48 protein-coding genes and 1 tRNA gene are annotated in these 44,255 nt (G+C 64.0%); 19 read left to right on the top strand and 30 right to left on the bottom strand.

The features are described 5' to 3' along the window. Window positions 1–75 precede the first annotated feature (75 nt). The 4 genes from E4O92_RS20545 to E4O92_RS20530 all read right to left on the bottom strand — a co-directional run bounded on the left by E4O92_RS20545 (window position 76) and on the right by E4O92_RS20530 (window position 3,189). Window positions 76–657: a TerD family protein gene (locus tag E4O92_RS20545; RefSeq protein WP_135191527.1), complete on the bottom strand. Its 582-nt coding sequence runs from the start codon at window positions 655–657 to the stop codon at window positions 76–78. 15 nt (window positions 658–672) lie between these two features. Continuing rightward, window positions 673–1,371, bottom strand: coding sequence for a TIGR00266 family protein (locus tag E4O92_RS20540; RefSeq protein ID WP_135191526.1), 699 nt, complete (start codon window positions 1,369–1,371; stop codon window positions 673–675). A gap of 52 nt (window positions 1,372–1,423) precedes the next feature. Next, window positions 1,424–1,999 carry a TerD family protein gene (locus tag E4O92_RS20535; RefSeq protein ID WP_135191525.1) on the bottom strand — a complete coding sequence of 192 codons (576 nt, stop codon included), beginning with the start codon at window positions 1,997–1,999 and terminating at the stop codon, window positions 1,424–1,426. Between the two features lie 122 nt (window positions 2,000–2,121). Further along, window positions 2,122–3,189 carry a DUF475 domain-containing protein gene (locus E4O92_RS20530; protein WP_135191524.1) on the bottom strand — a complete coding sequence of 356 codons (1,068 nt, stop codon included), beginning with the start codon at window positions 3,187–3,189 and terminating at the stop codon, window positions 2,122–2,124. Window positions 3,190–3,297: 108 nt separating this feature from the next. On the opposite strand from E4O92_RS20530, the gene nhaR reads away from it, so the two are divergent. Both nhaR and E4O92_RS20520 read left to right on the top strand, forming a co-directional pair. After that, window positions 3,298–4,206, top strand: a complete 909-nt coding sequence (gene nhaR, locus E4O92_RS20525; protein WP_135191523.1) for a transcriptional activator NhaR — start codon at window positions 3,298–3,300, stop codon at window positions 4,204–4,206. A gap of 45 nt (window positions 4,207–4,251) precedes the next feature. Then, window positions 4,252–5,604: a hemolysin family protein gene (locus tag E4O92_RS20520; protein WP_135191522.1), complete on the top strand. Its 1,353-nt coding sequence runs from the start codon at window positions 4,252–4,254 to the stop codon at window positions 5,602–5,604. Between the two features lie 123 nt (window positions 5,605–5,727). Here the strand turns inward: E4O92_RS20520 and E4O92_RS20515 are convergent, their stop codons facing one another. The 5 genes from E4O92_RS20515 to E4O92_RS20495 are packed head-to-tail and all read right to left on the bottom strand — an operon-like array spanning window position 5,728 to window position 9,656. Next, window positions 5,728–6,312 (bottom strand): SCO family protein, encoded by a 585-nt coding sequence (locus E4O92_RS20515; RefSeq protein WP_135191521.1) that lies wholly within the window; start codon window positions 6,310–6,312, stop codon window positions 5,728–5,730. A 7-nt stretch (window positions 6,313–6,319) separates the two neighbouring features. Next, entirely contained in the window at window positions 6,320–7,213 is an 894-nt protein-coding gene (gene cyoE, locus E4O92_RS20510; protein ID WP_135191520.1) for a heme o synthase, read from the bottom strand. Beyond that, window positions 7,210–8,361, bottom strand: coding sequence for a COX15/CtaA family protein (locus tag E4O92_RS20505; RefSeq protein ID WP_135191519.1), 1,152 nt, complete (start codon window positions 8,359–8,361; stop codon window positions 7,210–7,212). The genes cyoE and E4O92_RS20505 overlap by 4 nt, the downstream gene beginning before the upstream one ends. A 7-nt stretch (window positions 8,362–8,368) precedes the next feature. Further along, on the bottom strand, window positions 8,369–8,983 hold the full coding sequence (locus E4O92_RS20500) for an SCO family protein (RefSeq protein WP_135191518.1): 615 nt from the start codon (window positions 8,981–8,983) through the stop codon (window positions 8,369–8,371). Further along, window positions 8,973–9,656: an SURF1 family protein gene (locus E4O92_RS20495; protein WP_307721759.1), complete on the bottom strand. Its 684-nt coding sequence runs from the start codon at window positions 9,654–9,656 to the stop codon at window positions 8,973–8,975. Before E4O92_RS20495 ends, E4O92_RS20500 begins: the two co-directional genes overlap by 11 nt. An 87-nt stretch (window positions 9,657–9,743) precedes the next feature. Between E4O92_RS20495 and E4O92_RS20490 the strand changes: the two genes are divergently transcribed. After that, window positions 9,744–9,950, top strand: a complete 207-nt coding sequence (locus E4O92_RS20490; protein ID WP_135191516.1) for a twin transmembrane helix small protein — start codon at window positions 9,744–9,746, stop codon at window positions 9,948–9,950. Window positions 9,951–10,113: 163 nt separating this feature from the next. On the opposite strand, the gene E4O92_RS20485 is transcribed toward E4O92_RS20490, so the two are convergent. The 7 genes from E4O92_RS20485 to E4O92_RS20460 all read right to left on the bottom strand — a co-directional run bounded on the left by E4O92_RS20485 (window position 10,114) and on the right by E4O92_RS20460 (window position 16,024). Beyond that, window positions 10,114–10,971, bottom strand: a complete 858-nt coding sequence (locus E4O92_RS20485) for a cytochrome c oxidase subunit 3 (protein WP_135191515.1) — start codon at window positions 10,969–10,971, stop codon at window positions 10,114–10,116. A 60-nt stretch (window positions 10,972–11,031) separates the two neighbouring features. Next, complete coding sequence (locus E4O92_RS20480) at window positions 11,032–11,247, bottom strand: DUF2970 domain-containing protein (RefSeq protein ID WP_135191514.1); 216 nt, start codon at window positions 11,245–11,247, stop codon at window positions 11,032–11,034. Window position 11,248: 1 nt separating this feature from the next. Further along, window positions 11,249–11,803, bottom strand: a complete 555-nt coding sequence (locus E4O92_RS20475; RefSeq protein WP_135191513.1) for a cytochrome c oxidase assembly protein — start codon at window positions 11,801–11,803, stop codon at window positions 11,249–11,251. 4 nt (window positions 11,804–11,807) lie between these two features. After that, window positions 11,808–11,921, bottom strand: coding sequence for a cytochrome oxidase small assembly protein (locus E4O92_RS25065; protein ID WP_213016408.1), 114 nt, complete (start codon window positions 11,919–11,921; stop codon window positions 11,808–11,810). Next, on the bottom strand, window positions 11,921–13,510 hold the full coding sequence (gene ctaD / locus E4O92_RS20470; RefSeq protein WP_135191512.1) for a cytochrome c oxidase subunit I: 1,590 nt from the start codon (window positions 13,508–13,510) through the stop codon (window positions 11,921–11,923). Before ctaD ends, E4O92_RS25065 begins: the two co-directional genes overlap by 1 nt. An 18-nt stretch (window positions 13,511–13,528) precedes the next feature. Next, window positions 13,529–14,722, bottom strand: a complete 1,194-nt coding sequence (gene coxB / locus E4O92_RS20465) for a cytochrome c oxidase subunit II (protein WP_135191511.1) — start codon at window positions 14,720–14,722, stop codon at window positions 13,529–13,531. Between the two features lie 411 nt (window positions 14,723–15,133). After that, window positions 15,134–16,024 carry a methyltransferase domain-containing protein gene (locus E4O92_RS20460; protein WP_135191510.1) on the bottom strand — a complete coding sequence of 297 codons (891 nt, stop codon included), beginning with the start codon at window positions 16,022–16,024 and terminating at the stop codon, window positions 15,134–15,136. 88 nt (window positions 16,025–16,112) lie between these two features. On the opposite strand from E4O92_RS20460, the gene E4O92_RS20455 reads away from it, so the two are divergent. Both E4O92_RS20455 and trmL read left to right on the top strand, forming a co-directional pair. Further along, on the top strand, window positions 16,113–16,841 hold the full coding sequence (locus E4O92_RS20455) for a ComF family protein (RefSeq protein WP_135191509.1): 729 nt from the start codon (window positions 16,113–16,115) through the stop codon (window positions 16,839–16,841). Window positions 16,842–16,852: 11 nt separating this feature from the next. Continuing rightward, window positions 16,853–17,323 carry a tRNA (uridine(34)/cytosine(34)/5-carboxymethylaminomethyluridine(34)-2'-O)-methyltransferase TrmL gene (gene trmL / locus E4O92_RS20450; protein ID WP_135191508.1) on the top strand — a complete coding sequence of 157 codons (471 nt, stop codon included), beginning with the start codon at window positions 16,853–16,855 and terminating at the stop codon, window positions 17,321–17,323. A 15-nt stretch (window positions 17,324–17,338) separates the two neighbouring features. Here the strand turns inward: trmL and rnk are convergent, their stop codons facing one another. Together rnk and E4O92_RS20440 are read right to left on the bottom strand one after the other, a co-directional pair. Next, on the bottom strand, window positions 17,339–17,743 hold the full coding sequence (rnk, locus tag E4O92_RS20445; protein ID WP_135191507.1) for a nucleoside diphosphate kinase regulator: 405 nt from the start codon (window positions 17,741–17,743) through the stop codon (window positions 17,339–17,341). 468 nt (window positions 17,744–18,211) lie between these two features. Next, a complete protein-coding gene (locus E4O92_RS20440) occupies window positions 18,212–18,613 on the bottom strand; it encodes a nuclear transport factor 2 family protein (RefSeq protein ID WP_135191506.1) in 402 nt (133 codons plus the stop codon). Between the two features lie 137 nt (window positions 18,614–18,750). On the opposite strand from E4O92_RS20440, the gene tsaD reads away from it, so the two are divergent. Both tsaD and E4O92_RS20430 read left to right on the top strand, forming a co-directional pair. Beyond that, window positions 18,751–19,791, top strand: a complete 1,041-nt coding sequence (gene tsaD / locus E4O92_RS20435) for a tRNA (adenosine(37)-N6)-threonylcarbamoyltransferase complex transferase subunit TsaD (RefSeq protein ID WP_135191505.1) — start codon at window positions 18,751–18,753, stop codon at window positions 19,789–19,791. A gap of 206 nt (window positions 19,792–19,997) precedes the next feature. Then, window positions 19,998–20,882, top strand: a complete 885-nt coding sequence (locus E4O92_RS20430; protein ID WP_307721758.1) for an endonuclease/exonuclease/phosphatase family protein — start codon at window positions 19,998–20,000, stop codon at window positions 20,880–20,882. On the opposite strand, the gene E4O92_RS20425 is transcribed toward E4O92_RS20430, so the two are convergent. Together E4O92_RS20425 and plsY are read right to left on the bottom strand one after the other, a co-directional pair. Further along, window positions 20,883–21,530: a DsbA family oxidoreductase gene (locus tag E4O92_RS20425; RefSeq protein ID WP_135191503.1), complete on the bottom strand. Its 648-nt coding sequence runs from the start codon at window positions 21,528–21,530 to the stop codon at window positions 20,883–20,885. A gap of 55 nt (window positions 21,531–21,585) precedes the next feature. Further along, a complete protein-coding gene (plsY, locus tag E4O92_RS20420; RefSeq protein WP_135191502.1) occupies window positions 21,586–22,227 on the bottom strand; it encodes a glycerol-3-phosphate 1-O-acyltransferase PlsY in 642 nt (213 codons plus the stop codon). 123 nt (window positions 22,228–22,350) lie between these two features. Here plsY and E4O92_RS20415 point away from each other — a divergent pair, with 123 nt between their 5' ends. Continuing rightward, window positions 22,351–23,730, top strand: coding sequence for an MFS transporter (locus E4O92_RS20415; protein ID WP_135191501.1), 1,380 nt, complete (start codon window positions 22,351–22,353; stop codon window positions 23,728–23,730). Window positions 23,731–23,877: 147 nt separating this feature from the next. Here E4O92_RS20415 and E4O92_RS20410 read toward each other — a convergent pair whose 3' ends face one another. Further along, on the bottom strand, window positions 23,878–24,366 hold the full coding sequence (locus E4O92_RS20410; RefSeq protein WP_135191500.1) for an aminoacyl-tRNA deacylase: 489 nt from the start codon (window positions 24,364–24,366) through the stop codon (window positions 23,878–23,880). 39 nt (window positions 24,367–24,405) lie between these two features. Here E4O92_RS20410 and E4O92_RS20405 point away from each other — a divergent pair, with 39 nt between their 5' ends. Next, window positions 24,406–25,377, top strand: a complete 972-nt coding sequence (locus tag E4O92_RS20405) for an endonuclease/exonuclease/phosphatase family protein (protein ID WP_135191499.1) — start codon at window positions 24,406–24,408, stop codon at window positions 25,375–25,377. A gap of 536 nt (window positions 25,378–25,913) precedes the next feature. Here E4O92_RS20405 and E4O92_RS24940 read toward each other — a convergent pair. From E4O92_RS24940 to E4O92_RS20380, 6 genes are all read right to left on the bottom strand, one after another. After that, window positions 25,914–26,084 (bottom strand): hypothetical protein, encoded by a 171-nt coding sequence (locus E4O92_RS24940; protein ID WP_167759847.1) that lies wholly within the window; start codon window positions 26,082–26,084, stop codon window positions 25,914–25,916. A 75-nt stretch (window positions 26,085–26,159) separates the two neighbouring features. Continuing rightward, on the bottom strand, window positions 26,160–27,065 hold the full coding sequence (gene xerD / locus E4O92_RS20400) for a site-specific tyrosine recombinase XerD (protein ID WP_135191498.1): 906 nt from the start codon (window positions 27,063–27,065) through the stop codon (window positions 26,160–26,162). After that, entirely contained in the window at window positions 27,038–27,562 is a 525-nt protein-coding gene (locus E4O92_RS20395) for a methylated-DNA--[protein]-cysteine S-methyltransferase (RefSeq protein ID WP_135191497.1), read from the bottom strand. The genes xerD and E4O92_RS20395 overlap by 28 nt, the downstream gene beginning before the upstream one ends. A gap of 320 nt (window positions 27,563–27,882) precedes the next feature. Then, window positions 27,883–29,163 carry a TRAP transporter large permease gene (locus E4O92_RS20390; RefSeq protein ID WP_135191496.1) on the bottom strand — a complete coding sequence of 427 codons (1,281 nt, stop codon included), beginning with the start codon at window positions 29,161–29,163 and terminating at the stop codon, window positions 27,883–27,885. After that, window positions 29,160–29,729, bottom strand: a complete 570-nt coding sequence (locus tag E4O92_RS20385; protein ID WP_135191495.1) for a TRAP transporter small permease — start codon at window positions 29,727–29,729, stop codon at window positions 29,160–29,162. Before E4O92_RS20385 ends, E4O92_RS20390 begins: the two co-directional genes overlap by 4 nt. A 101-nt stretch (window positions 29,730–29,830) precedes the next feature. Continuing rightward, entirely contained in the window at window positions 29,831–30,823 is a 993-nt protein-coding gene (locus E4O92_RS20380; protein WP_135191494.1) for a TRAP transporter substrate-binding protein, read from the bottom strand. A 128-nt stretch (window positions 30,824–30,951) separates the two neighbouring features. On the opposite strand from E4O92_RS20380, the gene E4O92_RS20375 reads away from it, so the two are divergent. The 3 genes from E4O92_RS20375 to E4O92_RS20365 all read left to right on the top strand — a co-directional run bounded on the left by E4O92_RS20375 (window position 30,952) and on the right by E4O92_RS20365 (window position 34,096). Next, entirely contained in the window at window positions 30,952–32,940 is a 1,989-nt protein-coding gene (locus E4O92_RS20375; protein ID WP_135191493.1) for a sensor histidine kinase, read from the top strand. Window positions 32,941–32,965: 25 nt separating this feature from the next. Then, the gene (locus E4O92_RS20370; protein ID WP_135191492.1) at window positions 32,966–33,550 is read left to right on the top strand and encodes a response regulator transcription factor; all 585 of its coding nucleotides are present in this window, start codon (window positions 32,966–32,968) and stop codon (window positions 33,548–33,550) included. Window positions 33,551–33,709: 159 nt separating this feature from the next. After that, entirely contained in the window at window positions 33,710–34,096 is a 387-nt protein-coding gene (locus E4O92_RS20365; RefSeq protein WP_167759846.1) for a DUF3052 family protein, read from the top strand. On the opposite strand, the gene queG is transcribed toward E4O92_RS20365, so the two are convergent. Then, a complete protein-coding gene (queG, locus tag E4O92_RS20360) occupies window positions 34,064–35,179 on the bottom strand; it encodes a tRNA epoxyqueuosine(34) reductase QueG (RefSeq protein WP_229483600.1) in 1,116 nt (371 codons plus the stop codon). The genes E4O92_RS20365 and queG overlap by 33 nt on opposite strands. 41 nt (window positions 35,180–35,220) lie before the next feature. On the opposite strand from queG, the gene tsaE reads away from it, so the two are divergent. The 3 genes from tsaE to E4O92_RS20345 are packed head-to-tail and all read left to right on the top strand — an operon-like array spanning window position 35,221 to window position 37,882. Continuing rightward, window positions 35,221–35,706 (top strand): tRNA (adenosine(37)-N6)-threonylcarbamoyltransferase complex ATPase subunit type 1 TsaE, encoded by a 486-nt coding sequence (gene tsaE / locus E4O92_RS20355; RefSeq protein ID WP_135191490.1) that lies wholly within the window; start codon window positions 35,221–35,223, stop codon window positions 35,704–35,706. Next, entirely contained in the window at window positions 35,670–37,079 is a 1,410-nt protein-coding gene (locus tag E4O92_RS20350; RefSeq protein ID WP_135191489.1) for an N-acetylmuramoyl-L-alanine amidase, read from the top strand. The genes tsaE and E4O92_RS20350 overlap by 37 nt, the downstream gene beginning before the upstream one ends. Window positions 37,080–37,084: 5 nt before the next feature. Continuing rightward, a complete protein-coding gene (locus tag E4O92_RS20345) occupies window positions 37,085–37,882 on the top strand; it encodes a D-hexose-6-phosphate mutarotase (RefSeq protein ID WP_229483598.1) in 798 nt (265 codons plus the stop codon). Window positions 37,883–38,010: 128 nt separating this feature from the next. Here the strand turns inward: E4O92_RS20345 and E4O92_RS20340 are convergent, their stop codons facing one another. Both E4O92_RS20340 and E4O92_RS20335 read right to left on the bottom strand, forming a co-directional pair. Beyond that, complete coding sequence (locus tag E4O92_RS20340; protein ID WP_135191488.1) at window positions 38,011–39,027, bottom strand: carbonic anhydrase; 1,017 nt, start codon at window positions 39,025–39,027, stop codon at window positions 38,011–38,013. 101 nt (window positions 39,028–39,128) lie between these two features. Next, on the bottom strand, window positions 39,129–39,773 hold the full coding sequence (locus tag E4O92_RS20335; protein ID WP_135191487.1) for a VTT domain-containing protein: 645 nt from the start codon (window positions 39,771–39,773) through the stop codon (window positions 39,129–39,131). Between the two features lie 175 nt (window positions 39,774–39,948). On the opposite strand from E4O92_RS20335, the gene E4O92_RS20330 reads away from it, so the two are divergent. The 4 genes from E4O92_RS20330 (at window position 39,949) to E4O92_RS20315 (ending at window position 44,108) form a co-directional block, all read left to right on the top strand. Continuing rightward, window positions 39,949–40,881: a peptidylprolyl isomerase gene (locus E4O92_RS20330; RefSeq protein WP_135191486.1), complete on the top strand. Its 933-nt coding sequence runs from the start codon at window positions 39,949–39,951 to the stop codon at window positions 40,879–40,881. Window positions 40,882–41,088: 207 nt separating this feature from the next. After that, entirely contained in the window at window positions 41,089–42,996 is a 1,908-nt protein-coding gene (gene mutL / locus E4O92_RS20325; RefSeq protein WP_135191485.1) for a DNA mismatch repair endonuclease MutL, read from the top strand. Further along, window positions 42,993–43,952 carry a tRNA (adenosine(37)-N6)-dimethylallyltransferase MiaA gene (gene miaA / locus E4O92_RS20320; protein ID WP_135191484.1) on the top strand — a complete coding sequence of 320 codons (960 nt, stop codon included), beginning with the start codon at window positions 42,993–42,995 and terminating at the stop codon, window positions 43,950–43,952. Before mutL ends, miaA begins: the two co-directional genes overlap by 4 nt. A 79-nt stretch (window positions 43,953–44,031) precedes the next feature. Continuing rightward, a tRNA-Met gene (locus E4O92_RS20315) sits at window positions 44,032–44,108 on the top strand. The last annotated feature ends 147 nt before the right edge of the window (window positions 44,109–44,255 follow it).

The following is a 44,255-nucleotide window of genomic DNA, read 5'->3' as shown; positions in this document are numbered from 1 at the left end:
AGCCGCAAGTCAGCATGCGGTGACCGCGTGCGCACAGGTGCGCACCCTACGCCTCCGGCCAAGGCCCCGTAATTGCTACAGATGCGGTGTGATCACCGGCATCAGGTCATCGAAGGTGCGGCCGCTCGCGTTTTCACCAATCGCATGCATCTTCCACTCGCCATTGTGGCGGTACACCTTGGCCATGATCTGGGCCGTGTGCGGACCCTGCACCGACAGGTCGTAACGCGCCACTTCCCGGTCGTTGGATGCATTGACCAGGCGGCAGTACGCGTTCTCCACCTGCGAAAAACTTTGGCCGGTGAAGCTGTTGACGGTGAATACCAGCGACTTGACGTTGGCCGGCACACGCGCCAGGTCGACGATGATCTGCTCGTCATCGCCCTCGCCGGCGCCGGTGCGGTTGTCGCCCGTGTGCACGATGCTGCCGTCGCGGCTCTTGAGCTGGCGGAACCACACCACGTCGACCGGCCGGTTCGACTCGTCGAACAGCACGCACGACGCGTCCAGGTCCACGCTCTCGGTACGCGCCCCAAAGCCGAAGAATCCACCCTTCTTGATGGCATCCCAGCCCAGGCCCATCGTCACGCGAGATAAGCTCCCGCCCGCCTCTTTCTCAAGCGAGATCTTCTGCCCCTTTTGCAGATTGACACTCATATGTTTCTCCTTGTATCAGCCCCGCCCCGGCGACTGCATCCAGGCCTTGAATGCACTGCGGTTACGGGAACACACAAAAACCTTGCCGCGGCCGGAAAAGCGCAGGACGATCCCTTCGCCGCTGGTCTGGCTGTTGATCAGGTTGCCAAGAAAGCCGCTGCTCTGGCCAGTGGTGATGGAGACCTCGTAGCGCAGGGTGCTGTCCCAGGCCACGACGTGCGAGTTGTCGATGATCGCGTCCTTGCCCGGCTCCACTTCCAGCATGCTCATCGAGCCGAAGCCCGACACCACCACCTGGCCGCTGCCGCTCGTCTCGGTCACGAAAAAGCCGCCGCTCTGCGCAAAGAGCGCGTTGCCCAGGCTTTGGGTGCGCACCCGCAGCTCCACTTTCGCACTGGCCGCGACAAACGCGCCGTCGCTGATGATGTACTGGTTGGGGCCGCAGTCGACCACCTGCATCGCGCCTGGCAGCGTCGGCGACAGCAGGCAATCGCCGTCGCCGCGCACCGCCTCGATATGCTGCTGGAAGAACGACTCGCCGTTGGCGAAGGTGCGCATCAGCGCGCTACCCAGGCCGCCGCGCATCTTGCCCTTCAGGTCGAGCGTCGATTCCATCATCACCATGGCATCCGATTCGCAGTAGATCGTCTCGCCCTGTTTCATCGATACGTGCAGGAAGGGATCGACATCCCCGGTCACGCTAAAAACTGGCATTGCAGCTTTCCTTTCTGGATGCCGCCCGTGCGGGCGGCAAACCTGGTTGCGATTAAACGTTGACGCCGTAGTTCTTCGCCAGCGGAGCCAGCCCGCCCTTGAACCCCTGGCCGATTGCGCGGAACTTCCAGTCGGCGCCGTTGCGATACACTTCGCCAAAGATCATCGCGCTCTCGGTGGAGCCGTCTTCCGACAGGTCGAAGCGGGCGATTTCGCCGTTATTGCCGGCATTGACGCAGCGGACGAACGCCTTGCTGACCATGCCGAAGTTCTGGCGGCGTGCGTCGGCATCGTGGATGGTAACGGCGACCACGATCTTGTCGATGTCGGCCGGAACCCGGGAAAGGTCGATCGTAACGCTCTCGTCATCGCCGTCGCCGGCACCGGTTCGATTGTCGCCCGAATGCTCCACCGAACCATCGACCGACTTCAGATTATTGTAGAAGATAAAGTCTTTGTCCGAGCGTACCTTGCCCGACTGGTTGACCATGAACACCACGCCATCCAGGTCGAATTCGGCGCCATCGGTGGCGCGCACGTCCCAGCCCAGGCCGACGGTCAGCCGCGACAGGCCCGGAGCCTCTTTCGACAGGTTGACGTTACCGCCCTTTTGCAGACTGATTGCCATGATGTGACCTCCTAAAGTTAAAGGACTTTCTTGAACACCTCGGTTATCACGCGCAGCGAGCTGGTGTTCTGCCGCTCGCCGCGCGGTTCGTTGCGCCCGTTACCGGGCTTGTTCTCGCGCTGTTACGCCGACAGTTCGTCCTTTTCACTGACGCCCAGCGCCGCCTGTTCCTTCTTGTACTTGATCGACGACCACAGCGAGGCGGCGATGAAGGCCACGCCAGTCAGGCCGGTGACGAGCTCAGGGATGTGGAACTTCATACTCAACAGCATGATCGCGGCCAGGATACCGATCGCGTAGTGCGCGCCATGCTCCAGGTACACGAACTCGTCGAGCGTGCCCTTCTTGACCAGGAACACCGTCAGCGAGCGCACGAACATGGCGCCGATCGCCAGGCCCAGCATGATGATCACGACGTCGCTGGTGATCGCGAACGCGCCGATCACGCCGTCGAAGCTGAACGAGGCATCCAGCACCTCCAGGTACAGGAAACCGCCGATGCCGCCCTTCTTGACCATGTCGCCGACATTGCCCGCGCCCTCTTCTTCCTTCTCCAGCAGGCTGCTGATCATATCCACGCCGACATAGATCAGGATGCCCCACAGGCCCGACATCAGCACCACCATCTTCTGCTCCGGCGCCACCAGCGTCATGCTGGCCATCAGCGTGCCGATCGCGACCATCACCGAGATCGACGACACCTTGCCCAGCGCGCCGAGCTTTTGCTCGACATGGCCAAGCCAGTGCAGTTCCTTCTCGTCGTCGAACAGGAAATTGAGGAACACCAGCAGCAGGAACATGCCGCCGAAGGCCGCCACTTCCGCGTGGTGATTAGTCAGGTGCATCGAGTATTGCTTGGGGTCGGACAAGGCAAGGTTCCACACCTCCATCAGGCCAAGGTCGGCCGCCACCGCGACAATCACCAGCGGGAACAGCAGGCGCATGCCGAACACGGCAATGATGATGCCCACGCCGAGGAACAGCTTCTGCCAGCGCTCGTTCCAAGTCTTGAGCACGGACGCGTTGACCACCGCGTTGTCGAAGGACAGCGACACCTCCATGACCGCCAGGATCGCGGCAATGCCGATGCCGGTCAGGGCGCCGGCCATGCCGCTGTGCTCGTATCCCCACCAGCCGGCGGCCACAAGGCAGAGCGCGGTGACGAGGAACGACATCTTGAAGTGCTTCATGTTTTGTTTTCCTTCAATGTGTTTGATTTGATATGACAGAGTGTAGGGCTGGACAAGCGACATAAAAAGCGAAGAGAATCGAAGCATTCCTTCGAGAAAACGGAAGAGATGAAAAATACCGGACCAAATTTCCGCCACCTGTACTACTTCTGGGTGGTGGCCAAGGAAGGCAGCATCACGCGCGCGGCCGAGCGGCTGGGGCTGGCCGTACAGACCGTCAGCACCCAGCTCACCCTGCTCGAGCAGGCGGTGGGCAAGGCCTTGTTCACCCAGCAGGGCCGGCGCCTGATACTGACCGAAGCCGGGCGCACCGCGCTCAACTACGCGGACCAGATCTTCCTGCTCGGCGAACAAATGCAGGAAGCGCTGGACGAGGCCGACAGCGTACGTACGCGCCTGTCGGTGGGCATTTCCGACTCGCTGCCCAAGCTCACCGCGTACCGCCTGCTGGAAGCGACCACCCAACTGGCCACGCCGGTACGGCTGGTGTGCTACGAGGACCAGCACGAAGCGCTGCTGGGCGACTTGGTGCTGCACAAGCTCGACGTGGTGCTGAGCGACCGTCCGGCGCGCTCCGGCACCCTGCTACGCGTGTTCAGCCACCAGTTGTTCGAGAGCGAGACGATCGTGGTCGGCGCGCCGAGCCTGGCCGCGGTCTACGAGAAGGGCTTTCCCGGGAATTTGAACGGCGCGCCGTTCCTGCTGCCGACGCGTAATAATGCCTTGCGGGGCAAAATCGACGAATGGTTCGAAGGGCACAACCTGCGGCCGGACGTGGTCGGCGAGTTCGAAGACAACGCGCTGCTCAACACCTTCGGGCGGCGCGGCCTGGGCCTGTTCTTCGCGCCGGCGGCGCTGGTCAATGACCTTGCCGAGCAGTTGGGAGCCAGGCTGGTCGGGCGCGTGCCGCAGGTGCGCGAACAGTTTTTCGCGATCTCGAACGAACGCAAGATCAAGCATCCGGCGGTGGAGGCGATCCTGTCGGCGGTGCCCCAGGGAGGGCTGGCAGCCGCTTGACGCGTACAATGCGCGGGCTTTGCCTTTCGTTTATACAAGTTATTTATGCAAAATGTTTTATTCGTCGTTCTCGCGCTGCTGCTCGTGGTGCTGAACGGCTTTTTCGTGGCGGCCGAATTCGGCATCGTCACATTACGCAAGACGCGGGTGCGCGCCATCGCCAAAACCACTGGCCTGCGCGGCCGCATCCTGGCCGAGGTCCACGGCCAGCTGGACGCCTATCTTTCCGCCTGCCAGCTCGGCATCACCCTCGCCTCGCTCGGCCTTGGCTGGGTCGGCGAACCGGCCTTCGCGCGCCTGCTGGTACCGGTGTTCGGCGCGCTCGGCGTGACCTCGCCCGAGCTGATCCACGGCGTGTCGTTCGTGATCGCGTTCGGCGTGATCTCGTTCCTGCACATCGTGGTCGGCGAGCTGGCGCCCAAGTCGCTGGCGATCCGCATTCCCGAAGCGGTCGGCCTGTGGAGCGCGCTGCCGCTGTACGGCTTTTATTGGCTGATGTACCCGGCGATCTGGCTGCTCAACGCCAGCGCCAACCTGGTGCTGCGCATTTCCGGCCTGTCCGGCGCGGGCGGCGGCCACGAAGCCACCCACTACTCGACCGACGAACTGAAGATGATCCTGCGCACCAGCACCGGCGCGCCGGGCGAAAAGCTGCTGCACGACCAGCGCCACATCCTGGCCCAGTCGCTCGATTTTTCGCAGATGACGGTGTCGGACCTGATGCGGCCGATTAACGAGGTGATCGCGCTGTACGCCAGCCGCACGGTGGAGGCGAATCTGGACACCGTGCGCCGCAACCGCTTTTCGCGCTATCCCTATTTCGACGAGGAAGGCGAGGAGGTGCTGGGCGTGATCCACCTGAAGGACCTGTTCTTTGCCCAGCAGTCGGGGCGCGCGATCAACGACCTGGCGGACTTTTTGCGGCCGGTCGAAGTGATCTCGGCGCGCACCCCGGCGCCGGAGATCTTCCGCCGTTTCAAGCGCGGCGCCCCGCACTTCGCGCTGATCGGCGAAAAGGGCAAGCGTCCGGTCGGCTTCATCACGCTGGACAACCTGCTGGGCGCGATGGTGGGCGAAATCCGCGACGAATTCCGGCTCAACGAAAACGACTGGCTGCCACAGGCCGACGGCACCTTCATCGGCAAGGCCAGCCTGCCGATCTTCTCGCTCGAGCGCGCGCTGGGGATCGACATCGACAATGAACAGATGGGGCTGGACGAGGTGGAATCGGTCGGCGGCCTGCTGATGGCCAAGCTCGGGGACATTCCGAAACAGGGGCAGCGGATCGCGTTCCCGATGTTCGATGTCGTGGTCAGGAAGATGAACGGGCCGCGGATTTTGCTGGTGAAGGTGATTCCGCGGCTGGCGCGGGCAGGCGGCGCGGACGAGGAGGATTAGAGAAGCGCCAACGAAACGCGAACGTACCGGTGCGCACGGGTGCGCACCCTACGGCGTGCAAATCGTAGCCGTAGGGTGCGCACCTGTGCGCACGCGGTACGTTTGCGTCTAGTTTGCTCTACCTTACGATAACAGCTGCCGGATGTCGTGAACGATCGTCCGCGGATCCTGCCCATTGCGCACGAACAGGCGAATCTTGCCGTCCTGGTCGAACACATACATGCCGGCAAAGTGGTCGAGCGTGTAAGTGTTTGCTGCCGACCCCGGCACTTTCGTGTAGAACACCTTGAATTCCTTGGCCACCTGGGCGGTCTGCTCGGGCGTGCCATACAGTCCCAGGAAACGCTGGTCGAACGCCGGCACGTATTGCGACAGGATTTCGCGCGTGTCGCGCTCCGGGTCGAGCGTGACGAACAGCACCTGCACCTTGTCGGCGGACGGCCCCAGTTCCTTCATCACGGACGTCATTTCGGCCATGGTGGTCGGGCACACGTCCGGGCACTGGGTGTAGCCGAAGAACATGACAACCACCTTGCCCTTGAAATCGGCCAGGGTGCGCGGCTTGCCGTTGTGATCAAGCAGCGAGAAATCTTTGCCATACTCGAGCCCGGTCACATCGGTATTTTCGAAGCTCGGCGCCTTGTGGAACACCTTGTCACAGCCGGCCAGCAGCACGGTCATGACCAGCACGGTCAGCAGTTTTTTCATATCGAAATCAGAACTTGAAATAGTGGTCGACCAGCAGCGCCGCGAACAGCAGCGACAGGTAGACGATCGACCAGGCAAATGCCTTGCGCGCGATCTGGTCGGTGTAGTGCTTGTAGATCAGCCAGGCGTGGCGCAGGAAAACGGCGTTGAGCACGACGGCGGCGCCCAGGTACAGCAGGCCGCTCATGTGCACGGCCCACGGCAGCAGCGTGGTGGCAGCCAGCGCGACGGTGTACAGCCACACCTGCAGGCCGGTGTATTTCAGCCCGTGGGTGACCGGCATCATCGGCAGGCCCGAGCGCTTGTAGTCGTCGCGCCGGTACATGGCCAGCGCCCAGAAATGCGGCGGGGTCCACATGAAGATGATCAGCACCAGCAGCCATGCCTCCATCGGCACGTGGTCTGCGACCGCGGCCCAGCCGAGCGCCGGCGGCATGGCGCCCGACAAGCCGCCGATCACGATGTTCTGCGGCGTGTAGGGCTTGAGCAGGATGGTGTAGATCACCGCGTAGCCCACGAAGGTAACGAAGGTGAGCCACATCGTCAGCGGGTTGACCTGGGTGTACAGCACCCACATGCCGGCGCCGCCGATCACGCCGGAAAAGGTCAGGGTCTGGGTGCGCGAGAGTTCGCCCATGGCGGTGGCGCGGCGCGCGGTGCGCGCCATGCGTGCGTCCACTTCGGCCTCGACCAGGCAGTTGACGGCAAACGCGGCGCCGGCCAGCAGCCAGATGCCGATGGTGCCGGCGATCAGGGGGCGCCAGCCGGGAAAGCCGTCGGTCGACAGGAACATGCCGATCACGGCGCAAAACACGGCCAGCTGGGTTACCCGGGGCTTGGTCAGCGCCCAGTACTGCGATGCGCGGGTGGCAGGCTTGTGGCTAATAGTCTGGGTGGTCATTGGTGGAGACTTGCAGGAGTGACGTTTGGCGCGCGGGGGGTAGGCGACGCCAGGTCCAGTTGGTACTTGGCCTTGTAGTTTAACATGGTTACCAGCAGCACCAGCAGCGCCGCCCCCGCGTTGTGGAGAACGGCGATGGTGAGTGGGAAGTTTAGAAACACTGTCGCAACACCGGTCAGCGCCTGCAGCGACAGCACCAGCGCGAGCTTGCGCGCGGTCGGTCGCAGGTGGGCATGCGGCCAGGCGCGCCACACCGTCAGACCCAGCACGACGACCACGATCATCGCGAAGTTGCGATGCACCCAGTGGATGGCCGTCAACGCCGAGAACGGCAGGTAATGGCCGGCGGCCGTGCGGCCCAGTTCACGCCACAGCGTGAAGCCATGTTCGAAATCCATTTCCGGCACCAGTTGGCCATTGCAAAGCGGGAAATCGCTGCAGGCCAGGGTCGCGTAGTTGGTGCTCACCCACCCGCCCAGCGCGATCTGCACCAGGAGAACCAGCGCCGACCCGATTGCCAGGCGGCGCACGCCGCGCAGCGCGGCAGGGTCGTGCGACGGCTGGGGCGGCGCAAGCACGTTGTCCTCGCGCCCGCCCAACCAAACGAGCATCGCCAGCAGCGTCAGCCCCAGCAGCAGGTGGGTCGTCACGATAATCGGCTGCAGCTTCATGGTCACGGTCCAGGCGCCGAACGCGCCCTGCAGGCAGACGAGAAGAAACAGCAGCGTCGGCATCAGCGGCGCAAACGCGCTCGCGCGCGTCCGTCGCCACTGCTGCCACGCCTTGATCATCAGCGCGATGATCACGAAGCCGATGCCCATCGCCAGGTAGCGGTGGATCATCTCGATCCAGGCCTTGGCCACGGTGACGGGACCGGTGGGCATAAGCGCCTCGGCCGCCGAAATGTGCTCGTGCGCCAGGAACGGGTTGGCCATGCCGTAGCAGCCGGGCCAGTCGGGGCAGCCCAGGCCCGAGTCGGTCAGGCGCGTGAAGCCGCCGAACACGATCAGGTCAAAAGTGAGGAAGACAGCCACCCACACCAGCTTGCGGTACTTGTTGGCGTCGGATGACATCCAGACCATCGAGAGCGGCAGGCAGGCCACGAGCAGGCCGGTGACGGCCAGTTGGATCAGGTGTGTTACGTGCATCTTGAAATCAGCCGATCGCGGACGCCTTGAGCAGCTTGGCAATGTCCTTGTGCATCTTCTTGCGCGCTTCCGGGCGGTCCGCGTCTTTCGGGAAGCTCAACATCAGGTTGCCCAGCGGGTCGATCAGGTAAATGTGGTCTTCGAAGGTGGTGCCCGGATCGGCAGGCAACCATTGGTTGACGACGTTTTGCGGCGCGCGCAGCATGTGGGTGCCGTCGAATTCGCGGATCACGATCGTGTCCAGCGGTTCGCTGTCGGTGATCAGCCAGACGCGCTCGATGCGGTCCATTTCCTTGCCTTGCATCAGACGCAACTGGCGCATCTCGAACAGCTGGTTGCGGCAGGCGTCGTTGCAGGCGCCGCCGCCGGCCTTGAGCATGATCCACTTGCCCTTGAACGCATCGAGCGTCTGCGGCCGGCCATCGAGCGTGGTCGTGGCCATCGCGGGAATGGGATGGTTGCGCGGATCGATCAGCGTGCCGTAGTTGTTGCGCGAAGTTGGCTTGACGATGTAATAAGCCACGTAGGCCGCAATCATCGGCGCCGCGCAGATCAGGAACACCAACAACATTTTCCAGCGCCCGTTGACGCGGGCCGTCCTGCTTGCTACCTCAGCCGTCATGTTTCGTTCCACTCCGAAATCCCGTTATCACAAAAAAGAGGAAGGCCATCGCTGCCAGCGCGTACCACTGGAACGCGTAGCCCTGGTGTTTCTCGATCCCCATTGCCGGCGCCGGCCAATCACGCACGAACGGTTCGCCTTCCAGCTTGGGGCCAGTCTGCTCGACAAAAAACGGCTGCAACCGCAAGCCGCTGGCCTGGGCAAACGCGGCCGGTTCGAGGTTCTGCACGAAGGCGTTCGGCCGCAACACGGGAGGCTTGCCCAACTGCAGGGCACGGCCGAGCGAGCCGGCCACCCTGCCTTCGATCGTCACCGTGCCAGTGGGCGTCGGATAGTCGGGGACCTTGTCATAGCGAGCCGGATCGCCCGGCAACCAGCCGCGCGCGACCAGTACGTACATCTGCGAATCCGCTATTTTAAACGGCATTACGAGATACGACCCGGGACGGCCCTGGTAAGTCTTATTCTCTAGAAAAATTGGCCATGCCGTGTCGAACTGGCCGGTGACGGTGACGCGCCGAAATTCCATTGGCGCGGCCGGCATGGGCGCGGGACCGAGCACGATGGGCGCCTGGGGGAAGCGCTCGGCCAGCCGCTGGTAGATCGCCATCTTTTGAGCAGCGCGCCGCTCCTGCCAGTTGCCCAGCGCAATGCCCAGCGCAACCAGCAGCACGGTCGCGATGAAAGGTACTAGTCTAAAATGAAAGGTGAAACGCATTACAATGAAGCCTCAACTGACATATGGGGCCAGAGCCGCATCATGAAAATCTTCGTTGGCATCGCATTCACCCTGATCATCGCCAGCCTCGCCTCGGCCTTGTTCTTCCTGATGCGCGACAAGGGCAGGAGCAACCGCACAGTGCAGGCACTGGCGATGCGTGTCGGGCTGTCGGTCACCCTGTTCCTGATCGTGCTCGGCGCCTACAAGCTGGGCTGGATCCAGCCGACTGGCATTTCGATGCGCTAGCCGGATAAAAACCGGGGACGGCTGCAGACGCAGCCCGTCCCCTTTTTCATTCAGCAAACGGGCCGAATACCGTAGGGTGCGCACCCCGTGCGCACGCGGAAGCAAACTTTGCGCAACCGTACCGCGTGCGCACAGGTGCGCACCCTACGCCGCACAGGCCCTTTTACATCCAATACACGACGATATACAAGCCCAGCCACACCACGTCGACAAAGTGCCAGTACCACGCCGCGCCTTCAAACCCGAAATGACTGTCTGGCGTAAAGTGCCCTCGCAGCACGCGGTACAGGATCACCGACAGCATGATCGCACCCAGCGTCACGTGGAAGCCGTGAAAGCCGGTCAACATGAAGAAGGTTGAACCGTAGATGCCCGACGACAGCTTGAGGTTCAGCTCGGTGTACGCGTGGTGGTACTCGTAAGCCTGGAAGCCAATGAAGACCGCGCCCAGCACGATGGTCATGAACAGCCAGAACGCGGTCTTGCTGCGGTGCCCCGCGCGCAGCGCGTGGTGCGCGATGGTCAGGGTCACGCCCGAGGAGAGCAGCAACGCGGTGTTGATGGTCGGGATCGGGAACGGGCCCATCGTGGTGAACGGCTCGATCACGCCTGCCGGGCCGGCGTTGCCCCAGTGGCCGTTAAAGTCCGGCCAGAGGATCTTGTGGTCGAGGTCGGACAGCCACGGCATCGAGATCGAGCGCGCGTAGAACAGCGCACCGAAAAAGGCGCCGAAGAACATGACTTCGGAGAAGATGAACCAGCTCATCGACCAGCGGTACGAGGTGTCGATGCGGGCGCCATACTTGCCCGATTCCGATTCGGAAATCGCATCACCGAACCAGAAATACAAGGTGACGAGCATCGCAACGATGCCGGCGATGCAGACCCCCGGCCCCCAGACGGTGCCGTTGACCCAGCCGGACGCGCCGGCCATGGTCGTGAGCATCGAGACGCCGGCGGCGACCGGCCATTTCGAGGGGCCCGGCACGAAGTAGTACGGCGCGGTGTGTGGCAAACTCATCTTCAATCTCCTAAGTCAATCTTGTACTGTGGTGTTGAGTAGTTGCTTCAGTTGGAATGCTTACTTCGATACCGCAAATTTCACGAGGGCGATCAGCACCCCGATAAACAGCACCAGCCCGATCAGCGCGGCGACGATCAGGTGTAATGGGTTCAGGTGCGCCGCATCATGGTCGTAGTCCCGCTTCTTGCGCACCCCGAAGAACGACCAGAACACGGCCTTCATCGTCTTGCCGAATGAGGCGTTGCGCTGGGTCGGTTTGTCTGTCTCGTCCATATCACTTCGACGCGGTTACCGCGCCGATCTCAAAGAAGGTGTACGACAGGGTGATGTTGGTCACCTCGCGCGGCAGCGCCGGATCGATGTAGAACACGACCGGCATCTGACGCGCCTCGTGCGCCTGCAGCACCTGCTCCCGGAAACAGAAGCATTCAACCTTCTTGAAGTGCGGCGCCGCCGACTGCGGCGCGTAACTCGGGATTGCCTGTGCCTTGAGCGCCCTGCCCTGGGTGTTGACCACCTCGTAGATCACGGTGGTCAGTTCGCCCGGGTGCACCGTCACGCTGTTCTGGGTCGGCCGGAAGCGCCACGGCCCCTGCGCGTTGCCGTCGAGCTCGATCGTGATCGTGCGCGACAGGTCGACCTGGGTGTTGGTCGGCCGTGCCACGGTCCCGTCCTTCGCCGTCAGCACGTTAATGCCGAGCACCTCGCATGCCTTCCGGTAGACGGGTACCAGCGCATAGCCGAAACCGAACATCAGGATCGCAACCACGACCAGCTTGCCCAGCATCGTGCGGTTCAACTTGAGACTGCGATCCTGTTCCTTGCTCACTTTTTCAGCTCAGCCAGAGGCGTTTTACAAACAGCATTACGAAGAAGAACAACGCCAGCGCCGCCAACAGCAAACCAGTCCTGAGGTTGTTCGGCTTCTTCGGTTTGGGTTCATCCATCACTTCACCAGCGGCGGCGTTTCGAAGGTGTGGAACGGCGCCGGGCTCGGCACGGTCCATTCCAGGCCTTCCGCCGCTTCCCACGGCTTGTCGGCTGCCTTGGCGCCGCCGCGGATGGTCGGCAGCACCACGAAGAACAGGAAGTAGACCTGCGACAGGCCAAAGCCGAACGCGCCGATGGTGGCCACAGTGTTCCAGTCCGTGAACTGCGCGGCGTAGTCGGCGTAGCGGCGCGGCATGCCGGCCAGGCCCAGGAAGTGCATCGGGAAGAAGGTGATGTTGAACGTGATCAGCGAGGCCCAGAAGTGGATCTTGCCGCGCAGTTCAGGGTACATGTGGCCGGTCCACTTCGGGCTCCAGTAATAAAAGCCGGCGAACAGCGCGAACAGCGAGCCGGCCACCAGCACGTAGTGGAAGTGCGCCACCACGTAGTAGGTGTCCTGCAGCGCGATGTCGATCGGGGTCACGGCCAGGATCAGGCCGGTGAAGCCGCCCATCGTGAACACGAAGATGAAGCCGACCGCGAACAGCATCGAGGTCTCAAAGGTCATCGAACCGCGCCACATGGTGGCGACCCAGTTGAACACCTTCACGCCGGTCGGCACCGCGATCAGCATGGTGGCGTACATGAAGAACAGCTGGCTGGTCACTGGCATGCCGGTGGTGAACATGTGGTGCGCCCAGACGATGAACGACAGGATCGCGATCGACGCGGTGGCGTACACCATCGAGGCGTAGCCGAACAGCGGCTTGCGCGCGAAGGCCGGCACGATCTGCGACACGATGCCGAACGCCGGCAGGATCATGATGTACACCTCGGGGTGGCCGAAGAACCAGAAGATGTGCTGGTACATGACCGGGTCGCCGCCGCCGGCGGCGTTGAAGAAGGTGGTGCCGAAGTGGCGGTCGGTCAGCGTCATGGTGATGGCGCCGGCCAGCACCGGCATGACCGCGATCAGCAGGTAGGCGGTGATCAGCCAGGTCCAGCAGAACATCGGCATCTTCATCAGGGTCATGCCGGGCGCGCGCATGTTCAGGATGGTGACGATGATGTTGATCGAACCCATGATCGACGAGGCGCCCATGATGTGCAGGGCAAAGATCGCCATGTCCATGCCCGGACCCATCTGGGTCGTGAGCGGCGCGTACAGGGTCCAGCCGGCGGCGGTCGCCCCGCCCGGCACGAAGAACGAGGTGGCGAGCAGGATCGCGGCCGGCGGCAGCAGCCAGAACGAGAAGTTGTTCATGCGCGCGAACGCCATGTCCGAGGCGCCGATCTGCAGCGGGATCATCCAGTTCGCAAAGCCCACGAAGGCGGGCATGACCGCGCCGAACACCATCACGATGCCGTGCATCGTGGTCAGCTGGTTGAAGAATTCAGGCTGGAAGAATTGCAGGCCGGGCTTGAACAGCTCGGAGCGGATCAACAGTGCCAGCACGCCGCCCGACAGGAACATGGTGAACGAGAACCACAGGTAGAGCGTGCCGATGTCCTTGTGGTTGGTGGCGAACAGCCAGCGGCGCCAGCCATGCGGGTGGTCATGGGCGTGGTCGTGGTCGTGGGCGTGATCGAGAGTGCTTGTAGTCATTTCAGTTTCCTGTCTTTCTTACTTGCTACGTGCAGCCAGAACCTCGGCCGGTTGAACGATGTTTTCCGCAGCGTGGTTGCTCCAGTTGTTGCGGGTATAGGTGATCACGGCGGCGATGTCGGTATCCGACAGCTGCTTCCAGGACGGCATCTCGGCCGAGTATTTGCCGCTGTGCTTGCCGTTCAGCAGGACCTCGATCTGTTCAGCCTTGGGACCGTTCACCACCGGCGAGCCATCGAGCGGCGCGAAAGTGCCCGGCACGCCCTTGCCGTTGGCCTGGTGGCAGGCCACGCAGTCGGTGGCATAGACTTTTTCGCCGCGGGTCTTCAGTTCGTCCAGGGTCCAGACCTTGTTCGGATTCTCGGCGGCGGCTGCCATCTTGGCTTTCTGGGCCCCGACCCAGGCGGTGTATTCGTCCTGCGAGACCACCTTCACGACGATCGGCATGAAGGCGTGCTCCTTGCCGCACAGCTCCACGCAGCTGCCGCGATAGGTGCCGGTCTGCTCGGCGCGGAACCAGGTGTCGCGCACGAAGCCGGGAATCGCGTCCTGCTTGACGGCGAATGCGGGGATCGTCCACGAGTGGATCACGTCGTTGGCGGTCAGCACCAGGCGGATCTTCTTGTTGACCGGGACGACCATCTCGTTGTCGACTTCGAGCAGATAGTTGTCGCCGCGCGGTTCGGTCGGCGCCACGCCCGGCGCGCCTACCTGGTCGCGCGGGGTGGACAGGGCGGACAGGAAGGAGATGCCCTCGCCTTCGCCCTTGAGGTAGTCGTAACCCCATTTCCACTGCATGCCGGTGACCTTGATCGTCAGGTCCGGGTTCGAGGTGTCCTTCATCGCGATCACGGTGCGGGTGGCCGGCAGGGCCATGCCGATCACGATCAGGAACGGTACGACGGTCCAGGCGATTTCAACAGCGGTAGATTCGTGGAAGGTGGCCGCTTTGTGGCCGAGTGATTTGCGGTGGCGGAACACCGAGTAGAACATGACGCCGAACACGCCGATGAAGATGATCAGGCAGACCAGCATCATCCAGTTGTGCAGGCTGTAGACCTCGGCGCCGATTTGCGTTACGGGCGGCTGCATGCCCAACTGGCGTTCCACCGGTCGCCCTGTTATTTCCGGCATCGGTAACGCCAGTGCTGGGATGCTGGCCGATACTGCGAGACCGAGCATCAAGGCTTGAAGTCGCTTTGCATGTGTCATGTTTTCCCCAACCACCCAAAAATAAAAATATTCTTAAACGGTCAGCGTTCATGAACGAAGAACCGCCGCCGCTCCGAAACCATTTCGCAAAAAGGCTCCCGCACCGCCCCGCAGCGCGTTATGCACTGCGAGCCGTCAGGAGCCCTGACACCGCCCACCGGCATTTACCGATGGACGAGACCTACAATTTGCTACCAATGATGCTGATGCAACAACCAGTTCGACTTCTACGCTTTTCTTCCTGATTTTTAGCGTTTTACTGCTTCAGTCGAAAAAAGTGTCTTTGATTATACTCATGCAAGCAATCTTAATTCAAGGAAAACGCGTACCCCCGGGATGACGCTTTGCTACTGCCTGCGCCCGCAAGCGTAGCATGCCGTGTCTGCGCATGCACCTGTTTTGCGATCCGCCTCAGCCTTTGCGGGGCTGAAAGCGAATGATTGCCTCTCCTGCCGCATTCACGCGCGGCGCCGGCCGGAACGCGTGGCCGTAGATCACCTCGAACGTCAGCGCCAGTTTGCCGTCCGGCCGCCGCTGCGATTCCAGCGCCGCCAGCATCTTTTGCCATGCCGCCCGCCCCACCAGAGCACGCCGGCGCGTTGCCAGCGGGTTGCCGCCGAACGCGCGCACGTCGGCCAACAGCGCGTCCACGGTGTCGTAGGTCACGGTGATCTGCTCCATGTCCATCACTGGCGTGCTGAAACCGGCTTCCACCAGCTGGTCGCCAAAGTCGTGCATGTCGACGAACGGCAGCGCGTGCGGACTCTCGTCCATCGCCGCGAACGCGGCGCGCAGTTCCTTGAAGGTGTCCGGTCCGAAGTTCGAGAACATCAACAGGCCATCGACGCGCAGCACCCGCCGCCATTCGGCAAACACGCGGTCCGGCTGCGGATGCCAGTGCAACGCAAGATTCGACCAGATGAGGTCTAGCGAGTTCATCCCAAATGGGAGGTTGCCGAAGTCAGCGCAAACCAGGTCGACACCGGCCTTGGCTGGCAGTAAACGGCTCAGCATCTGGTTAAGCGCGCGCAAGGCGGGCGCCGGGGCTTTGGCGGCCTCGAGCATGGCGGGCACGGCGTCCACGCCGACGATCTGCGCCGCCGGATAGGTCTTTTGCAGCAGCGCCAGGTCGGCGCCGCTGCCGCAGCCGGCATCGAGCACTTGATGCGGATTGATCTTCACCAGCGCCAAGCGCTCGTGCATGCGCTCGGCGATCTCGCGCCGCAAAAAACCGGAGGCCGAAACACGTTCGGGCCGGGCGAACAGCGCACGCACGCGCTCAAGATCAATCGGCGCGCTCATCTTGGATGGGGATTGGGGAGAAACCATAATTGGACAGCATACAAATGCGATAATGCGGCAGTGTACATGTTTGTAGGAATACGAGCCGATGCCGGATCGCCTACGCCTGTGGTTGCACCGCTGGCCGCGCGCGCTGGCGTGCGCGCTGCTGCCGTCAAGCTGCGCCCTGTGCGGCGCGGCGGGCGTCGATGTGATCTGCCGGCCGTGCCACCAACAGTACGTAGCGCCGCGGCGCACGCGCTGCCCGTGCTGCGCCAACCCGGTGCCGCAAGAAGGGCTGCGCTGCGGCAGCTGCCTGGCCAACAGCCCGGCTTATGACGCGACGATTGCGGCAGTCGATTACGCCGCGCCGCTGGACCAGCTGGTGCTGCAACTGAAGTTCGCCGGCCGGCTCGCGCTGGCGCCCTGGTTCGCGCACATTCTGCGCGACGCGGTGCTGGCGCAGCCGGGATTTGCTCTGCCGGACTTGCTGTGCCCGGTGCCGCTGGGTCCGCGGCGGCTGGTCGAACGGGGCTTTAACCAGGCGCTCGAGATCGCGCGGCCGCTGTCAGGCGCGCTGGGCATCGCGCTGCGGCCGCGGCTGGCCGTTCGCGCACGGGACACGCGCGCGCAGTCGGGCGTGTCGCCTGGCGAGCGGATTGATAACATCCGCGGCGCGTTCGTGGTAAGGGACGAGTGCGTTCAGGGCCGTCACGTGGGCGTGGTCGACGATGTGATGACCAGCGGGCAGACGCTGGCCGAACTGGCGGCGGCCTTGAAGCGCGCCGGCGCGGTGCGCGTGTCGAACCTGGTGTTCGCGCGCACGGCGCCAAATTAAAGGAGAGGAATTTGTTTCACGTAGTACTGGTCGAACCAGAAATCCCGCCCAACACGGGCAACATCATCCGCCTGTGCGCCAACACGGGGGTGCAGTTGCACCTGATCGAGCCGCTCGGCTTTCCGCTGGACGACGCCAAGATGCGCCGCGCCGGGCTCGACTATCACGACTATGCGACGATGAAGGTGCACAAGAACTGGGAAGCCTATCTCGCCTCGGAACAGCCGGATCGCACCCGCATGTTCGCGCTGACCACGCACGGCTCCTCGCCGTTTGCCGAAGCGGCGTTCCGGCCGGGCGACGTGTTCGTGTTCGGCCCGGAAAGTCGTGGGCTGGCTTTGGCACTGCGCGAATCCTTTCCGCCGGCCCAGCGCATCCGCCTGCCAATGCGACCCGGCAACCGCAGCCTGAACCTGTCGAACACGGTCGCGGTGGTGGTCTATGAGGCATGGCGGCAGCACGGCTATGCCGGCGGGGCCTGACCATCGGTCGACACCTTACATGTGCAATTCGCCGGCCCGTTCGGGCTGGTACTCGACACCCAGCACCTTCACCGCCAGCAAGGCCCCGGCCGGATGCCGCCATTCGATGCAGTCGCCCTCCTTCAGGCCCAACAGCGCACTGCCGACCGGCGACAGGACCGACAGGGTGTCGTTGTTGCCGACGTCCTTCGGGTAGACCAGGTTCATGCAGAACTCCTCGCGCGAGTTTTCGAGCATGAAGCGGACCTTGGAATTCATGGTGACGACCGTGGGCGGCATTTCGTCGGGCTCGACCACGTCGGCGCGCTCCAGCTCCCCCAGCAAGTGGTCCTTGGCTGCGGTATTGGCGCCCGGCAGCCCATCGAGCAGCGAATGCAGGCGTTGGTAGTCGACTGTCGACACGACAATAGCTGGCTTCATTTTGTTTCCTCCTAATAAAAATCGCTGGTGTGCTCCAGCGACAGGCTTCACGCCGGCAATAGCGGGTGCTACGTACATCGGCGTGCAACTTCGGGTGATCGGAGCGCGCAATGCGCCTCCTCGTCACTTCAAAACGATGTAGAGTTGGCTCGGCAGATGAGAAGGATCCTCAACGCCGAGCTCAATCAAGCCGGGCGAGGATTCGAGGCGTGAGCGCGGACATGCCGCTGCTGCGAGGATGTGCCAGGGAAGAGAACAACGACACGCGCGCCGACACCCGGGCCGCGGCAGCATGTGCGCGGGCCTGGTGCATCGGATTGTTCATGTGCGCGTGGCGAAACATTTTGGGATAGGTAAATTTAATTTGTGGCGGTTGGTGCAACCAATAAATACAATTTACACCCAACCATTCGTAAAGACAATCTTTACTTAGGACACGCGCATAGTAACAGCCACGGGCGACCCTGGCTACGGCTGATACGCGCGCGCCACCTGGTTCGTGTCCGTGTATTCCTTGAACTTGTCGATATGCTGGCCTGCCAGCGAAAAGACATGCACCCAGTCGCAAGCGAAGCTGGAGCCGGTCGCCTTCACCGTCCACTCATAGTACCCCATCACGACCACCTTGTCGCCCTGCGCGAAGAATTCCTGCGGATGAAAGCGGCGCTCCTCCTGCAACTCGCCCTGCTGGCGAAAAAATTCCGCGACCTGGTCGCGCCCGCGCCGATGGCCCCACAGCGCCAGTCCTTCGATGACAGGCAGTTCCCATTTGACATCGTCGGTCAGGTAGCCGAGCAGGCGCGGGATGTCCCGCTTGGCGAAAGCCTCGTAAACGTGCTTGACCAGCTCGATCTTCGCCGCCTCGTTCATGACGCCCTCCTTGCCCTTAGTGCCGCCGATACGGTGCGAAGTTCACACGGCCGGGCAAGGCCAGCGGGCCTGATCCATGCATCCCGCCCGACCCTGCTTTACAATGGCGGATTGCGCATCTTCTACCCGCTTTATCCATGATCGTTCTCGGTGTCGAATCCTCCTGCGATGAAACTGGCCTGGCCCTGTACGATACCGGGCGCGGCCTGCTGTCCCACGCCCTGCACTCGCAGGTCGCCATGCACGAGGAATACGGCGGCGTCGTTCCCGAACTGGCCTCGCGCGACCACATCCGGCGCGCCCTGCCGCTGCTCGAACAGGTGCTGGCCAAGGCGGACCTGCCGGCGTCTTGCATCGACGCCATCGCCTACACCCAGGGACCAGGGCTGGCCGGTGCGCTGCTGGTCGGCTCGTCGCTCGCCTGTAGTCTTGCCCTCGCGCTCGACAAGCCGGTGCTGGGCGTGCACCACCTCGAAGGCCACCTGCTCTCGCCGCTGCTGGCGAGCGAGCCGCCCGAATTCCCGTTCATCGCGCTGCTGGTCTCGGGCGGGCACACCCAGCTGATGCGCGTGGACGGCGTGGGCCGCTACACATTGCTGGGCGAAACGCTGGACGACGCCGCCGGCGAAGCGTTCGACAAGTCGGCCAAGCTGCTCGGCCTGGGCTATCCGGGCGGGCCTGCGATCTCGCGTCTGGCCGAGTTTGGCGACCCGCTCGCCTACACGCTGCCGCGCCCGATGCTGCACTCGAAAGACTTCAATTTCAGCTTCTCGGGGCTGAAAACCGCGGTGCTGACCGTGGTGAAGAACCACGACGAAAAGGTGATCGCCAATATCTGCGAGCAGGACAAAGCCAACATTGCGCGCGGGTTCGTCGACGCAATTGTCGAGGTGCTGACCGCCAAGTGCGTCAGCGCGCTGCGCCACACGGGGTTGAAGCGCCTGGTGGTGGCCGGCGGCGTGGGCGCCAATGCCCAGCTGCGTGCATCGCTCAATGCGGCGGCGGCCAAAAAGAAGTTCAAGGTGTACTACCCCGAGCTAGAGTTCTGCACCGACAACGGCGCGATGATCGCGTTCGCGGGCGCGATGCGGCTGCAGCGCGATCCGGGCGCGGCCACGCGCAACTATTCGTTCGACGTGCGCCCGCGCTGGCCGCTGGACGAGCTGGAAGCGGCCTGATTCCAGGCCTAACAGGCGCAAACTTGACGCAACCGTACCGCGTGCGCACAGGTGCGCACCCTACAAGTGCTACGGCTACCGGCTTCGGCGTAGGGTGCGCACCTGTGCGCACGCGGTACGGTTGCATCTCGTTGGCTTTCGCGCACAATCCACTGAACTTGCAAGCCTGACATCGATCCTAGCGTGTGACCACCCTCCGCCGAAGAATGGCAAACTCTTGCGGTTTAATTTATGGAGGTAGTTTCATGCGCTTGGTAAGTTGGAACATTCACTGGGGCTGTGGAAAGGACGGGCGAATCCGTATGCACGCCGTCATCGACGTGCTGCGCAAGCTCAATCCGGACGTTATCTGCCTGCAGGAAGTCGCCGCGAACCATCCCGAACTCGAAGGCAGCGCGAGCGCCAACCAGTTCCGACAACTGGCCGGTGCGTTCGGCGGCTATTTCGCGATCGAGCACCCCACCAGCGAGATCTACAAGAATCCGGTGCCTCGCCTGTTCGGCAACATGTTGCTGTCGAAATTCCGCATCACCCAGGCCCAGCGCTATCTGCTGCCGTGGCCGGCCGATCCGGATCATCCGCCCGGCATGCCGCGCGGGCTGCTTGAAGTCGTGCTCGATACGCCGGCCGGCAAGTTGCGCGTGCTGACCACCCATCTCGAATACTATTCGCCGGTCCAGCGCCTGGCCCAGGTGCGCCAGTTGCGCGCGCTGCATGTGGAAGCCTTCGAGCGGGCGCAGCAGTTCCAGCCCGATCCCAAGCTCGAGGCGCCCTTCCAGCTCGGCTTTCGCCCCGCCACGGCCATCCTGTGCGGGGACTTCAACATGCTGCCCAATTCCCCGGAGTATAACGAGCTGCTGGCGCCGTTCGATGGCCACGTGCTGCGCTTCGTCGACACGTGGAGGGCGGCCCACCCGGACCTGCCGCGCGCGCCGACCACCGGCCTGCATGGCTTTGCGTGGCCGGACAAAGCAGACTGCTACGATTATTTTTTCGTGACGGAAGACCTGGCGCCGCGCATCGCCAATTCCGAGGTGCAGTCGGAGACCGCAGCGTCGGATCACCAGCCGATCGTGCTCGACCTGTCCTGATTATTCCTGCGCCACGATCTGGCGCAGCGCCTGCTCGAACACTTCGGGCGGCTGGCCGCCGGAAATCAGGTGGCGCTGGTTGATGATGACCGCCGGTACGGAATGGATGCCTGCGCGCTGGAAGAACTGCTCACGCTCGCGCACCGCGTCCGCGAATTCGTCGCTGGCGAGGATGCGCGCCGCTTCCGTCCGGTCCAGGCCGACTTCGCCGGCCACGCGCAGCAGCACCTCGTGCGAGCTCGGATCTTCGCCCCGGGTGAAATAGGCTTCGAACAAGGCCATCTTCAGGTCGCGCTGGCGGCCTTGCTCTTCGGCCCAGTGCAGCAGGCGATGCGCATCAAAGGTGTTGTAGATGCGGCTGCGCTGGTCCATGTTGAAGTTGAAGCCGACCGCTTCGCCGCGCTGGCGGATCATTTCGCGCGAGTGCTCCTGCTGCTCTTCCGTGGAGCCGTATTTCTGGCCGAGGTGCTCCACGATGTCCTGCCCCTCCGGGCCCATGCCCGGGTTCAGCTCGAACGGCTGGAAATGCAGGTCGGCTTGCGCCACGTCGGCCACGCGGCCGAGCGCCGTTTCCAGCGACTTGAGGCCGATCGCGCACCAGGGGCACGACACGTCCGACACGAAATCAATCCTGATCTGCTTGCTCATTTGCACCGCCTGTCTGATTTGTCATGCGTGGCGGACTCGCCCCGCTTTGGCAAGCTTACCGTTTCTTCGCGCTCGCGGCCGCCGCCTTGCCCGCGCCGGCCTTGCTGCCGATGCGCGACTCGGTACCGGCCAGCAGGTTTGCGATGTTCTTGCGGTGGCGGTAGATCAGCAGCGCGCTCATCACGATCACGGCGAACAGCTTTTCATCGACGCCGAACGCCATGCCATAGTAGAGCGGCGCGAGCACCGACGCGACCAGCGCCGCCAGCGAGGAATAGCGGGACACGTATGCCACCAGCAACCACGTGCCCAGCGTTGCCAGGCCGAGCCAGGGGTTCAGCCCCAGCAGCACGCCCAGCGCGGTCGCCACGCCTTTGCCGCCGACGAAGCGGAAGAACACCGGATACAGGTGGCCGAGGAACACCGCCACCGCGACCAGGCCCACGCCCAGGTCGCCGATTTCGTACTGATCGCCAAAGTGCAGCGCCAGCCACACCGCCAGCCAGCCCTTGGCGCCGTCGCCGATCAGGGTCGCGATCGCGGCCTTCTTGTTGCCGCTGCGCAGAACGTTGGTGGCGCCCGGATTCTTCGAGCCGTAGGTGCGCGGATCGGACAGGCCGAACACGCGGCTCATCACGACCGCGAACGAAATCGAACCGATCAGGTAGGCGGCAACAGTAAAAATCAGTGTGGTCATCTCGTCTCTCGTGTTAGCCAGCTGAAACTGGCTCGTGAATATACACTATGGCTATCGTCGGGGATAGCCTGCCGGCCACGGGGCGCGATCCGGTTGATGGGTAAGTATAAGTTCACTTACGAAATGAATAAACAGGCAACTGCGACCGGCCCGCCCACGGGCAACCTGCGCTGGGCCGTCCTGGCCATCCTGCTGGCGACCTTCATGGGCGTGCTCGACGCCTCGATCGCCAACATCGCCCTGCCCGCGATTGCCGTCGACCTGCACACCCAGCCTGCCCGGGCCGTGTGGATCGTCAACGCCTACCAGATCGCGCTGGCGACCGCCGTGCTGCCGCTCGCCGCGCTCGGCGAACGGTTCGGCTACAAGCACGTGTTCCTGGCCGGGCTGGTGATCTTCACCTTCTCTTCCCTGCTGTGCACATTGGCGCCGAGCCTCCCGCTGCTCCTGGCCTCGCGCGCGCTGCAGGGACTGGGCGCCGCCTGCACCTCGACCATCATCCCGGCGCTGCTGCGCGCCGTGTATCCGCCGCGGGAAGTCGGGCGCGGCGTCGGCTACCTGGCGTTGACCGTCGCGTCCTCGGCCGCGCTCGGCCCCACGGTGGCGGCCGCCATCCTGTCGGTGGCCGGGTGGCGCTGGCTGTTCGGCGTGAACCTCCCGATCGGGATTGTCGCGATCGTCATGACCGCGCGCCTGCTGCCGGGAAGCGGCGGGGCGCACCGCCCCTTCGACCTGCCCGGCTCGCTGCTCAACGCGGCCGCGATCGCGCTCCTGATCATCGGGGTGGGGGGACTCGGCAACCGGGCCGGCAGGCCGCTCGCGATCGCCGAGATCGTCCTGTCGCTGGTCGCCGGCGCGGCATTGATCGCGCAGCAGCGCGGCCGGCCGATGCCGCTGGTGCCGTTCGACCTGCTGCGCATTCCGATGATGCGGCTGTCCGCCGGCACCTCGGTGTCGGCCTACGCGGCGCAGATGATCGCCTTCGTGGTGCTGCCGTTCATGCTGGTGTCCGAACTGGGTCGCGGCGCCTCGGCCACCGGCCTGTTGTTAACGCCGTGGCCGCTGGTCATCCTGGTCATCGGGCCGGTGTCGGGACGGCTGTCGGACCGCCACCGCGCCGACCTGATCGGCGCCGCTGGCCTGGCCCTGCTGACGCTTGGCCTCGCGATGCTGGTGCTCATGCCGCCCAAGCCGTCGGATTGGCAAATCGTCTGGCGCGTGGCCCTGTGCGGCATCGGCTTCGGCCTGTTCCAGACGCCGAACAACCGGCTCATGATCACCTGCGCCCCGCCGGAACGCAGCGGCGCGGCCGGCGGCGTGATGACGATGGCGCGCATGCTGGGCATGACGCTGGGCGCGGCGCTGGCCACCATCATGCTCGACCTGTACGGCGTGCGCGGCGCGCATGAGGCGATCGTTATCGCCGCGATCGTGTGCGGCCTGGGGGTGCTGGTGGGGCTGCGGCGCGCGGTGCGCGCCACGCACCACCCTACGAACCCGTAGCCGCAGACATTGTAGGGTGCGCACCTGTGCGCACGCGGTCACCGCATGCTGACTTGCGGCTACCGCTTCCGTGCGCTACGTTCGCGAACCGCGTGCGCACAGGTGCGCACCCTACGCCTCTCAGAAGCCCGTAGCTGACTCGATTTACTACCTGAGCGCTACCTCGACCGGGGTGGCCGGCAGCACGCGCAGCAGTTCCTTGGGATCGATCCCGATCAGGAAGCCGCGCCGCCCGCCGTTGATGTAAATCTTCGGCAGGTCGAAGATCGTCTTTTCCACGTACACCGGCATCGGCTTGCGGGTACCGAACGGACTAGTGCCGCCGACCAGGAAGCCGCTATGGCGGTTGGCCACCTCCGGCTTGCATGGCTCGACCGACTTGCGGCCGGTCTGGCGCGCCAGGTTCTTGGTCGACACCGTGCAGTCGCCATGCATCAGCACGATCAGCGGCTTGGCCGCCTCGTCCTGCATCACCAGGGTCTTGACCACTTCGTGCTCAAGCACGCCCAGTTCGCGCGAAGAAACAAAGGTGCCGCCATGCTCTTCGTACTCGTACGGATGCTCGGAGAAGGCAACGGCATGCTTGCGCAGGAACTGGGTGGCCGGTGTTTCGGAAATGTGCTCTTTTTTGGCCATTGCCGTGATACGCTAAAGCTGAATGGAGGGGGTTCTATTATGCAGCAGGAAATTCGATTTGCCACCTTCAACGTTTTCAACCTGGCCCCGCCCGGGGTCAAGCTGTACGACAACCTCGTCCCGTTCACTCCCGAGCAGTACGAAGCCAAGCTCGCCTGGACCGCACGCCAGATCGACCTGCTCGACGCCGACGTGATCGGCTTTCAGGAAATCTTCTCGCAGGCCGTGTTGAAGGAGGCGCTGGCGCGCACCCACCGTTACCGCAACGCGATCCACCTCGGCTTCGACCCCGACCCGGCGGCCGAGCGCCTGACACCCAGCGTGGCGCTGGTGTCGCGCCTGCCGGTGGTCGAGGGCGAATCGATGCCGGCCTTTCCGCCGGGCGTGGCGATGCCGCCCGGCTCGCGCGACCCGGACCGCTTCACGCGCGCGCCGTTGCATGCGGCAGTGGCGATCTCGCCGGACGTGACGATCGATGTGGTGGTGGTGCACCTGAAATCGCGCCGTCCGGACTACCGCAACGGCGACAGCGGCGAGGATCCGCAGCTTTACGCGCTGGCCTGCCTGCGTTCGCTGGTACGGCGCGGCACCGAGGCGGCCGCGCTGCGGGTGCTGATGACCGACATGGGGCGCATCCGCAAGCGGCCGCGCGTGGTGCTCGGCGACTTCAACGACGTGGCCGACTCTGTCACTACCGGCATCGTGCTCGGCGTGGGCACGCCGCTGGCCGACCGTCTGTTCGACGCCAGGGCGCTGCAGCATCGTTCGGACCACCAGCAACAGATCGGCTTTTCAAGCGTGCACGACGGGAACTACACGACCATCGACCACATCCTGGTGTCCGAGGAATTCAACCCGGCGCTGCCGAACGCGATCGGGGAAGTGGTGGACGTGATCTACCTGAACGACCACCTCGATCTGGAATTGCCGGAAGCCTCGGACCACGGGCAGGTGCTGGCGCGCATCCGCCTGTTCGACGAGGGCCACGGGCTCATGGAGGCCGGGGTGTGAGGGCGGGCGAATCTTTTGGCTATGTCACCGGTAAGTGTGGGCTCACGCGCGCCGTAGGGTGCGCACCTGTGCGCACGCGGTACGTGTGTGTACCGGAGCCAATGGCGTTCAACTGTACCGCGTGCGCACTGGTGCGCACCCTACGCCTTCGGTAAGCACGGTTCCACACTTAATGAGGACATTCCGCGACACGTCGTCCCCGCGAAGGCGCCGCCTGCGCGGGAACGACGATAGTTGGGCTAACTAATTGCGCACCTCTTTTTTGAGAGGTTATGCAGGCCGGGAGGCCGGCTCAAAGAGAGGGCGCACCTCGACTTGTACACGGTTTGCATTTTGTCCGGCCTTTTGACGCTTTATGCCGCCGAAACTACCACTCGTCGCATGTCGGTGGCAGGCAAAGTTGCCTATTCGTATAGTTGCAACATGCCCCCTGGAGCTCCATCTTGCCGGTCAAGACGGAGCACAGGGGCCAATATTCATGCCACTGGTGACCGATCCGCCAGGCAGGCAAGATCCTGCCGTCCACACCAAACTGTCTACGCGCTATCGGGTGCCGCCTGCGGCTCGGCCGCCGCATCGCCCTGCCCGGGTTGCTCCTCGCGCCGGTGGTTTTTCGCCTCCATCTTGCGCCGCGCCTTTTCCTCCGCCTTCTTTTTCTTCTCCAATTCCCGCTGCCGCTTCTCGTACTGGAAGTTGGTCCTGGCCATGATCACCTCAAGATTGTCAATAAGGAAACGGACTCCACCTCCCATTATCCCCCAGTTGGGCTGAACACATTTGAATTAACCCCGGGGGTGGTGCTGCGCATGCAGGTTGCGTAAACGCTCACGCGCAACATGCGTGTAGATCTGCGTGGTAGAAATATCGGAATGTCCGAGCAATAACTGCACCACGCGCAAGTCGGCGCCGTGATTGAGCAGATGGGTGGCAAACGCATGGCGCAGCGTGTGCGGCGACAGCGGGGCCTTGATCTCGGCCTTGGCGGCGTGCTTTTTGATAATGTTCCAGAACATCTGGCGCGTCATCGGCCCGCCACGCCCGGTCACGAACAGCGCATCGTCAACCTGGCCACCCAGGATCACGCCGCGGCCTTCCTTCATGTACCGCTCCAGCCAGACGCGCGCCGGCTCGCCGAACGGCACCAGCCGGGTCTTGCTGCCCTTGCCGGTAATGCGCAGCACGCCATCGTTCAGGCTCAGCTCCACGAGTTTGAGCGCCACCAGCTCCGACACGCGCAGGCCGCTCGCGTACATCAGCTCGAGCATGGTGCGCTCGCGCAGGCCAAGCGGGGTGCGCACGTCCGGCGCGCTCAAGAGGGCCTCGACCTGGCTTTCGGTGAGCGTATTGACAAAGCGCGCCGGCTGTTTGGCGCTGGCCATTTGCAGGCAGGGGTCAAGGCTGATCCTGTGCTGGCGCAGCGCGAGCTGGTAGAAGCGCTTGAACACCGACAGCCGCCGGTTGGCGGAACTGGCCTTCGATTCGGGATGGCGGTCCGCGAAATAGGCGGCGAGGTCCTCGGGCCGTACCGCCAGCAGGCCAGCGTGCCCCGGGCGCGTGACATCGAGCCAGCGCGAGAACATGCGCAGGTCGCGCCGGTAGGCGTCGAGCGAGTTCTTCGCCAGTCCCTGCTCCAGCCACAGGGTGTCGCAGAACTCGTCGATCAGAACGAGATTGTCTGCTGCAGCCATGGCGAAGCCGTCGCGCCTTCGTGCAGCAGCAGCCAGCGCTTGACGGAAAGATGAAAGCCGTTTTCGTCGTCATGGTTGGAAAAGCCGCCGAGTCCGCCGGCGGCGGTCACGCGATGGCAGGGAATGACCAGCGGGAACCAGTTGGCGCCGCAGGCCTGGCCGACCGCACGCGGTGCCGAGCCGATCAGCTTGGCGAGCTGGCCGTAGGTGCGCACGCTGCCGCGCGGTATCGCGCAGATCGCGTCCCACACGCGGCGCTGGTAGTCACTGCCTGCTTGCCACAGCGGCAGGTTGAATGTGTAGTCGGGGTCGAGCAAGTACTGCTCGACCTGGGCCGCCGCCTGTTCGGCCGGCGCGTCTTGCGGCGCCTTGGGCTCGTAATGGGACGGCAGGTAGACCAGTTCGCGCACCAGGTCGCCCTCGGTGCGGATGCCGATCGCGCCGAACGGCGCCTCGACAATTGCGCTGAACAGCGCGCTGCCCTGTTGTGTGTTCATCAGTGCAGTGTAACGCCTGGCGCCTGGCCCTGCCAAGGTTGGCGGCGGCACACACGCCAGGGACACATATAAAAAAAGCGCACCCTCTGGGTGCGCCCTAATGCGGTTCCACGTTTCCGGCCGATCGGCGTACCTTCGGCATCTATTAAACGCGGCGTCTCCTCATTTAGTCTCCGGTATTGGATTACCGTTGCTTTTTTTCTCACTCCCCCAAAACGTACATTCTGTGTTGGCGGGCACCTGGGGTGCCGAAAAGTGCCCCATCATAACGCATGTGGGGCCCAAAGGCGTAGCTTTTTATATACGGTTAGCGAATTATTTCAACCGTAAACCAACTTCGGCAGCCAGAGCGAGATCTGAGGTACATACGTTATTAAAGCGAGGAAACCGAGCATCGTCAGCAACCACGGCAGCACCGCGACCGTCAACTCGGAGATGCCCATCCTGGTGATGCCCGATGCAACATACAAGTTCAGGCCCACCGGTGGATGGCACATGCCGACTTCCATGTTGACCACGATCAGGATGCCGAAGTGGATCGGATCGATGCCGAGCTGGGTGGCGACCGGGAACAGAATCGGCGCCATGATCAGCACGATCGAGGACGGTTCCATCACGTTGCCTGCCAACAGCAGCAGGATGTTCACCACCAGCAGGAACGCGACCTGCCCCAAGCCCATGCCGGTGAGCCAGTTGGCCATGGCCTGCGGGATATTCTCGCTGGTCATCAAGAACGAGAACAGCACGGCGTTGGTGATGATGTAAAGCAGCATCGCCGACATCGCCGCCGAATCGAGCAACACCTTGCCCACCTGCTTCAGCTTGAGGTCCTTGTACACGAACACGGCGATGACGAACGCATACACCGCCGCCATGGCAGCTGCCTCGGTCGGGGTGAACAGGCCGCTGTAGATGCCGCCCATCACGATCACGATCAGTGCCAGGCCCCAGGCGCTCCTGCGAAACGCGGTGAAGCGCTCGCCCCAGGTGGCGCGCTTCATGCGCGGGTAGTCTTCCTTGCGCGCCAAGAACCAGGTGGTCAGCCCGAGCAGCAAGGCCAGCAGGATGCCGGGCACCACGCCGGCCATGAACAGCTTGCCGACCGAGCTGTTGGTGGTCACCGAATACATCACCATCACGATCGACGGCGGGATCAGGATGCCCAGCGCGCCCGAGGTCGTGATCACGCCAGCGCCGAAGCGGTTCGGATAACCCTGCTTGACCATGGCCGGCAGGATGATCGAACCGATCGCCACCACCGTGGCCGGGCTGGAACCGGACACGGCCGCGAACAGCGCGCAGGCGAACACGCCGGCCAGCGCCAGGCCACCGTGCCAGTGGCCGACCATCGAGCTGGCAAAGTTGATCATGCGCCGCGCTACCCCGCCATGCGTCAGGAAATTGCCGGCCAGGATGAAGAACGGAATGGCCATGATCTCGAATTTCTCGATGCCAGTGAACAGCTTCATCGCGACCGACTCGATCGGCACGTGGGTCATCGTGAACAGGAAGGTCAGCACGGTCAGGCCGAGCGCAATCGAGATCGGCATGCCGGTGAGCATCAGCACGATCAGCAGAATAAAAATAATCATCGCGTTCATGCCGTCGTCTCCTTCGCTTCTTCGATTTGATCAATCAGGCCCTCGACATGGGCATGGTCATGACGCGGCAGTTCCCCGTGCCTGACAAACTGGACCATCACCTGCAGGAAACGGAAGCACATCAGCCAGGAGCCGAGCGGCACCGCGAGATAAATGATCCACATCGGCCATTCGAGGTCGGGCGAGATCGAATCGGTCTGGCTCATGCGCGCGACGAACACGGCGCCCAGCGCGCCGACGACACCGGTGAACAGCGCCCCGGCCAGCAGGCCAAAGATGACGAACTTGTTGCGCCACGGGGTCGACAGGCGGTTGATGACGACGTCGACGCCGACGTGGATGCCGGTGCGCACGCCGTAGGCGGCGCCGAACTTGGCCATCCACACGAACATGTAGATGCACAGTTCCTGCGCCCAGCTCATGTTGATGGTGAGGAGGTAATCCTGCAGGGCAGGAAATGGCAGGCCCGACAGGTAGCGGTGCAGCACCGCCACGAAAATGACCAGGGTGGCCGCGCCCATCAGGGTCGCAATGATCCACTCTTCGAGTCGGTCGAGGAATTTCATGTGAGGTCCCGGGAAAGCGACAGTCTTGCGAGGCGCACGCGCACGCGCCGTCGCCCCGCCAGATCAAGCGGGGCGCGGGGCGTTTGACTGCCGGGGGATTTTTACTGGGCCGCGGCGGCGGTCTTGTTGATCGACGTGATCAAGTCCTTGCCGATCCGGCCTTCCATCGCCTTTTGCACCGGCGCCAGCGTCTTGCGCCACTCGGCCTGCTCCTGCGCGGTCAGGTTGTAGATGGTGGTGGTGCCGGCCTTCTTGATCGCGTCCATCGCCAGATCGTTGTCACGCTGCGCGATCGCCTTTTCGTAGGTGGTTGCCTCGCGCATCGCCTGCTCCAACTGGCCGCGCACGTCGGTCGGCAGGCCATCCCAGAACTTCTTGTTGACGATGACCGCATAACCCAGGTAACCGTGGTTGGACACGGTCAGGTGCTTTTGCACTTCATGCATCTTCTGTGTGTACATGTTCGAAGGCGGGTTTTCGGTGCCGTCGACCACGCCGGTCTGCAAGGCCTGATACACTTCCGAGAACGCCAGCACCTGCGGATTGGCGCCCAGCGCGCGCATCTGCGCGTCGAGCACCTTGGACGACTGGATGCGCATCTTCAGGCCGCGGAAGTCGGCCGGGGTGTGCAGCGGCTTGTTGGCCGACATGATCTTGAAACCGTTATCCCAGTACGCGAGGCCCGTGATGCCTTTCGGTTCCAGCTTTTGCAGCAGGCTCTTGCCGATCGGGCCTTCGGTCACCGCGTACAGCGCCTGCTTGGTCGGGAAGATGTATGGCAGGTCGAACGCTTCGAATTCCTTCACGCCCAGCGGGCCGAATTTGGCCAGGGACGGCGCCAGCATCTGCACGGCGCCCAGCTGCAAGGCTTCGAGCTCTTCCTTGTCCTTGTACAACTGGCTGTTCGGATAGACTTCGACCTTGACGCGGCCCTTGGTGTACTTCTCGGCCAGTTCCTTGAAGCGGTCAGCGGCCTGGCCTTTCGGCGTGTCCGTGGCGACCACGTGGCTGAACTTGATGACGATCGGGGCTTCTGCGTAAGCATTGAAACTGACGGCGGCGGCGAGCGCCAGGACCACGGCCTTGATCTGCATGCGATGTCTCCTCTCTTGAATTGGAAGCAATTTTTTTATTAATCGAAACAGTGTGAAAGCACACGATTCGCTCTGCTATTGTGGAAAACCACAATAGCAGCTTGTTTGTAACGATACAACATTACTGCATGAAAAACGCGTTCTTCTTGCCAAGGTCGTTACGCCAGTCGGGGCCGTGGCGCTGGCTGTTTCCGGTGCTCATCGTACTGCTGTTCCTGGCGGTGCTGATCTGGCTGCCGTGGCAGGCGCGCCAGATGGAGAGCAACGAACGCCAGGAACAGCTGATCGCCGACACCCTGTGGGTCGAGCAGACGCTGCGCTTCGAACTGGCGCGCAGCGAGGATGCCTTGGGCGCGCTGGGCGCCGACCTGATGGCAACAACGCTCCCGCCCGAGGCGCTGCAGGCGCGCCTGGCGCAGCTGTTCAAGACCGGCCACGAGCTCCAGCGCGTGCTGTGGCTCGACAGCAATGACCACGTGCTGGCGTGGCGCGCCAGCACCCTGGCTCCAGCCGACCTGGCGCTCGCCTCGCAAGAAGCAGCCGATTACGCACGCAAGACCGGGAACGGCCGCTACGGCGAGCCGTATGGCCCTGCCCGCCTGGGCCTGATCGATTACCACCTGCCTTTGTTTCGCAACGGGGTCTATGCCGGCAGCCTGGTCGCCACCTACGACCTGACCGCGCTGCTGAACGAGATCGTCCCCTGGTGGTTCGCCCAGGACAATTCGCTCAAGCTGCTCGACCGCGACGACATGGTGGTGGCCCAGCGCGCGGCCGGCGGTCCGGGACGCGGCGTCTACACGCACAAGCATGCGCTCGACCTGCCGGGCGCCACCATCGTGCTGGCCACCGACAGCGTCAAGGGCGCGCCCAAGCTGCTGCCGAACCTCCTGGTCGGCTCGGTGATCATGCTCGCGCTGGGCCTCTTGCTCTCGCTGGGCGCGCTGTGGCGCCACATCGCGCGCACCATCGCCGCCGAAAGCGCGCTGCGCCAGCAAATGGCGTTTCGCACCGCCATGGAAAACTCGCTGCTGACCGGGCTGCGCGCGCGCGACCTGGAAGGGCGCGTGACCTACGTGAACAAGGCGTTCTGCCAGATGGTCGGGCTGCCGGCCGAGGAACTGGTCGGCAAGGTGCCGCCGATGCCGTACTGGGCGCCGGAGGCGATGGAAATCTACGAGCGGCGTTTCGCCGCCGTGCTGGCCGGGACCGCCACGCCGCAGTTCGAGACCATGTTCCAGCGCTCGGACGGCGTGCGGGTGCCAGTGCTGGTGTTCGAGGCGCCGCTGGTGGACAGCCGCGGGCGCCAGACCGGCTGGATGAGTTCTATCCTCGACATCACCGACCGCAAGCGCGCCGAGGAGCTCAACCGCCAGCAGGAGGAAAAGCTGCAGGCCAGCGCGCGGCTGGCGACGATGGGCGAAATCTCGTCGATGCTGGCGCACGAGCTGAACCAGCCGCTGGCGGCGATCTCGAGCTACACCGCGGGGGCGCTCAACGTGGTCGAACGCGCCCGGCAAAGCGGCGGCGCGCTCGACCCGGGCCTGTTGGGACGGGCGCTGGAACAGGCGCGCCAGCAGGCGCAGCGCGCCGGGCAGATCATCCGAAGCGTGCACGAATTCGTCAAGAAGCGCGAGCAGCCGCAGCGCCAGCCGGTCTCGATCCACAGCGTGGTCGACGGCGTGCGCGCGCTGATCGAGCTGCAGGCGCGCCAGGCCTACGTGGCGCTGCAGGTGCGCATTCCGGCGCGGCTGCCGCTGGTGCTGGCCGACCGCGTGCTGCTCGAACAGGTGCTGCTGAACCTGACGCGCAACGCGATCGAGGCGATGGCCAGCGTCGCGCCCGAGCACCGCATGCTGCGCATCGCGGCGGCCAGCTGCGACGGACAGGTGTCGGTGTCGGTGATCGACCGCGGGCACGGGATCGCGCCGGCGGTCGCCGAGCGCCTGTTCTCGCCGTTCTTCTCGACCAAGGCGGAAGGCATGGGCATGGGCCTGTCGATCTGCCGCACCGCGATCGAATTCCACGGCGGGACGCTGACCCACGCACCGAATCCCGATGGCGGGACCATCTTCACTTTCACCCTGTCGCAGCAGACCGAAACGGCGCTGGGATAGAATATCCAGCGCAAAGGAGAACCACATGCTGCACATTGTCGACGACGAGGAAGTCATCCGTGACGCTCTGGCATGGCTGGCGCAATCGCGCGGCCTGGAGGCGCGCAGCTATGCGAGCGGAGAGGAATTCCTCGCGAATGTGGGCGAACGCATCGACCCCGGCGGCGACTGCGTGCTGCTCGACGTGCGCATGCCGCGCATGAACGGCATCGCCGTGTTCGACCAGCTGGTGTCGCGTTCCCTGCTGCCGCGCCTGCCCGTGATCTTCCTGACCGGCCACGGCGACGTGCCGATGGCGGTCGATTCGCTCAAGCGCGGCGCGTTCGACTTCTTCGAAAAGCCGTTCAACGACAACCAGCTGATGGACCGCGTCGAGCAGGCGCTGGCAGCGGCGCGCCGCGCCGGCAAGGCGGCCGAGGTGCGCGCGCGCCTGGCCACGCTGTCGGCGCGCGAGCGCGAAGTACTCGACCTGATCCTGGCCGGTATGATGAACAAGGTCGTCGCCGACAAGCTCGGCATCAGCATGCGCACGGTCGAAGTGCACCGGGCGCACATCTTCGACAAGATGCAGGTCAAGACCGCGGTCGAACTGGCCGGCCTGCTCAAGTAACGCACACTTTCGGTTGCAACCGGCGCGCCACCGATCGTCTGTGATATCCATGCCGTGCACACTACAGCCGTCCGGCGCCCCGTCTTTTCGAGGAACGCTTGTAAAATTAACTTGAACGCGCCGCGGCCGGCGACGGCGCACATTTTTTAGGAAATGCAGATGAGCGAAAAGACAGTTGCTGACAAGATGTTTTTACGGACCGCGAAGTCGATGCTGATCCTGGGCGGCAAGTCGCATCCCGGCGTGGTCGCGCAAATGCCGGCCAACATCCTCAAGAACGAAGACGATCCGGGCCCGGTCGATGTGGTCCTGCTGTTCGCAATGAACCGCAAGGAGCTCGAGCAGTACTTGCCCGTAGCCAAGGAGCGCCTCGGCGATAAAGGCTCGCTGTGGGTCGCTTATTTGAAACAGACGGCGTCCAAGGCGACCGACATCAACCGCGATACGATCGCGGAATACCTCAAGGAAAACGGCATCACCACCGTCGCGATCATCTCGATCGACGGCGACTGGTCAGCCCTGCGCGCCAAGCGCATCGACCTCTGATCCGTGGCGCGCCAGCGCCCACGCCACATGCTCGCGCACCAGCGCCGACGGATGGGCGAGGCGCTGCCGGAGCGCCGCCACGATTTGCTCGTCCCCCTTCGCCTGCGCGGCCGCGTTGCCCAGCCCTACGGCCAGGTTGCGCAGCCAGCGTTCATGCCCGATGCGGCGGATCGGGCTGCCCTCCATCCGGCGGTTGAATTCATTCTCGTCCCAGCCGAACAGCTCGATCAGGCTGGCGCTTCCCAGGCCATTGCGCTCGTCAAAATCGGCCAGCTGCGCGCGCTGCGCGAACTTGTTCCAGGGGCAGATGAGCTGGCAATCGTCGCATCCGTAGATGCGGTTGCCGATGAGCGGACGCAGATCCTCGGGAATGCTGCCCTTCAGTTCAATTGTCAGGTACGAGATGCAGCGCCGCGCGTCCAGCCGGCCGGGGCCGAGGATGGCGCCGGTCGGGCAGGCGTCGATGCAGGCGCGGCACTGGCCGCAATGGGTGTCGATGGCTGCGTCCACCGGCAGCGGCAGGTCGACCAGGATCTCGCCCACGAAGAAGGTGGAACCGGCGCTGCGCGAAAGCAGCAGCGTGTGCTTGCCGCGCCAGCCCAGGCCCGCCTTTTCGGCCAGCGGCAGTTCCATTACCGGCGCCGAGTCGGTGAACACGCGGTAGCCGAACTCCCCGATGCCCGCCGTGACCCGCTCGGCCAGCTGTTGCAGCCGGTTGCGCAGCACCTTGTGGTAGTCGCGTCCGCGTGCGTACACCGACACCACCGCCGCATGTGGATCCTGCTGGCGCGCCGTTTCGTGTTCGCGCCAGTTTGCGCCGGTGGCCGTTGGCAGGTAATCCATGCGCGCCACGATCGCGCGCACCGTGCCCGGCACCAGCTCGGCCGGCCGGGCGCGCTTCATGCCGTGGCTTGCCATATAATCCATCTCGCCGTGGTGACCCGCGGCGAGCCACGCGCGCAGGCCTTCCTCCGCGTGCGCCAGGTCGACGTCGGCGATGCGCACTTCGGCAAAGCCGAGTTCCTTGCCCCACGCCTTGATGGCGCGCGCAAGTTCGGGCAGGTCTGGTGGCAGGGTCGGCATGCAGGACAAAGAGACAGTAATACGACACGACATTCTATTCGATGCAGCACTTCAAAGCTTACCTGGCCGATGAATCGGCGACCGCCGCCTTCGGCGCCGCGCTGGCACGCGCGCTCGCACCCGGCCTCGTGATCTACCTGCACGGCGACCTCGGCGCCGGCAAGACCGCGCTCACGCGCGCACTGCTGCACGCAAGCGGCCACCAGGGCACGGTCAAGAGCCCGACCTATACCCTGTCCGAGCCGTACCGCATCACCGTCGATGGCCAGCTTGTCAACGCCATCCACTACGACCTGTACCGCATGAGCAGCCCGGAAGAGTTCCTCGACGCCGGTTTTCGCGAGGATTTCGACGGCCACAACATCTGCATCGTCGAGTGGCCGGAAAAGGGCGAGCCGGTGTTGCCACCGCCCGACGTACAGGTCTGGCTGAGTGTTTGCGGGCTCGGCCGTGAGGTAGAATTGCAGGCGTTGTCTGAATTAGGCCAGCTATGCCTCGACCGCCTCACCTTCGCACCGCCCGCTTGAATTCTGGCTCGCCGCGCCGCCGCACCGTGCTCAAGGCCGGTGGCACACTGCTGCTGTCGGTCTTTACCGCCCTGCCCGCGCGCGCCGCGCAGATCCTGGCCGTGCGCGTCTGGCCGGCCGCCGACTACACCCGCGTCACGCTGGAAAACGACGGCGCCCTCAAGACCAACCACTTCATGGTGTCCGACCCGCCGCGGCTGGTGGTCGACATCGACGGCCTGGCGCTGAACGATACCCTCAAGAGCCTGGTCGCCAAGATCGAGTCGAACGACCCGTACATCAAGCAGGTGCGCGTCGGCCAGAACCGTCCGAACGTGGTGCGCCTGGTGTTCGACCTGAAGGAAAAAGTCACGCCGCAGGTGTTCACGCTGGCCCCGGTGGCGGGCTACCAGCACCGCCTGATCTTCGACCTGTACCCGGTGAACGCGGTCGACCCGATCGCCGCCATGATCGAATCGGGCAACTGGTCGACCCCGGATGCCGCCAGTACGCCAACCGCCCCGGTCCAGCCGGGCATGCCGGCCGCGGGCCAGGTTGCGCCGGACGCGGTCGCGAAAATGGAAGCGCAGATTGCGCAGGGGACAGCGCCGTTGCAGACGCCGGGCGCGGCGCCGGCCACGCCCCGGCCCCAGTCGCCGGCGGGCGGCGCCGCGTCGAAGGTGACGCGCATGATCACGATCGCGCTCGACCCCGGCCACGGCGGCGAAGATCCGGGCGCCATCGGCGCCAGCGGCGCGCGCGAAAAGGACATCGTGCTAGAGATCGCCAAGCGCCTGAAGACCAAGCTCGAAGGGCTGCCGAACATGCGCGTCATGCTCACCCGCGACGGCGACTACTTCGTGCCGCTCGGGACGCGCGTCGAAAAGGCGCGCAAAGTGCAGGCCGACCTGTTCGTCTCGATCCACGCGGACGCCTTCATCCAGCCCAGCGCGCGCGGCTCGTCGGTGTTCGTGCTGTCCGAAAAAGGCGCCAGCTCGACCGCCGCGCGCTGGCTCGCAAACGACCAGAACAAGGCCGACATGATCGGCGGCGTCAACCTCGGCAACCACGACAAGCAACTGGCCAGCGTGCTGTTCGACCTGTCGACCACAGCCCAGATCAACGACAGCCTCAAGCTCGGCAAAGCGGTGCTGACCGAAATCGGCGGCATCAACCGCCTGCACAAGGGCGCGGTCGAACAGGCCGGCTTTGCCGTGCTCAAGGCCCCGGACATCCCGTCGATCCTGGTCGAAACCGCATTCATCTCCAACCCCGACGAAGAGGCTAAACTCAAGGACAACGGCTACCAGGACCAGCTCGCCGATGCGATCACCAAGGGCGTGCGCCGCTACTTCGCTGCCAATCCGCCGATGGCCAAGGGCCGCCTCACCTGAAGAGCATGACAATCACGAATACCGAATACGGACACCTGCCCGCCGTGCGCCTATCCGCCCCGGACGGCGCGCAAGCCACCATCACCCTGTTCGGCGCCCACCTGGTCTCATGGAAGGGAGCCCAGGGACACGAGCGCCTGTTCGTGAGCGCCAAATCGGCGCTGGACGGCAGCGCCGCGATCCGCGGCGGGGTGCCGGTGGTCTTCCCGCAGTTCGCCGAGCGCGGCCCCCTTATCAAACACGGCTTCGCGCGCGTCTCCAACTGGCGCATGACCGCCAGCGGCATCGAAGACGGCGCCGCGTTTGCGCTGTTTGAACTGAACCAGTCGGACCTGGCGCCAGAGCTGGCCGCCGCATGGCCGCATGCCTTCGCCCTCGCGCTGCGGGTGGCGGTGCGCGACAGCGAGCTGGCCATGTCGCTTGAAGTGCGCAACGACGGTGCGCAGGCGTTCCCGTTCGCGGCGGCGCTGCACACCTACCATCTGGTCGACGACATCGCAGCGGTGCGCATCATTGGTGTGGAACCGGCGGCGCTCACTTTTACGGGCAAGCACGACCAGCCCTACGAAGGGATCGCGGGGACGGTGTTCCTGGAGAGCGGCGCCGGCAAGCTCAAGCTCGAACAGAAGGGCTTTACCGACGCGGTGGTATGGAATCCGTGGGCTGCCGATGCGGCGGCGATTCCGGACATGGGAGACGACGAGTACAGGCGCTTCGTGTGCATCGAGCCGGCGCGGCTGGGACCGGCGACGCTGGACCCGTGCGCTGTCTGGCGCGGCGAGTACCGCGTTACCCCTGCGTGATACCCGTAGGGTGCGCACCTGTGCGCACGCGGTTCGCGAACGCAGCGTAGTGAAGCGGCAGCCGCAAGCCAGCATGCGATGACCGCGTGCGCACAGGTGCGCACCCTACGGTATGCCGGCGTCTTGGTTTAATTCGATTCCTTGATCATGCGCCCGTATCCCGACTGCACTGGCCGCGCATTGAGCGGATACAGCCGCGAGAACAGCGCCATCTGCGCGGGCGAAGCCTGCATCGGCTGCTTCATCACGAGCCACAGCACGCCCTCGGTGCAGGGCGGCGTGGTGAGCGAGCCCATGTAGGTGTAATACTCGCGCCGCTCCGGCAGCGCCTCCTTCAGGTCGAGCACCAGCGACGGCGACACCGTCTCGTTCTTCTCGAGCGGCAGGTTGTTCCACACCGTCTGGATCAGGTTATGCTGCTTGCCGCGCTCGAGCAGCACCGCCACCACCGCCAGCCTGCCCTCCGCGCTCTTGTGCACCAGGTGCATGACCATCTCGGTGCCCTTGCCGTTGATGCGCTCCTCCGACGGCCGATGGAAGTGGAACTGCTGCAGCTCGTAGGTCTGGTTCCCAACCGTGATGAAGTTGCCGCCACCGACATTCACCTGGATCGTATGGCCATTGTCGATTTCGTTGAACGAGCTCGGATGGTAGTCAAAAGTGATCTGCTCGAGGTCGACCTTGATGCCGTCGCGGATGTCGATCGGCGACTGGCGGCGGCCGGTGGAGCACGCTGCCCAGTCCGAATTGATCTTCGACCAGTTGGCCGGCCCGCTCTCGCCCTCGTAGCTCCAGTGGGTGCCACGCCTGGGCGCGGTGGCGGCGACAATTGCGGCCAATTCTTCCTCGCGGCGCTTGGCGTCGGCGACCTTCTTGGCCCTGGCCGCGGCGTCCGCGCGTGCGGCCTGCTTGGCGCGCAGGTCGGCCAGGCGCGCCGCGATCTTCTCGGACAGATCGACCTCGGCGTCCTCTTCTTTCTTTTGAGGGATTGCCGCCGGAGCCGGCGACGCCGCGGCGATCTTGGCCGTGGCGGCCGGCGTGCCCGCAGGTTTCGACGGCACGATGGCGGTTCTGGTGATGGGCTCGCTCGCACTGGCTGTCACGATGACGGCGCTGCAGGCGAACAGGGCGAAAAGGTTACGCATTGGGTTCCAGGAGTGTGGCTTACTCCTGATTATCGGCTCGCCGGGACAGAAACTTGAGTCCGCCCCGGCGCGAAATCTGGCACGTGGCCAGATTCGCAGCCTTAGCGGCTGATCACCCTGCGCCCGAACTTGTACAAGCCGCCCAGCGCGAGCGGGATGATCGCGGCGCCGACACCGACCAGCACGATCGTGGTCAGGTGATCGCGCACGACCGGGATGTTGCCAAAGAAATAGCCACCAGTGACCAGGCTGGCCACCCAGGCCACGGCGCCCGCCACGTTGAACAACTGAAAACGTGCAAAGGTCATGTCCGACACGCCGGCCACGAACGGCGCAAAGGTGCGTACCACCGGCACAAAGCGGGCGAGGATGATGGTCTTGCCGCCGTGCTTTTCGAAGAAATCGTGGGTGCGGCGCAACGCGTCCTTGTTGATCCAGCGATAGTCGTGCGTGAACACGCGATGCCCGATCGCCCCGCCTATCCAGTAATTCAAGGTGTTGCCCGTCACGGCAGCAATAATCAGCAACGCCATCAGCAACGGATAGCTCATCTCGCCGGTCGCGCAGAAGGCGCCCGCGATGAAGAGCAGTGTGTCGCCGGGGAAGAAGAACAGTACGACCAGTCCAGTCTCACAGAACACGATTGCAAACAGGACTGCATAAACATAAGTGCCATACTGGGCAAGCAGCGTACCCAGGGTCGTATCGACATGAAGGATCATGTCGAAGAATTGCATCAGATCCATAATTTTCCTAAGAGGGAACACAGCATCATACCATCAGTCTGCCTCAAGAAATGACTGTTGGCGCAACTTCCGGCACACTCTTTTTCGCCGTGTCAAGCAAGTTTCCAAAGTGATCACGTTACGGATTACAATGCGGACAACAAGCGGCGGCGACCGCGTGACAACAGGAGAGGAAATGCGTGCTTTTAAGGCAATCGGGCGGAAAGCTGTACTGAAATCGGCAGCGCTGGCGCTGCTGGCGGCAAATGCATATGCGGCCGACAAGACTCCGCCGGCCAAGCCGTCGGTGTCGGACGTTGTCAAGGCGTCCAAGCCGTCGGACTGGCGGCCGCTCGACCCGGAAAACACGCTGTACATGGACATTCCGTCCGGCCGCGTGGTGATCGAGCTGGCGCCCACGTTTGCGCCCAATCACGTCAAGAACATCAAGGCGCTGGTGCGCGAGCACTACTTTGACGGCCTGGCCATCATCCGCTCGCAGGACAACTGGGTGGTGCAGTGGGGCGACCCGAATGAGGAAAATGGCAAACCGCGGGAGATCAAGAACGCCCAGCGCACGCTCAAGGCCGAATTCACCGTGCCGATCAAGAACGACAAGAACTTTACCCGGCTGCCGGACCACGACGGCTATGCGCCGCAGGCGGGGCACTCGAACGGTTTTCCGGTGGGGCACGACCCGAAGAAGGGCGAGGCCTGGCTCGCGCACTGCTACGGCATGGTCGGCGTGGGGCGCGACAACGATGCCGACAGCGGCGGCGGCACGTCGCTGTATGCGGTGATCGGGCATGGACCGCGTCACCTCGACCGCAACATCACGGTTGTTGGCCGCGTGATCTCGGGCATGCCGTTGTTGTCGACGCTGCCGCGCGGCGCCGGGCCGATGGGCTTTTATGACAAGCCGGAGCTGAACGTGCCGATCAGTTCGGTCAAGGTGGCGGCCGACGTGCCCGAGGCCGAGCGGTCGAAGTTCGAGGTGATGCGCACCGACAGCGCAACCTACCAGGCGGTGGTCGAGGCGCAGCGCAACCGCGGCGGCCCGTGGACCAAGGTACCGGCCGGGTATATCGATTTGTGCAACACCCCGATTCCGGTGCGGGAACAAAAGTAGCCGCTGACTCGGCCGGAGAATATCGTAGGGTGCGTACCTGTGCGCACGCGGTACGGTTGAATTCCGTTAGCCCATTGCAGAAGCCAACGGCATGCGAGCGTACCGCGTGCGCACTGGTGCGCACCCTACGGGGCTGTGCAACGACCGTTAGGGTGCACACCCGACGGGACGCTCCAGCCCAATTGGCGTCGAGCTATAATTCCCCGGATGAACGCCCCCGCCTCCACCCATCGCCCGATCCAGCAGCTTCCTGACCAGCTCATTTCCCAAATCGCCGCCGGCGAGGTGGTCGAACGGCCATCGGCCGTGGTGAAGGAACTGCTGGAAAACGCGCTCGACGCCGGCTCCACGCAGATCACAGTGCGGCTCGAAGAAGGCGGCGTCAAGCGCATAGCGATCACCGACAACGGCCGCGGCATCGCGCCGGACGAAATGCCGCTCGCGCTCGCGCGCCACGCCACCTCCAAGATCGCGTCCCTGACCGACCTGGAAAATGTGGCAACGCTCGGCTTTCGCGGCGAGGCGCTGGCCTCGATCGCCTCGGTCGCCGCGGTCTCCATCACCTCGCGCACGCCCTCCGCGCCGCACGCCTGGCAGATCATCGGCTCCCACCACGGCACCGTCTCGCCCTCCTCCGGCGCGTTCGGCACCACCATCGACGTGCAGGACCTGTACTTCAACACGCCGGCACGGCGCAAGTTCCTCAAATCCGAACAGACTGAATACGGCCACTGCGCGGAAGTCGTGCGGCGCATCGCGCTGGCGCGGCCGGACGTCTCGTTCAGCCTGTCGCACAACGGGCGCACCATCGATCACTGGAACGTGAGCGACATGGCCAAGCGCAGCGCACAGATTCTCGGCACCGACTTCGCCGAGGCGCGCCTTGCCATCGACGAGGCGGCCGGCCCGCTCCACCTGCACGGCTTCATCGGCCTGCCGACCGCATCCAAAGCCCGCGCCGACGGCCAGTTCTTCTACGTGAACGGCCGCTTCGTGCGCGACAAGCTGCTGCTGCACGCGGTGCGCGCGGCCTATCAGGATGTGCTGCACGGCGACCGCTTCCCGTCGTACGCGCTGTCGCTGGACCTGGACCCGGCGCTGGTGGACGTGAACGTGCACCCGTCGAAGATCGAAGTGCGCTTTCGCGACAGCCGCGCGGTGCACCAGTTCGTATTCCACGCCGTGCAGCGCGCGCTGGCGCAAACCTCGGCCACCGCGCACGGCAGTGTGCCGGCGCCGATCACCGCGGCCGAGGTCAAGGCTTCGGGTTCGAACTGGCAGCCGCGCCCGCACGAACAAACCTCGTTCGGCGCGCAGCTTTCGTCCACGTTCTCGCCCTCGCCTTTCCCGCCGGGCAGCCGCTGGGATGCGCCGGGCGTGGCCACCTCGGCCCTCGGCGTGGCGCAAAGCACGGAGCGCTATGGCGCCCTCTTCAAGTCGAGCGAGCTTGACATGGCCAGCGTGGCCGCGGCGCCTGCCGCCCCGCTGTCCGCGCCGATCCGGCCGATGTCGAACGACGACTTCCCGCTCGGCTTCGCGCTCGCCCAGCTGCACGGCATCTACATCCTGGCGCAGAACACCAAGGGCCTGGTGCTGGTCGACATGCACGCGGCGCACGAGCGCATCCTGTACGAACAACTGAAGAACGCGCTCGACGCCCAGATCGACGGCAGCGACATGCAGGTGCAGCCGCTCCTGATCCCGGTGACCTTCTTCGCCGACGCGATCGAAGTAGGCACGGCCGATGAAAACCAGGAGACGTTGAAGAAGCTCGGCTTCGACATCGCCGTGATGTCGCCGACCACGCTCGCGGTACGCGCGGTTCCGACGCTGCTCAAGAACGCCGACGCACAGACGCTGGCGCGCGACGTGCTGCGCGATGTGCGCGAATACGGCGGCTCGCGCGTACTGATCGAGCGCCGCAACGAACTGCTCGGCACCCTCGCCTGCCACACCGCCGTGCGCGCCAACCGCATCCTCACCGTGCCCGAAATGAACGCGCTGCTGCGGCAAATGGAATCAACCGAGCGCGCCGACCAATGCAACCACGGGCGCCCGACCTGGGTGCAGCTCGAAATCTCGGCGCTCGACAAGCTTTTCCTGCGCGGCCAATGACAACACAAGCATCGAACAAACCGCTGGCGGTCGCGATCATGGGGCCGACGGCCTCGGGCAAGACCGCAGCCGCGCTGGCGATCGCGCGCGAACGTCCGGTCGAGATCATCTCGGTCGACTCGGCGCTGGTCTACCGCGGCATGGACATCGGCACCGCCAAGCCGACCCTGGACGAACTGGCGAGCGCGCCGCACCACCTGATCGACATCATCGAGCCGACCGAGGCGTATTCGGTCGCGCAGTTCCGCGACGATACCTTGCGGCTCGTGGCCGAGATCAGCGCGCGCGGCAAGCTGCCGCTACTGGTTGGCGGCACGATGATGTACTTTAAGGGCCTGACCGATGGGCTGGACGACCTGCCGACCGCTGATCCGGACGTGCGCGCCTCAATCGAGGCCGAGGCGGCGCGCATCGGCTGGCCCGGCATGCACGAGCGGCTGCGCGCGCTGGACCCGGCGACGGCCGAGCGGCTGGCGCCGAACGACGCCCAGCGCATCAACCGCGCGCTCGAGATCATCGAACTGACCGGCAAGCCGATGTCGGAACTGCTGGCCAGGCGCGACAAGCCTGAGCTGCCGTTCGAACTGATCTCGTTCGCGCTCGAACCTTCCGACCGCGCGGTGCTGCATGGCCGCATCGCGCTGCGCTTCGAGCAGATGCTGGGCGAACGCGACGATCAAGGCCTGGTAGCCGAAGTGGCACGGCTGCGCGAGCGCGGTTACCTCACGCCCAACCTGCCCTCCATGCGCTGCGTGGGTTACCGGCAGGCGTGGGAGTATCTGGACGGCCGCATCGACCGCGCGGCGCTGCGCGAAACAGGCATTATCGCCACGCGCCAGCTTGCCAAACGCCAGCTGACCTGGCTGCGCTCGATGCCGGACCGGATCGTGATCGACTGCCTGAGACCGGATGCGCCCGCGGAAATCCTGGCGCAGCTGAAGGGAATGCACACATGACACTGGCTCGAAAGAGCGCGCCGCGAAGGCGGCGAGCCTTGACACCCAAAAGGCCGAACGGCATAATGCTACCCGTTCTGGTGATATAGCTCAGTTGGTTAGAGCATAGCATTCATAATGCTAGGGTCGTTGGTTCAAGTCCAACTATCACCACCAAGTTTCAATGACAGATGGCTTGGCTCGCAGAGCTGAGCCATTTTGTTTTAGCAGCACTGTTCAGTTACAGCTCCGGTAGAAATGCCGAGCGTTGGTGATATAGCTCAGTTGGTTAGAGCATAGCATTCATAATGCTAGGGTCGTTGG

The sequence above is a fragment of the Massilia horti genome, assembly GCF_004614195.1.
GTDB lineage: Bacteria > Pseudomonadota > Gammaproteobacteria > Burkholderiales > Burkholderiaceae_D > Telluria > Telluria horti.
Note: the sequence above shows the minus strand (reverse complement) of the source record. Positions and strands in the feature narration are given on the sequence as shown.

What these genes read in the sequence shown, in the direction of transcription:
- miaA (WP_135191484.1), top strand. Translation starts at nt 42,993, where the DNA reads ATGACAACACAAGCATCGAACAAACCGCTGGCGGTCGCGATCATGGGG.
- plsY (WP_135191502.1), bottom strand. Translation starts at nt 22,227, where the DNA reads ATGACCACACTGATTTTTACTGTTGCCGCCTACCTGATCGGTTCGATT.
- cyoE (WP_135191520.1), bottom strand. Translation starts at nt 7,213, where the DNA reads ATGACCACCCAGACTATTAGCCACAAGCCTGCCACCCGCGCATCGCAG.
- E4O92_RS20500 (WP_135191518.1), bottom strand. Translation starts at nt 8,983, where the DNA reads ATGACGGCTGAGGTAGCAAGCAGGACGGCCCGCGTCAACGGGCGCTGG.
- E4O92_RS20390 (WP_135191496.1), bottom strand. Translation starts at nt 29,163, where the DNA reads ATGAACGCGATGATTATTTTTATTCTGCTGATCGTGCTGATGCTCACC.
- E4O92_RS20515 (WP_135191521.1), bottom strand. Translation starts at nt 6,312, where the DNA reads ATGAAAAAACTGCTGACCGTGCTGGTCATGACCGTGCTGCTGGCCGGC.
- E4O92_RS20530 (WP_135191524.1), bottom strand. Translation starts at nt 3,189, where the DNA reads ATGAAGCACTTCAAGATGTCGTTCCTCGTCACCGCGCTCTGCCTTGTG.
- E4O92_RS20375 (WP_135191493.1), top strand. Translation starts at nt 30,952, where the DNA reads ATGAAAAACGCGTTCTTCTTGCCAAGGTCGTTACGCCAGTCGGGGCCG.
- E4O92_RS20410 (WP_135191500.1), bottom strand. Translation starts at nt 24,366, where the DNA reads ATGGCCAAAAAAGAGCACATTTCCGAAACACCGGCCACCCAGTTCCTG.
- E4O92_RS20485 (WP_135191515.1), bottom strand. Translation starts at nt 10,971, where the DNA reads ATGAGTTTGCCACACACCGCGCCGTACTACTTCGTGCCGGGCCCCTCG.
- nhaR (WP_135191523.1), top strand. Translation starts at nt 3,298, where the DNA reads ATGAAAAATACCGGACCAAATTTCCGCCACCTGTACTACTTCTGGGTG.
- E4O92_RS20535 (WP_135191525.1), bottom strand. Translation starts at nt 1,999, where the DNA reads ATGGCAATCAGTCTGCAAAAGGGCGGTAACGTCAACCTGTCGAAAGAG.
- E4O92_RS20440 (WP_135191506.1), bottom strand. Translation starts at nt 18,613, where the DNA reads ATGAACGAGGCGGCGAAGATCGAGCTGGTCAAGCACGTTTACGAGGCT.
- E4O92_RS20380 (WP_135191494.1), bottom strand. Translation starts at nt 30,823, where the DNA reads ATGCAGATCAAGGCCGTGGTCCTGGCGCTCGCCGCCGCCGTCAGTTTC.
- E4O92_RS20370 (WP_135191492.1), top strand. Translation starts at nt 32,966, where the DNA reads ATGCTGCACATTGTCGACGACGAGGAAGTCATCCGTGACGCTCTGGCA.
- ctaD (WP_135191512.1), bottom strand. Translation starts at nt 13,510, where the DNA reads ATGACTACAAGCACTCTCGATCACGCCCACGACCACGACCACGCCCAT.
- E4O92_RS25065 (WP_213016408.1), bottom strand. Translation starts at nt 11,921, where the DNA reads ATGGATGAACCCAAACCGAAGAAGCCGAACAACCTCAGGACTGGTTTG.
- E4O92_RS20415 (WP_135191501.1), top strand. Translation starts at nt 22,351, where the DNA reads ATGAATAAACAGGCAACTGCGACCGGCCCGCCCACGGGCAACCTGCGC.
- E4O92_RS20335 (WP_135191487.1), bottom strand. Translation starts at nt 39,773, where the DNA reads ATGGATCTGATGCAATTCTTCGACATGATCCTTCATGTCGATACGACC.
- E4O92_RS20545 (WP_135191527.1), bottom strand. Translation starts at nt 657, where the DNA reads ATGAGTGTCAATCTGCAAAAGGGGCAGAAGATCTCGCTTGAGAAAGAG.
- E4O92_RS20480 (WP_135191514.1), bottom strand. Translation starts at nt 11,247, where the DNA reads ATGGACGAGACAGACAAACCGACCCAGCGCAACGCCTCATTCGGCAAG.
- E4O92_RS20520 (WP_135191522.1), top strand. Translation starts at nt 4,252, where the DNA reads ATGCAAAATGTTTTATTCGTCGTTCTCGCGCTGCTGCTCGTGGTGCTG.
- E4O92_RS24940 (WP_167759847.1), bottom strand. Translation starts at nt 26,084, where the DNA reads ATGGCCAGGACCAACTTCCAGTACGAGAAGCGGCAGCGGGAATTGGAG.
- E4O92_RS20430 (WP_307721758.1), top strand. Translation starts at nt 19,998, where the DNA reads ATGGCAAACTCTTGCGGTTTAATTTATGGAGGTAGTTTCATGCGCTTG.
- E4O92_RS20365 (WP_167759846.1), top strand. Translation starts at nt 33,710, where the DNA reads ATGAGCGAAAAGACAGTTGCTGACAAGATGTTTTTACGGACCGCGAAG.
- E4O92_RS20460 (WP_135191510.1), bottom strand. Translation starts at nt 16,024, where the DNA reads ATGAGCGCGCCGATTGATCTTGAGCGCGTGCGTGCGCTGTTCGCCCGG.
- coxB (WP_135191511.1), bottom strand. Translation starts at nt 14,722, where the DNA reads ATGACACATGCAAAGCGACTTCAAGCCTTGATGCTCGGTCTCGCAGTA.
- xerD (WP_135191498.1), bottom strand. Translation starts at nt 27,065, where the DNA reads ATGGCTGCAGCAGACAATCTCGTTCTGATCGACGAGTTCTGCGACACC.
- E4O92_RS20340 (WP_135191488.1), bottom strand. Translation starts at nt 39,027, where the DNA reads ATGCGTAACCTTTTCGCCCTGTTCGCCTGCAGCGCCGTCATCGTGACA.
- E4O92_RS20345 (WP_229483598.1), top strand. Translation starts at nt 37,085, where the DNA reads ATGACAATCACGAATACCGAATACGGACACCTGCCCGCCGTGCGCCTA.
- E4O92_RS20490 (WP_135191516.1), top strand. Translation starts at nt 9,744, where the DNA reads ATGAAAATCTTCGTTGGCATCGCATTCACCCTGATCATCGCCAGCCTC.
- mutL (WP_135191485.1), top strand. Translation starts at nt 41,089, where the DNA reads ATGAACGCCCCCGCCTCCACCCATCGCCCGATCCAGCAGCTTCCTGAC.
- queG (WP_229483600.1), bottom strand. Translation starts at nt 35,179, where the DNA reads ATGCCGACCCTGCCACCAGACCTGCCCGAACTTGCGCGCGCCATCAAG.
- tsaE (WP_135191490.1), top strand. Translation starts at nt 35,221, where the DNA reads ATGCAGCACTTCAAAGCTTACCTGGCCGATGAATCGGCGACCGCCGCC.
- E4O92_RS20395 (WP_135191497.1), bottom strand. Translation starts at nt 27,562, where the DNA reads ATGAACACACAACAGGGCAGCGCGCTGTTCAGCGCAATTGTCGAGGCG.
- rnk (WP_135191507.1), bottom strand. Translation starts at nt 17,743, where the DNA reads ATGAAGCCAGCTATTGTCGTGTCGACAGTCGACTACCAACGCCTGCAT.
- E4O92_RS20405 (WP_135191499.1), top strand. Translation starts at nt 24,406, where the DNA reads ATGCAGCAGGAAATTCGATTTGCCACCTTCAACGTTTTCAACCTGGCC.
- E4O92_RS20505 (WP_135191519.1), bottom strand. Translation starts at nt 8,361, where the DNA reads ATGCACGTAACACACCTGATCCAACTGGCCGTCACCGGCCTGCTCGTG.
- tsaD (WP_135191505.1), top strand. Translation starts at nt 18,751, where the DNA reads ATGATCGTTCTCGGTGTCGAATCCTCCTGCGATGAAACTGGCCTGGCC.
- E4O92_RS20330 (WP_135191486.1), top strand. Translation starts at nt 39,949, where the DNA reads ATGCGTGCTTTTAAGGCAATCGGGCGGAAAGCTGTACTGAAATCGGCA.
- E4O92_RS20385 (WP_135191495.1), bottom strand. Translation starts at nt 29,729, where the DNA reads ATGAAATTCCTCGACCGACTCGAAGAGTGGATCATTGCGACCCTGATG.
- E4O92_RS20455 (WP_135191509.1), top strand. Translation starts at nt 16,113, where the DNA reads ATGCCGGATCGCCTACGCCTGTGGTTGCACCGCTGGCCGCGCGCGCTG.
- E4O92_RS20540 (WP_135191526.1), bottom strand. Translation starts at nt 1,371, where the DNA reads ATGCCAGTTTTTAGCGTGACCGGGGATGTCGATCCCTTCCTGCACGTA.
- E4O92_RS20425 (WP_135191503.1), bottom strand. Translation starts at nt 21,530, where the DNA reads ATGAGCAAGCAGATCAGGATTGATTTCGTGTCGGACGTGTCGTGCCCC.
- E4O92_RS20350 (WP_135191489.1), top strand. Translation starts at nt 35,670, where the DNA reads ATGCCTCGACCGCCTCACCTTCGCACCGCCCGCTTGAATTCTGGCTCG.